Below are 56,233 nucleotides of genomic sequence, written 5' to 3'. Positions count from 1 at the left end.
ACTTCGCTGCCGAACTGGTCGGTCGCTTCGAGGCCGAACGGCAGGGACTCGCCGCGATCGCGCTGACCACCGACAGCTCGATCCTCACCGCGGTCGGCAACGACTACAGTTTCGACCTCGTCTTCGCGCGCCAGGTGCAGGCGCTCGGCCAGCCCGGCGACGTGCTGCTGGCGATCTCGACCTCGGGCAACTCGGGCAACGTGATCGAGGCGATCCGTGCCGCGCACGAACACGACATGCGCGTCGTTGCGCTCACCGGCCGCAACGGCGGCCGCATCGGCGAGATGCTCAAGGACGACGACATCCACATCTGCGTCCCGGCGCAGCGCACCGCACGCATTCAGGAAACCCACCTGCTGACCATCCACTGCCTGTGCGACGGGATCGATTGCCTGCTCCTGGGAGTTGAAGAATGAACACCACGCCGAACCTCGTGCGCTCGACGCGGACCCGCATCGGCAAGCGCCTGCTCGTCGGCCTGCTCATCGGCAGCACCTTGCTGCCGTCGCTGCAGGGCTGCTTCCCGGTGGTCGCCGCCGGCGTCGGTACCGGCGTCCTGGCGGCAATCGACCGGCGCAGCGTCGGTGCGCAGACCGAGGACGAGACGATCGAATGGAAGGCGGTCGCCCGCGCCTCCGAACGCGCCGGCGACAAGGCGCACGTCAACGCGACCAGCTTCAACCGCAAGCTGCTGCTCACCGGCGAAGCCGCATCGCCGGAGATCAAGACCGAGATCGAGCGTTCCGTCGCTGCCATCCCCAACGTCGTCCGCGTATACAACGAACTGGCGATCGCCGGCGCCAGTTCGTTCTCGGCGCGCAGCAACGACGCCTACATCACCTCGAAGGTGAAGGCGCGCTTCATCGATGCCAACCGCTTCAACGTGAACCTGGTCAAGGTCGTCACCGAAGCCAACACCGTCTTCCTGATGGGACTGGTGACCCAGCGCGAAGCCGACGCCGCGATCGAGCTCGCGCGCACGACCTCCGGGGTGATGAAGGTGGTCAACGTGATGGAAATCATCAGCGAGGCGAAGGCCAGGGAACTCGACCCGCCGCCACCGGAGAAGCGCAAGCAGCCGGAAGCCCAGGTCACCGGCTGAGCGGCAACCCGGCTTGAAACTTCAGCCAGGCGCAGGGGGCATTCCCCCTTGCCTGCCTCTCGCCAGGGGGCGGCTCACTGCGCCGACAGCCGGCGCTGCAGCGCGCGCACGATGAAGCCGATCACGGGCAGCTTGGCCAGCAGTTCCTCGGCCGCATCCCAGTAATCACGGTGCCAGCACACCCTGCCATCGGCAGCGAACTTCAGGTGCGAGACACCGCGTATCGTCTGCGTCTCGTTGCGCTTCCAGTCGCGCAGGCGGAAGTGGAAATCCCAGACCAGGACGGCGCCACCCGCGTCGACGATCCGCTCGACGACGACGAAGCGCGGCGCGTCGACCTGGAGGAACATGTGCGCGAAGATGCGCTCTATCGCGTCGATCCCGCGCACCTCGTTGAACGGGTCCTTGAACCAGGCGTCCTCGCTGTAATGCTCGGCGAAACGCGCCAGGCTGTCCGGCGAGAAATCCTCGAAGAAGGGCACCAGGCGCTCGACCGCCTGCCGGTTGGCGGCGATCTGCTCGGCGTGCGCTATTTCCGGATGCGACATCGACGAGGACTCCTTCAGAGGCCGGTGAAGCGGCGGACGAGCGGGAAGAACAGGCGGTAGGGCAGCAGCGCCAGGGTCTTCATCACGCGCGTGAAGCGCCTGGGAAAATCGATCTCGAACGCACCCGAGGCGAATCCGGCGACGATCGCGCTCGCCGCCTGCTCGGGCGTCTGCAGCGCCGGCATCGTGAAGTCGTTCTGCGCCGTGAGCGGGGTGGCGACGAAGCCGGGGTTGATCACGCGCACGCCGACGCCGTAGGGCGACAGGTCGAGGTAGAGCGTCTCGCAGAAGTTGATCAGCGCGGCCTTGCTCGCGCCATAGACCAGCGACTTGGGCAGGCCGCAGTAGCCGGCAACGCTCGCCGTCAGCGCGATCTGTCCGGCGCGCTGCGCCTTCAGTTGCGGCGCGAGCAGCGCCGTGAAGGCGATCGCGCCGACCAGGTTCACGTCGATCAGCCGCCGCGCCACCGCCATGTCGATCGCGTCGGCGCGCATCGGCGTGTAGTCGCCGGCGAGGTAGATGGCGACGTCGACGCCCCCCCAGGCGTCGAGCAGGCTCCCCCAGGCCGCGGCGAGACTGTCGTCCTTGCTCGCGTCGCAGGGCAGCAGCAAGGGCGCCGGCCCGGCAGCGAGCTTGCTGCCCAGTTCGCCGGCGAGTGCGGCCAGCTTGTCGGCACTGCGTGCCGACAGCGCGAGGCGTGCCCCGCGTGCGGCCAGCTCGCGCGCCAGCGCCGCGCCGATTCCGGTCGAGGCGCCGAACAGCCAGACGCGCAGGCCGCGCCAGTCGTCGATGGTCGGGTTGAGCGCGCTCATGGTGCGGCCTCCGTTGGCAGGATCAGCAGTGGACAATGAGGGGATCAGCGCTTCTTGAAGCTCAGCGTCACTTCGCCGAGACGGAAGCCGAACTTCTTCATCTCGGAGCGGTTGAGCATCACCGAGTCGTCCATCAGGTACATCCAGTCGTCGAAATCGACGTTCCAGACCTTGCCATCGACCGGCAGCGCCAGCACGTAACGCCAGCGCAGCGCGTTGCCGGCGGCCTCGCCCTCGGCCTCGCCGACGACGTCGTCGGCACGACCGCTGTAGCGACCGTCGCCCAGGCGCGTGATCGTCCACACGCGCCGCGAGGTCGTTCCGTCGGACCAGTCGAAGTGCTCGTCGAGGGTGCCGACATCGACGCCGTCCTTCTTCTCCCAGGTGGCGTTGATGACCACGTGGAAACGCTTCTTCACCTCGCCCGAGCGGTCCTGGAACATCCCCCAGCCGTCGATGACGCCGTCGAAATAGGTCGCCAGGTCGAGCTTCGGCTGCTCGGCGCGGTACTGTGAGACGCTGCTCCCGGCGCAACCGGACAGCGCCGGCAGCAACAGGCAGAAAGCCAGCAGGCCACGAATGGATTTCATGATTCTTCCTCCTCCAGCAGATGTCGCCAGCGCCAGGCAAGCACGGCGGCGACGGTTTTGAAAACGATGGGCAGGCCACAGTAGATCAGGATCAGGCCGGCGACCGATGAAACCTCGCCCGCGGCGCCGCCCGGCCGGTAGCCGGTGAATTCGAGTAGCGGCAGCGCCAGCCCCGCGGCTAGCGCGAGGTTGAGCTTGCCGACCAGGTTCCACCAGCCGAAATAGCCGCCGGCGTCGGCCGCGGTGCCCTGCGCCTTGCCCTGGCTGATCTCGGCGAGCAAGGCAGCCGGCAGGCACAGGTCGGCACCAAGCGCAGCGCCGGAGAGCAGGCAGACCAGCGCGAACGGCCAGACATCGCCGCTGCCGAGGAGCCCGGCACCGGTAAAGGCCAGGCAGGCCACGGCCATCGCCAGCACCCAGGTGACGACGCGACCGATGCGCCGCGCCAGCGCGACCCACAGCGGCAGGAAGACGACCCCGCTGACGAAGTAGAGCGCCAGGAAAGCGCCGCTCCACTGCTCGGCGTGCAGCACGTCGGCGACGAAGAAGAGGACCAGCGTCGCCGGCAGGGAAGCCGCGATGCCGTTGGCGACATAGACGGCGAGCAGGCGGCGAAAGCGGGAATCGGAAAGCGGCTGCAGCAGTCCGGCGCCCAGCGCTTCGCCCATCGGCGCGGCCGCCGGCACCGCGGCGCGCACCGGTGCGGCGCCGAGCAGCGAGATCGCAGCGAGCAGGAAAAGCAGCGGAACGAAGAGCCAGGCCAGCATCGCCAGCCCCGCTCCCGGCGGACTACCGGGAGTGGCGAGCAGACCCGGCAAGGCGGCGGCGAGCATGACGCCGACGAGGCCGAAAGCTTCGCGGCTGGCGACGAGCCGGGTGCGCTCACCGGCGCTGGCGCCGATCTCGGCGCCCCAGGCCTGGTAGGCGATGCTGGCCAGTGAAAAACCGAAGTAGGTGGCGAGCAGCGCGGCGAGCAGCCAGGGAACGGCAGGCCCGTCGGCGGGAGGCATCAGCAGCGCGCAGAAGCCGGCAGCGAGGAAAGGCAGCGCGAGGACGATCAGCCGGCGACGGCCGGCGGCACGGTCGCTCCAGGCCCCGAGCAGCGGATCGACGAAGGCGTCGAGCAGGCGCGAGGCGAGCAGGAGGCCGCCGAGCAGCGCGAGGCTGATGCCGCTGACCTCGGCCCAGAGGCGCGGCACATGCACGTAGACCGGCAGCGCGGCCATCGCCAGCGGCAGGCCGAGCGCGCCGTAGGCCAGGCGCCGCCGCCAGTCAGCCGCCGCGTTCGCTGCGAGTGGAGGAGCCGGAGACGCAGGCATGGTCGGCGATGGAGAGGCGAGCGCGCTCATGGCGGCCGGGCGCTGCTTACGCCGCGCTCAGCTCGAACTGGTAGACATCGGTCGAGCCGCTGGCGAAACCGGCCTCGCAGTAGGCGAGGTAGAAGCGCCACAGGCGCGCGAAGCGCTCGTCGAAGCCCTGCTCCCGGATCGCCGGCTGCGCGCGCTCGAAGCTGTCGGCCCATTCGGCGAGCGTGCGCGCGTAGTCGGCGCCGAAGGCGAGCGCGTCGCTGACGACGAGTCCGGCGGCGGCGGCGGCGCGCTGCCGGAACACCGATGGCGACGGCAGCATGCCGCCCGGGAAGACGTGCTGCTGGATGAAGTCGGTGCCGCGCCGGTAGCGCGCGAACAGATCGTCGCGGATGGTGATCGTCTGCACCAGCGCGCGTCCCTGCGGCTTGAGCAGGCGGCGCAGCCCCTTGAAGTAGGCGGGCCACCAGCGTTCGCCGACCGCCTCGAACATCTCGATCGAGACGATGTGGTCGTAGCTGTGGTCGACACCCGGACCGGCGAGGTCGCGGTAGTCACGCAGTTCGAGCTCGACCTGTCCGCCGAGTCCGGCGCGATCGAGGCGCGCGCGCGCAAACTCGAGTTGCGCCGGCGACAGCGTCAGCCCATGCACCTGCGCGCCGAATTCGCCGGCCGCGACCTCGGCAAAGCCACCCCAGCCACAGCCGATCTCGAGGATCCGCTGCCCCGGCTGGACGTCGAGGCGGCGCAGGATGCGCCGGTACTTGGCCAGTTGCGCGTCGGCCAGCGGCTGACCGGGGCTGGTGTAGAGCGCGCTCGAATAGCTCATCGTCGGGTCGAGCCATTGCCGGTAGAACTCGTTGCCGAGGTCGTAGTGTGCCATGATGTTGCGCTTCGATCCGCGCCGGGTATTGGCGCGCAGCAGGTGGCGCAGGCGGTCCCAGGCGAGGCTCAGCCAGTTGCCATAGACGGCGCGCTCGATCAGCGTGCGATTGGCGGCGAGCAGGGTGAGCAGCGCCGCCAGGTCGGGCGTCTGCCAGCGCCCGTCGATGTAGGCCTCGGCAAAGGCGACGTCGCCGCGCGCGAGCACCTCGTCGAATACCTCCCAATCACCGATCGCCAGCACTGCATGCCGTGCCTCCTGCGTCTCGTCGCTGCCGGCCCGGTGCACGCTGCCGTCGGGCAGTTGCAGTTCGAGGCGGCCGTGCTCGATACCGGCAAGCAGGCGCAGGATCAAGGCCGCGCTGCGCGGCAGTTCGGCGGAACTTGCTTCGGACAGTGGCGCAGAGGACAGTGGAACGGGGCCGACTGAATCCAGGGCGAGCGAGCTGTTGGCGGAATTCATCGCGTCGTCTCCTCAAGCGGGGGAGCGGGTTTGTGGAAGAAGGGAACGTGCTTGCGCCACAAGGCCAGCGCCTGCCAGTGGATGCGCGCGAGGACGCCGAGCGGTTGCCACGGGTAACGCAGGAAAGCCTTGCGCAGGGTCCTGCTGGTGAGTGGCTCGACGCGTCCGGAGATCGAAGTGAGCAGCAGGTCGCCTTCGTCGTCGGCGTAGTCGATGCGCGCCAGACGCAGCTCTTCCGGCTCGGGCGTCGCCCCGGACGCGACGGCGCCGCCGGGCAGGCGCCGCCGGAAACGGAAACGATAGCCGCCGACGACTTGGTTGAACGGCGAGACGTGAAAGACCTTGGCGCAGCCGAGGCGCTCGCCGTTAGCGATCGGCGCGCCGTCTGGCTTGGTGAGCAGATAGTTGTGGCGTTCGCCGAAGGTGTTGCTGACTTCGGCGAGCACCGCGACCAGTTCGCCGGCGGCGTCGTGGCAGAACCAGAAGCTGACCGGGTTGAAGTTGATGCCGAGCACGCGCGGGAAGGTGTGCAGCCACACCTCGCCGTCGGCGTCGATGCCGGCGTCGGCCAGCTGGCGCCGGATCCACGGCAGCGGATGCGAGCCGTCGCGCGCACCATAGTCGGCAAAGCGGAAGGAAAAAAGGTTGAAGGCGTTGATCGAGAACAGTCCGCCGCCCGCCTCCTGCAGCCTTGAAAGCGGCAGCAGGAAAAAGTAGGCCGGATAGACGAAGCGATGTTGCGCCGGCCGCAGCCGGTGGTGCATCACTTCGCCGAAGCCGATGCGGGCGACCGGGGCGTTCATGCCGGCGCCGCCTCGCTGTAGCCGGGATAGAGCAGCGGCGGCAGTTCCTCGACGCGCTCGGCGCCCTGCCAGGGCGCGCGGCAGCCGAGCGCGTTGGCGACGAGGAGGCCGGACTTGAGCCCGTCCTCGTGGAAGCCGTTGCCGGTCCACGCGCCGCACAGCCAGACCCGGTCGCTGCCGGAGACTGCGGCCAGCTTCTCCTGGGCGGCGACGGCCGCTGCGTCGAACACCGGGTGCGCGTACTCGAACTCGGCGAACACCTTGTCGGCAGCGGGCTCGCGCGGCGGGTTCAGGGTGACCAGCACCGGCTGCTTGAACGGCACCGGCTGCAGGCGGTTGAGCAGGTAGGAAACGGCCACCGGGCGCTGGTCGAGTTCGCCCTTCGCGGAGAGGTAGTTCCACGCGGCCCACAGCGAGCGGTCGCGTGGCAGCAGGGTCTCGTCGCAGTGCAGCACGGCGCGATTCTGCTGGTAGCGGACCGCGCCGAGCAGCGCGCGCTCGTCGGCGGAGGCGTGCTCGCCGAGGATCTTCAGCGCCTGGTCGCTGTGACAGGCGAGCACGACCTGGTCGAAGCGCTCGACGCCGCGCGGCGAGACGATCTCGACGCCACCGGCGACGCGACGCAGCGCGCTCACCGGCGACGACAGGCGCACCTCGTCGATCAACAGCGCCAACCGGCGCACGTACTCGCGCGCGCCACCGCGAACGGTCCGCCACATCGGCCGGTCGTTGATCTGCAGGAGGCCGTGGTTGCGGCAGAAACGCAGGAAGGTGATCAGCGGGTAGTCGAGCATCTGGCCGGCCGGGCACGACCAGATCGCCGCCGCCATCGGCAGCAGGTACCACTCCTGGAAGCTCTTCGAGTAGCCCTTCTCGGCGAGGAACTCGCGCAGCGTGCGCTCGTCGTGCGGGTTCAGTTCGAGGCAATCGACCGATTCGCGGTTGAAGCGCAGGATGTCGGTGAGCATGCGCAGGAAGTCGGGGCGCAGCAGGTTGCGCTTCTGCCCGAACACCGTCGCCAGGCTGGAACCCGACCATTCGAGGCGCGGCTCTTCGAGGCTGACGGCAAAGGACATCTCGGTCTCGACGCTGGCGACGCCGAGCTGCGCGAACATGGCGGTCAGGTTCGGGTAGGTCTTCGTGTTGTACACGAGGAAACCCGTATCGACCGGGTGCGTCACCCCGTCGAGCGTGACGTCCACGGTGTTGGTGTGCCCGCCCAGGTAATCGGCGGACTCGAACAGCGTCACCTCGTACTTCTGCCCGAGCAGCCACGCCGCCGACAGCCCCGAGATTCCCGAGCCGACGACCGCAATCCTTTGCATTCCCCGCATTTTATTCTCCCTGTTGATGAATGTTATTCGACGCCGAGCCCCCTGCTCAGGCGTTGATGCCGCTGATCTCGGCGTAGGCCGAGTGGTTGTGGATCGACTCGAAGTTCTCGGACTTCACCGTCCATTCGGCGATCGAAGGCTCGCGCATCAGGCGCAGCGCGATGTCGCGCACCAGATCCTCGACGAACTTCGGGTTGTCGTAGGCACGTTCGGTCACCCACTTCTCGTCGGGACGCTTCAAGAGGCCGAACACCTCGCACGAGGCCTCTTCCTCGGCCAGGCGCACCAGCGCCTCGGGCGTCAGCGGCCCGCGCAAGAGCGCGCGGATGGTGATGTGCGAGCGCTGGTTATGCGCGCCGTACTCGCTGATCTTCTTCGAGCAAGGGCACAGGCTGGTCACCGGCGCGACGACCTCGATCGACAGTTCGGCACGCTCGCCTTCGCGCTTCTCGGCGATCAGGCGAACGTCGTAGTCGAGCAGGCTCTCGACACCGGAAACCGGAGCCGCCTTGGCGATGAAGTACGGGAAGGAAAAGTCGATGCAGCCGCTCTCCGCATCGAGGCGCTCCAGCGTCTGATCGAGCATGGCCAGGAAGCCGTTGGCGTCGAGCGGCGCGCGCGGCTGTTCGAGGATTTCGACGAACCGTGACATGTGCGTTCCCTTGACGTCGGGTGGCAGACCGACCGACATCGACACCTGGGCGACGGTATGGTGGATGCCACCCTTGGCATCGGCCAGCGCCAGCGGATAGCGCAGGCCCTTGACGCCGACCTTGTGGATCGCGAGCCGGCGCGTGTCGAGACTGGCCTGGACGTCGGGAAGGAAGAAAGTGTCGGGGGCATTCATGAGGCAGTCTCCGGAAAATGAATACAGAGGTCGAAAATGGCAGGCAGCGTGGCAATCAAGGCAAGGCTGCAGACGCCAAATTTGTCCAAGCTTGACACCTTGGACAAGCAGCAAGATGCAGAGTTCTATGCAAACGAGAAATTCTTCGATTTGTCCTGGACAAAATAGCCTCGCCGTAAGTCTCCGGCAAGGGTGGCCGCCTTGCCTGGACACGTGAAGGGCCGGAAGAAGTGGTGCCACACCCCGCAACACAGCGAAAGAGCATCTTGTCCTGGACAGAATCGTCTTTTTTGCTAAACTATCAACGCAAAGGCATTTCGTCAACCATTGTCATCACCTCGCTTTGTACAGGACAAAATGAACACTCCACGTCCGCCGCTGAACATTGGCTCGGTCGAGCGCGATACCGGCCTCGGCAAGGACACCCTGCGCGCCTGGGAGCGTCGCTACGGATTCCCGACGCCGGACCGCGATGAGCACGGCGAGCGCCTGTATCCTGCCGAGCAGGTCGATCGGCTGCGCCTGATCAAGCGACTGATCGACCTCGGTTACCGCCCGGGCAAGCTGGTCGGCGCCGGCGAGGAGGAACTGGCGCTGCTCGGCGCCCAGTCGATGCCGGTCGCGGCGACAACGGACGGCGAGGAGATTGCGCCACAGAAGGCGGCACCGCTGATCGAGCGCGTGCTCGGGGAGTTGCGCGAGCACGACCTGCCCGCGCTGCAACAGACGCTCAGCCAGGCGCTGCTGCGCGAGGGCCTGCAGCGCTTCGTCATCGATACGGTCGGGCCACTCAACATCGCCGTCGGCGAAGCCTGGATGCGCGGCGAGATCGAAGTGTTCGAGGAGCACCTGTACACCGAGCAGATCACCACGCTGCTGCGCCAGGCGCTCGCAGGACTGGCGCCGAGTGGCCAGCCACCGCGCGTGCTGCTCACCACTGTCCCCGACGAACTGCACACGCTGGGATTGCTGATGGTACAGGCGCTGCTCGCCCTCGAAGGCGCGAGCTGCATCCCGCTGGGAACGCAGCTGCCGCTGTTCGACCTCCGCCAGGCGGCGATCGCGCACCGTGCCGACATCGTCGCGCTCTCCTTCTCGGCGGCGTTTCCGACGCGGCAACTGCAGCCGCTGGTCGGCAAGCTGCGCGAGCTGCTGCCGCCGGAGGTCGAACTGTGGATCGGAGGCGGCGGCTGCACGCGCCTGCGCCCGCTCGCGGGGCTGCGCATCCTGCCGACGCTGGAGGGCGCGCTGAGCGCACTCGAGGAATGGCGGCAGCGACGGTGATAGACTTGGCGGCTGCCCTCACCCTAGCCTGCCAGCCATGAACCTGCCGCCCCCCGCCTTCGAAGACAAGATCGTCGCCCCCGCCGAACTCGCGCAGCGCATCGCCGCGCTGCCGCGGCCGCTGGTATTCACCAACGGCTGCTTCGACATCCTGCATCGCGGCCACGTCACCTACCTCGCGCAGGCGGCAGCGCTCGGCGCGTCGCTCGTCGTCGCGCTCAACAGCGATGCGTCGGTGCGCCGCCTCGGCAAGGGCGACGACCGCCCGGTTAACCCGCTGGCCAACCGGCTGTCGGTGATCGCCGCGCTGGAGAGCGTCGCGCTCGTCACCTGGTTCGACGAGGACACGCCGATCGAACGCATCCGCGACTGCCGCCCGGACATCCTCGTCAAGGGCGGCGACTGGACCGTGGACAAGATCGTCGGCGCGCCCGAAGTCACGGCCAGCGGCGGTCGCGTCGTCTCCATACCCTTCCTGCACCAGACCTCGACCACCGCGCTGTTGGAGAAGGTCCGCCGTTCCTAGGCCGACGCTGGCGCATGGAATGACGGATAATCGGGCTTGGACATCAGGGACGAAAACGCATGTACGTAAGCAGCGAACGGCAGGGCAACATCGGCATCCTCACGCTGAAGCACCAGGAAAAGCGCAACGCGCTGTCGCGCGCGCTGGTCGCGGAGCTGATCGAGAAGATGGACGAGCTGGCCGGCGCGCGCGTGCGCGCCTTGATCCTGACCGCCGGCGTCGGCGCCAGGGTATGGTCGGCCGGCCACGACATCGACGAACTGCCGCTCGGCGAGGACCCGCTGCACTACTCGGACTCGCTCGAGCAGTTGGTGCGTGCCGTGCAGCATTTCCCGGCCCCTGTGATCGCGATGGTCAGCGGCTCGGTATGGGGCGGCGCCAGCGAACTCGTCCTCTCCTGCGACCTGATCATCGGTGACGAGACCAGCTCGTTCGCGCTGACCCCGGTGAATCTCGGCGTTCCCTACAACATCTCCGGCACGCTCAACTTCATGCGCCGCCTGCCCCTGCACGTGGCCAAGGAAATGCTGTTCACGGCGCGGCCGATCAAGGCGAGGGAGGCCGAGGAGTGGATGATCCTCAACCACCTGGTGCCGCAGGCGGAACTGCTCCAGTTCACGCTGGCGCTGGCCGAAGGGATCGCCACCAAGGCACCGCTGGCAGTGGCGGCAATCAAGGAGCAGTTGCGCATGCTCGGCGATTCGGCGCCGCTACAACCGGGAATCTTCGAACGCATCCAGGAACTGCGGCACAAGGTCTACAAGAGCCGCGACTACGCCGAGGGCATCCGGGCGTTCAAGGAAAAGCGCCCGCCACAGTTCAGCGGCGAGTAGCCGTACGCCGAGTCCAAGGTCCACCCGATGTCGCCTGCCAGCGCCAGCCGCCGGGAAGCCCGCTACGGCCGTCCGGCGGGCGGCCTCAACACGCTGATCCTGATCGGCGCCCTCGCCGGTGCCGGCGCCGGTCTGGCGCTGGCCGCGTACGGCGTGACGACGCCACTCGCCGAGGCCGTGCTCTACGCCGCCAAGCTCGTCGGAACGCTGTTCCTCGACCTCCTGCGCATGGTGCTGGTGCCACTGGTCTTCGCGTCGATCGTCTGCGGCGTCGCCAGCCTCGGCGCGCATCAGCGCATGCAGCGCGTCTGGCGGTGGACCCTCGGCTTCTTCGTCGCCTCGATGCTACTCTCGGTCGCCATCGGGCTCACTGCGGCCAACGTCTTCCGCCCCGGCGAGGGTATGCAGCTCGCCATGTTCGCCGAGGCGACGCAGAACCATCAGGCGCAGCAACTGCCCTTCGCCGACTATTTCGCCAGGTTCCTGCACGGGATCTTCCAGAACCCCTTCGCCGCGCTGGCGCAGGGCGACATCCTCGCCGTGGTGACGGTGGCGCTGGTTTTCGGCATCGCGCTCGCCGGTGGCGGCGGGCGTTACCCGCATCTGCGCCGCAGCATGGAGGAGTTGCAGCAACTCGCGCTCCTCGTCGTCGGCTGGATCATGTGGCTGGCGCCGCTCGGCGTCGGCGCTCTGCTCTTGCGCCTGGTGGCGACCCAGGATAGCGGCGTGCTGGTGAGCCTTGCCCACTTCATCGCCGTCGTCGTCGGCGCGACGCTCTTCCACGGCGTCCTCGTCCTGCCGCTCCTGCTCTACGCCGTCACAGGAATGACGCCGTGGCGCTTCTGGCACGGCGCGCGCGACGCACTGGTGATGGCTTTCGCCACCAGTTCGAGCGCGGCGACGATGCCGGTCGCACTGCGTTGCGTCAGCGAAAACCTGGGCGTCCGCCGCGAGGTCGGCAACTTCGTGATTCCGCTCGGGGCGACGCTGAACTCGGATGGAACAGCGCTCTACGAGGGGGCTGCGGCGCTGTTCATCGCCAGGCTGGCGGGCATCGACCTCGACCTCGGCGCGCAACTGGTGATCGTCTTCGTCGCCATGCTCGGCGCCGTCGGCGCGCCGGGAATTCCCAGCGTCGGCATGCTGTCGATGGTCCTCGTGTTGCAGTCGGTCGGACTACCGACCGAGGCGATCGCGCTGCTGCTGCCGATCGACCGCATCCTAGACACCGTGCGCACCGCGGTCAATGTCGAAGGCGACATGATCGGCAGCATGGTGGTGGACAGGCTGGCGCTGGCGCCCGTAGGCGACGAGTCGAGGAGAACGGATGCCTGACTGCCGATAGGCAGCCGCTGACGAACGCGCGCAGGTGGGGTTTGCCAGCGCCTCAATGCTGCTTGGCCATCTGCCCCATGTCCCACAGCGGCATGAAGATGCCGAGCATCAGCACCGTCACGATGCCGCCGATGAAGACAAGGATGATCGGCTCGATGCTCTCGCCGAGGCGCGCGACTTCGAAGTCCATTTCCTTCTTGTAGATGCTCCCCACCTGCTCGAGCATGTCATCGATCGACCCGGACTCCTCGCCGATGGCGATCATCTGCAGCTCCAGCGCCTTGAAAATTCCCGCGGCCTGGCTGGTCTTGAGGATGCTGTCGCCGCGCTCGATGGCGGCGCGCATCTCCTGGACCTTGCCGGCGTAGTATGCGTTATCCACCACCGACGCGACCAGCGACAGGGCCTTGTCGATCGGCACGCCGCTGCGGCTGGCGATGCAGAAACTCACGCAAAAACGGGCCATCGCCGCCTTGGAGAGGATGCTGCCGATCACCGGCAGCCTGAGTTTCCAGCGGTCCCAGGCGAGGCGCCCGGCGCTGGTCGCCAGGATCAGGCGCACGCCGTACATCGCCACCCCGGCGGCAAGCGGCACCGTCCACCAGTAACCGACGGCGAAGTCGGAAACGCCGATGAGGACGCGGGTGAGCAGCGGCAGCTCCATCTTCATGCTTGCGTACAGCTTGCCGAAGACGGGGATGACGAAGATGCTCAGGAGGCCCACCGCGATGACCAGGGCGATGATCACGAAACTGGGGTAGCGCAGCGCGCTCTTGATCTTCTTCCGGGTATCCGCCTCGAATTCCAGCTGCTCGTACAGCCGGTCGAGGATCTCTTCCAGCTGCCCCGAGTTTTCGCCGATACGAACCATGCTGACATAGTAATCGTCGAAAAACTCGGGACGGCGTGCCATGGCGCCGGAGAGGTCGAGGCCGTGCTCGAGGTCTTCGTTCAGCTTGCGCATCAGCTCGGCCATGCGCGGGTTGCCCGAGGACTTCTGGATTCCCGCCAGCGCCTGCAGCATCGGCACGCCGGCCTTCACCGTGATCCCGAGCTGGCGGGTGAACAGCATCAGGTCGAGCGGAGTCAGCTTGCCGCCGAGCCCGAGCGACTGCTGCCACGAGCCCTCGCTCTCAGCCTTGGCCCGCTGGATGCGGATGGGCAACAGGCCCTGCGTGCGCATCCAGGCGGCGACGGCCTGTGCGCTGGCGGACTCGATCTGCCCGCTCACGGTCGCGCCCTTGGCGTTTCGCCCTTCGTAGCGGAAGTTGTCCATGCTGGCGGGTCTGGCGGGGAGAAGCGTCTGGCCTGGCGCTGGCGATTCAGGCGTCGCCGCTGCGCAGCACCGTCATCGCCTCCGCCACGGAAGTCTCGCCCGCCATGATGCGCTTGAGCAATCCGCGCGCCAGCGTGTCCTCGCCCATTTCCGCAGTGGCGGCACGCTCGAACTCGACGGCATTGCCCGCGTGCAGGGATTCGCCGAGCGGCTGATTCATCTGCAGGATCTCGAACACCCCCGCCCGACCGCTGTAACCGACTCCCCGGCAACGCTTGCAGCCAGTGCCATGAAAGACCTCGATATCCTTGCTCGCGGCACCGAGCAGGCGATCGAGCCAGATCTGTTCTTCGGCGACCGGCCGATGCCTCTGCTTGCAATGGGGGCAGAGCAGGCGAACGAGGCGCTGCGAGACCACGCAAAGCAGCGTCGAGGCGATCATGTAGGCGGGCACGCCCATGTCGATCAGGCGACGCGGCGTGCTCGCCGCGCCGTTGGTGTGCAGCGTGGACAGGACGAGGTGGCCGGTCATCGCCGCGCGGGTGGCAATCTGTGCGGTTTCCTGATCGCGGATCTCGCCGATGAAGATGATGTCCGGATCCTGGCGCAGGAAGGAGCGCAGGACCCGGGCAAAGCTCAGCCCGGCCTTTTCCTTGACCTGTACCTGAACGAGACCGTCGAGGCGATACTCCACCGGATCCTCGCAGGTGAGGATCTTCACCTCGGTCGTGTTGAGGGCCTGCAGCGCGGCATAGAGCGTGGTCGTCTTGCCGCTGCCGGTGGGTCCGGTGACGAGGACGATACCGTTGGGCGCCCTGATCGCGTTCCTGAACTTGCCCAGCACCGAAGGCGGCATCCCCGACTCCGCGAGGTCGATCACGCCGTGCCCTTGCCGCAGCACGCGCAGCACCGCCGACTCGCCGTACAGCGAGGGCAGCGTGGACATGCGCACGTCGAACGCGTCCTTGCCCGAGCGCACGGCGAAACGACCGTCCTGCGGCACGCGGCGCTCGGCGATGTCGAGACCCGCCATCAGCTTGAGGCGCACGTTGAGGGCAGCGGCAATCTTGAGATCGGCGGTGAGTTCGACGTGCAGCGCCCCGTCCACCCGGAAACGCACGCGCAAGGCCTTTTCCTGTGGCTCGATGTGGATGTCCGAAGCCCCCGTCTGCGCCGCCTCGTCGAAGATGGTCTGCAGCAGCCGCACCACCGGCGCCTCGTTGTCGTCGATCGCCTGGCCGATCGCCGCCAGGTCGACGACGCCGTCGACCTCGTCGACGTTGCGCAGCACCTCGCGGGCAAAGGCGCCGATCTGTTCGGACTTGCCGTAGAGACGGTCGACGGTCTCCGACCACTGCTCGGCGGAAACCCTGACAACGTCGATCGCACGGCGCAGGAACAGCGACAACTCGTCCTGCGCGCGCAGGTTGTCCGGGTTGACCATTCCCAGCAAACAGCTATTGTCCTCGCGCTCTTCGAGCAGCAGCGCCTGCAGCCGCCGCGCCAGCGGCTCCGGCAAGCGGCGCGCCAGCACGGGGTCGACCTCGAAACGGTCGAGGTCGATCTGCATGATGCGACGCCAGGGCTGCAATGCCGCGTTGTTGGCGGTGCTGCCGGTGGTGTCCGGCGGGGGAATGGATTGGCTCATGGAAAAAGCTGTTTCAATCTGTCTTCAACGAACGCGCACAACCCGGGACGCAGCACGGGCCAAGGGGCGGCAGTGTAGCGCGACCGCGTGATCACCGTCATCGTAGTCCGCTGCGCCGTTCCGGTGGCCGCAGTTGGCGCAAGCGCTCGCCGGTGCGCTCCAGGTCCTCGTTCCAGTCGGCGTCGGAGTTGATCACCAGCGGCCGCAACAGGATCACCAATTCGCGCTTCTGCGTCACGTCGTTGGTGTTGCGGAACAGACTGCCGAGCAAGGGCACATCGCCCGCGCCCGGCAACTGCGAGCGGTCGCCGGTGGCAGCCTGACGCATCAGGCCGCCGATGACGACGAGCTGGCCATCGCGCGCGCGGATGACGCTGTCGGTTTCGGAAGCGCTGCTCGACGCCAGCGGCAGGATCATCGGCGCCGTATCCTTCTGGCCAAGATCGACCGTCAGGTCGACGGTCGTCACCGCGGATACCGACGGTCGCACGTGCAGCATCACATAGCCGTCCTCGCCGATCTGCGGGGTGACGTCGAGCACCACACCGGAGAAGAAGGGCTGCAGCGTGACCGCGGGTGGCGTCGTCACCGCCGTCGCCGAAGCGGTCACCGATCCCGGCTTGACATCGGTGACGAAGAAATCCTCCTTCCCCACCTTGAGCACGGCTTTCTGGTTGTTCAGGGTGGCGATGCGCGGACTCGACAGCACATGCACCGTCCCCTGGGTTTCGAGGAAGGAGATCAGCGCCGAAAAGTTGCTGGTCTGCACGGCGAGGCCGAACAGCGAGCCGACGGCGCCGGAAACGTTCTTGAAGTCGAGGCTGGTGCCGGGATCGCCGCCGAGCTGGTTACTCGACATGCTCTGACCGGAAATGCCGAGCGAGGTGCCCGGTTGGCCGAAGCCGAGCGAGGTGTTGCGCGCGCTGTTGAAGGCGGCCCAGTTGACCCCGCTCTGGAATTGCCCGTTCAGCTGCACCTCGACGATCTTCGCCTCGATGATCACCTGACGATCGATTGCCATCCGCGTCGCCCTGAGGAAGGACGCCACCTGATCGAGTTCCTGCGTCATCGCCCGCACCATGACCACGCCCGACTGCGGGTTGATCACCACGTTGCGCCCGCCCTGCCCGGCGCCGACCAGGGCCTCGAGCGAGGCCTTGAGTTCGCTCCAGAAGTCGCTCTCGGAGGAGGTCTCCACCGAGGTCGTGATCTGCGAGGTCCGCTGTGCGGCGGCGCCTCCCACGGCAGGAGCGATGGGGGCAGCGGCACCGGTCGTACCCCGGCCGGGAACGCCGGCGGCGCTGATCGAGCCCGAGGTGACGCGGGTGCTCGAACGCCCCTCGCGGCTGCCGAGCAGGTAATTGACCTGGAAGACCCGGCTGCGCAGGCCGGAGGGCTTGACGACGACGCGCGCGCCCTTGATCTCGTAGTCGAAATCGAGGATCTGCTGCAGGGATTCGAGCGCCTCGGCCATGGTCACGTTCTTCAACTCGGCGGTGACGTTGCCGCTCACGTCCGGGTGTACCAGCATCGTGTAGCGCGAGTCGGCGGCCAACGCCATGAACAGATCGCGCGCCGGCAACTTGACGACCGACACGCTGAAGCGCTCCTCGGCCGGCATCAAGGCTTGCGGCGAGCGGATGCGCAAGGGTGGCAGCAAGGCAGCGCTCACCTCTTCGGGAAGCGCTGCAGCCTGTCGCCCGGGGTCCGGGGCAAGCAGGGCGTCCTGCGCTGCCTGATGCGCTTCTTGCGCATGACGCGGCGCGCTGCCGCAGCCGGCAAGCAGCACGATCGTCAGCACAAAAAGACAGGATTGCTTCATCGGGAGTCTCCGCTCGGAGAGTGAATGCTAACACTATGAGACCGATGCTTCTCGGCTGCGGGAAGTCGCAGCAAGATCCGCTTGCCGTCGGCCGCACGCAGCGTCAGGCCACGGGGCCCGATTCCCAGCACCCTGGCTTCGCCGTAGCTGTCGCCGACGCGCAGCCATTGCCCGTCGAGCAATACCAGCGAGCGGGTCGGTGACACCAGGACCAGCTCCGGCCGCGGCGGCAGCACGCCCGCAGCCGCGGCCTGCGGCAGCGCAGAGTCGGCGCTGCCGCCCTGCGTGGACGAAGTGTCGGACAAGGGTGCGGTCGGATCGGCACGTGCTGCAGCCGTCTGCGCCGAGGCCGGCATTATCGCTGCAATCGACAGCAAAGTGATGAGCAGAACGCGCATCGTCATCTCCCCAGCGGTGCGCTGGGCTGCTCGCTCAGCGTGAAGACGGTGACGCGCAGTGTCGCATCCGGATGTTTCACGACGCTGAACTGCAGGTCGCCCCAGAGCAGCGGTTCGGCATGGGACTGCAGGCGTTCCAGACAGGACAGCAGGTTCAGGTAATCACCGCTGAAGGTGATGTCCAGCCCGTGCAGGTGAATCGGCGGCGGCGCCTCGGCAGCGGCTTTCGCACCTGCCGCAGCCTCCTTGGGTGCCATCGGCAGCGGGCGCGACGGCAGCGAGCGCAGCGACACGATCTTCAGACCGGGGCTGTCGGCGACGATGGCGCGAATCAGTTCGGCGAGGCGCGGTGCCGCCGGAATGCTGAGCGCGCGCCCGGCATTCGCTCCCGCCGCCGCTCCTGCCTCGGCATCCGCTGCCGCCCGCGCAGCAGCACTCGCCTGCGCTTCACGGGCAAGGAGGGTGCCGAGCTGCGCGATCTCTCCCTCCGTTTGCTGGCGCTCGGACACTTGCGCCGCGAGATCCTTCTCCAGTTGCTGCCGACGCGCCATTTCGGGCTGCACCAGCCATTGATCGAGGACGAAGTAAGAGAGCACGACCAGGGCGACGACGAGCAATACCCGCTCGCGCAAACTCCGGCGGTCGAAGCCTCCGCTCAGGTCTGACAGTCTGTTGGCCATCCCCGGTTCCTAGTAAAGCCTGAAGCTCAACGGCGGCGTGCGGCGCTCGCTACCCGTTTCGCCTTCCTTTTTGCCGTCTTTTTCGCCCCCCGTCTGCCCCGCGCTCAGTTCGATCGCGGCGAAGCTGACTCCCCGTGGGGCGAAACGCTCGTTGAGCGTGGCGGCGTAATCGAGCACCGCGGCCTCGTCGATGGCCTGCCCTTGCAGACGCATCTCCTTGCCCGCGCGGGTGATCGTAATCGCCGACAGCGACACGCCTTTGCCTGGAATCGTGGCCAGCGTGTCGAGATACCCGGCATAACCCTGCAGGCTGCCGAACTCGCCGCTACGCAGTCGCGCCATCAGGGGCTCGTCGAGGCGACGACCGCCCACGGCAGCGGTCCCTGCGACCCGCAGCGTCTGCAACTCGGCCTGCCGCGCACGCAGCTCGGCGCGCAAGGATTCGAGCCTCCGCCCATCCTGCGCCAGCTGCGCCTCGAGATCCGCGCTGTGCGAGTGCTCCCACTGCCACCACCCCAGCATCGCCAGTATCGTCACCCCCAGCCCCAGCGCAGCGACGGCTGCCGAAAAGCGCGGTCCGGGGGGCGGTTTGACCCACAGGTTGACCTGCGGAGCGGGCTTCACGCCGCGTAGCGCCGCCCCTAGCACGGCAAAATACGCCGCCTGATTGCTCGCCAGCGCCAGTTCCGGTACCGCGGAGAGGTCGAAAACCTTCTCCAGCGGCAGCACCTCCACGGGGATCTCGATCGTCGCCTGCAGGTGCGCAAGCAGCGCCGGGTAGCCGGGAGCGACGAGGACCCGCCGCAGATCGAGCAAGGGCAAAGTTTCCTTTGCCATGAAGATCGAGCGCTGCAATTCGACGGCCACGCGTTCGAAGGCGCGCGGGCTGAGCGGGGCGGCCTCGCTGTCGGGAGCGATCACGGTGCCGGCGATGAAGCGGTCGAGCAGGAGTTCTCCATCGCGGGTCAGGGTGATCTGCACACCCTGCTCGTCCGGCGCGACGATCAGCAGATCCTCGCCGGGCTGCGCGACGACGCTGGCGTAGTTGCGTTGTGCCGCTTCACGGATGTCGATCGTGCGCAACGCCAGTCCTGCCGCGGCAAAGCTGTCGCCAAAGGCGCTCATCGTGCCGCGCGGCGCCGAGACGACGTACACGTCCTGCGTGCGCTCGGGCGCTGCGCTCAGCGGAATCAGCATGTAGTCGATGAGCGCCTCATCGACCGGATAATCGAGCACCCCCTCGATCGACCAGCGCAAGCTGTCGGCAAGGTCGGCGGCTTCGACCTCGGGTTTGGGCAGGACCGTGAGCCGGTAATCGTTGCGCCGGGCGAGCACCCCCCACGCGAAGCGCGGCACCGCCAGCGCAGCGGCAAGCTCGGCCAGCATCGGCTGGTCGAGCTGGGTGGCCGGCCGCGCCACATGCTTCAGCACCCGCGGCAACGCCGAATCCTTGCCGGGGATGCCGACGCTGACGCCATGAACGAGCTCGTCGCCCAGGGCCAGCACTGTCCAGCCGACCGGGGCAGCGGATTTCTTCTTCCACAACATCACAAGGGCTCCCACCAGTAGACGGGCTGCCAACCGTAGCCGATGCCACGAATCGATGTCGGATCGACGCCTTTGAGGCAGAGGAAGCCGCCCCCCCACTGCCAGCTGCTCGTGCTGTGATTGGGAAGCACGGTAAACGGTGTATCGGCCCCGACAGTGAAGAGACTCGCGATCCCCCCGGGCCGGTGAACGTACCAGATTTCGCTGTACAGCCCATCGGTCGCAGGGAGGTTGTAATAGCGCTGCAACAGCGTCATATCGACACCATTGAAGCTCACCCGCGTCAGGTGATCGGTGACGGCCACCGCGCGCGCCGAAACGTTGAACACCAGGGTATCGGCTGTCGCGCAGCTGCTGATGAAGGGACTCCCGACCAGAATCTTACCGGCAGTCGCCCCGTTGTTCGACTTCGTTGTGTCACCGTGGTATTCGCCGATGTAGCTGACCTCACTGCCTTCGAAAATCCCGCCGACGCCCGCATACTCGCGCTCCTCGGATTGCGTCGTGTTCTTCTTCCACAACAGCTGGCTGACACCGAAATCGCCGCCAGTCGCACTGCTCACCACCTGCGCAATGGCGCCGATGCTACCCGTGCCACCGGGGTTCGTCTCCAGTTCCCAGGCATTCTGGCAGGAAACTTGCGTATCCGTGCGCTGACATGTCCCGGCACTGGCGTTGCCTTTGTCCGAGATTCGGTAGGCGATGTTCATCAGCATAACCGCCTTGCCACGCGCCGTGATCGAGTAAAGGATCGGATTGCTTGCGGACCCGCCGACACCGGACTTCCCCGACTCCTTCTGCGGATTGATGCAGAAGCCGACATCGGTGGCGAGCGTTCGCGTCGCATCGCCCGCCCTGCCTGTGATCGTGATGCGGCAGACGGGCGCAGTGCCGCCGGGGTCGCAGAGCCGGGGGACGCCGCTTTCGGCCAGCGGAAGGACGGAGAGCTCGTAGCTGCCGACCGGACTGACCGCCTGTTGGCCACTGCCCAGGGTCGAGACGTTGCAGTCGCTCGTGCTGTTCGCGCTGTTCTTCTGCAGCGCCGCCTGCAGGCGGGCAAGCGCCACCTCAGCCCCGCTGTCCGCGAGCGCAGCGGCACGCATGCTTTCGTGCGCGACCGTAGCGGAGTAGGTCGAGGCCTGCGTCGTCAGCATGAGATAGCGTAGCGCGAGCGCGACCACGATCAGCAGCAGGAGCACCGCCAGCATCGCGAACGAGCCGCGCTGCTGCGCCGGCGCAGACGGAAAAAACTCGCGCATGCTCAATGCCCCCACACCGCGTCGCGCAGCAGGACGCTCGTCGTGTGCGAGTAAGTTCCGGCCTCGACCGTGCGCGCGACGGTGATGTCGATGTAGCGCAGCTTCGTGCGAAACTCAGTATCCGCGGTCGACAGCGGCAGCCGCGCACCGTCGGCTGCCGCAAATGTCCCGTAGCTGAAACTCACCGAACTGGCCGGCGGCAACAGGCTGCGGGTCGGGCTGAGGTTACAGGCAAGGTAGTCGAGCATGACCTGACCCGACTGCGTGCCGATCACCACAGGCACCAGCGCCTCCTGCGGACTGCTGCCGATGCGGTTGAAGCAGATGCCTGCACTCGAGGTCGCACCAGCAGACAGCAACTGGAGGTCCAGGCCTGCATTTTCGACCCAGCGCACCTGGCGCAACTCGCGCGCAATCCGCTCGGCGGCGTAGCGCAGTTCGTCGACCGCCTGCACACCGCTGGCGACGACACTGCGCGCACGCAGCGCGGCCTGGATCGGCGGAATCGCGACGACCGCCAGGATGCCGATCAGCACCATCACCACGATCAACTCGATCAGGGTGACGCCGGGCTGGCGGGAGGGCGACGCGCGCATCACTGCCCCACCTGCGGGGGACTCGCCAGCAACACGGTCAGCTCGGCGAGTTTGTCGGTGTTCTGCCTGACGGCGACGGTGACCTTACGGCAATCGACGCCCGCGCTGCCGCAGGGACTCACGGCATAGGCGCTGATCGTGAGGTCACAGGCGAGGGTCCCGGTCAGGCCCCCTAGCGGCGATCCCGTACTGGCGCCGGAGAGCCGGAAGCCGGAGCAGGCACCGCTGTAGGACGGAATCTTGGCGTAGCCGACCAGCGGATCGCGCCGCAGCGCGAGCACCGCCTCGATCACGCGCTGCGCCGACAGCGCGGCCGCAGTCGACGCCTGGTTCTCGCCAAGGCGCTTCGCCGCATCGCCCGAGGCCGCCAGGATGGCGATCAGCGAACCGGCAAAGACCACGATCAGGATGATCAGGTCGATCAGGATGACGCCTGCCGAGCGCGCGCGCATCACTGCAGCACCGCGACGCTGGGCGCACCGGTGAGCGGCGCCACGGTTACACTGGCCACGCTGCCTCCACCCTGCTGCAGTTCGAAAACCACCGGCGCCGAGAGCAGGGTCGCGCCGCTCAGCGGCCGCCCGAGCAGGTCGAAGCCCAACTCCACCGGTTGCGCGAAGACGAAACCGCTCTCCAGCGCGACATGGAAGGTACCTCCGCCGTGCCCCGGGTCCTTCACCGCGGCGGAGCAGGAGGTGGCCAGAGGCACCACCAGGCAGTAATTGCCGGACTGGGCGAGAAATTTGAGCGTCTGCCCGCGGCTCATGGCCAGGGCGCGAGCGTGCAGGAGGTCGCCGGCCAGGCGCTGCGCATGGTAGCCGAAGGTGGCACTGCCGATCGACGGGCGCACCTGCAGCGCCAGCAGGACCGACAGGATCGACAGGATGAGCAGCACCAGCACCAGTTCGAGCAGGGTGAAGCCACGCCGCGCCAGTCTGGCGCAACTCCTGGTCATCGTCGGCAGAGGAAGCACTGAGCGCTGCAAAGCCTGGCCCTCCCGCGCGGCATCCGCTCAACAGCCGCCAAGCAGCAACTGGTACTGGGGCGCCGTGGCACTGCCTGCCGGCACATAGGTGATCCGGCAATTGGCAGGATCAGCCGCCGCGGCGTGCGCGATGACGTTCGCCGCCCCTGCGCTCGGCAGCGCCAGCCCCGTCAACATTGAAGGCGAGACGCAGCCGACCAGGTCGAGCGCAGTCGCTGCATAGCCGTAAACCGTCGGCAACGCGGCATTGCCGCAGGCATTGATGCTGCCGCTGGCGCCCAGCTGATAATTGACGCTCGCCACCGAGTAAATCTTCGTGTTCGCCGACTCGATCGCGGCGGCGACGTTCCTCATGACCGCCACCCGCGCCTGATTGCTCATCCCCAGCATCCGTGGCAGCGCCACCGCTGCCAGGATGCCGAGGATGACCATCACCATGATCAGTTCGATCAGGGTGAAGCCTTGCCGACGCCGAGATCGCTGTTCAGTGAAAATTTGCGTCTCCCGTGCACTGTGGGTGCTCATGCACAGTATAAGACTTCTCCACCCCTCCCCAACCCTGCGCTGAGCAGCGCGAGCAACGGGCGCCCGCCCGGTACATGTGCCCAGGCCTCCACAGCGGGTGGAGGCCTGCAGCCAGGCCAGAGAAGCGGCGAAAAACGGCTCAGAACGGAATGTCGTCGTCCATGTCGTCGAAGCTCGGCTTGCGTGCCGCCGGCGCACTGCGCGGGGCCGCGGCCGGAGCGGACGACGGCATGCTGCCACCGTAGCTCGGCTCGCCGTAGGAATCGTCGCCACCCGACGGCGAGCCCATGCCCTGGCGGCTGCCGAGCATCTTCATCTCGTTCGCTTCGATTTCGGTCGTGTAGCGCTCCTGCCCTTCCTTGTCCTGCCACTTGCGCGTGCGGATGCGGCCCTCGATATAGACGGACGAGCCCTTCTTCAGGTACTGGCCGGCGATTTCGGCGAGGCGGCGATAGAAGACGACACGGTGCCACTCGGTCATCTCCTTCTTCTCTCCGGTGTTCTTGTCCTTCCACGACTCCGAGGTGGCGACGGTGACGTTGCAGACCGCTTCGCCGTTGGGCAGGTAACGGATTTCGGGGTCGCGGCCGAGATTGCCGACGATGATCGCTTTATTGACTGAAGCCATGGGAGCCTCCCTGGTTATGGTTGTGCGAGGTTGAAAACTTGCGGCGCCGTCCCCCCGGCGCTGCGGATCAGGCGCCCTGCGTCTGCGCGTCCGGCGCCGGTGGCGTCGACCGGGCCTTGCGCAGCGGCGGCGCGATCATCGAAGCCGAGATCAGGATCCAGACGAGGCACACGCCGGCGCCGAACCAGAACACCGCATCGGCGCCGGCGTTGCGCGCCAGCCAGCCGCCGAGCGCGCCGCCGACGAAGAGGCCGACCGCCTGCGCCGTATTGTAGACGCCGAGCGCGAGTCCGCGCGCCTCGGGGCCGGCGAAGCGCGTCACCAGCGAGGGCAGCAGCGCTTCGAGCACGTTGAAGGCGACGAAGAAGACGAACACCAGCGCGGCGATCGCGACGAAGCTGCCGCGCCCGTAGATGAAGCCGAGTTCGGTGAGCAGCAGCAGCGCGACCGAGGCGACGAAGACGGCGCGGAACTTCAGATGCTTCTCGGCGATGATGATCGCCGGGATCATCACGATGAAGGACGCGACCACGGCCGGCAGGTAGAGCTTCCAGTGCTCGGCGAGCGGCAGGTCGCCGGCGGCGACCAGCGCGCCGGGGATCAGCATGAACATGCCGACCTGCAGCACGTGCAACGCGAAGATGCCGAAGTGCAGGCGCGCCAGTTGCGGGTGGAAGACCACTTCGGACAGGCGCGCACGACGCCCGGCATCGACCGGTGGCGGCGCCTTCGGCACGGCGAAGAAGAGCAGCGCGATCGCCGCCAGCGACAGCACGCCGGTGAGCATGAACAGGGCCCAGAGGCCGCCGGCGTCGAACAGCGGCGGCGCGATCACCAGCGACAGCGCGAAGACGAGGCCGATCGAAGAGCCGATCATCGCCATGATCTTGGTGCGGTGCTCCTCGCGCGTCAGGTCGGCGGCGAGCGCGGTCACCGCCGGCGAGATGGCGCCGGCGCCCTGCAGCACGCGGCCGACGCAGATCCAGTAGAGGTTGTCGGCGTAGGCGGCAATGAAGCTGCCGAGCGCGAACAGCAGGAGGCCGAAGACGATAACCGGCTTCCTGCCGAAGCGGTCGGCGGCGAAGCCGAAGGGGATGTGGAAGATCGCCTGCGTGATGCCGTAGGCGCCGAGCGCGAAGCCGACCAGGGCGACGTTGTCACCGCCGGGCAGGTCGCGCGCGGCGACCGCGAACACCGGCAGGATCAGGAAGAGCCCGAGGATGCGCAGGGCGAAGATCGTCGACAGGCTGACGCCGGAACGGATTTCGACGGAATTCATCCGGCTGGGGGTGGAAGCTGACATCGGATTGAGGGTGCCTGGAGGGGGCCCGAAACGGGTCGAAGGCACTTCGACCGTGGATCGGGGCTGCGGTTCAGCCGCGGGGTGGCGTATATTAGCAGGTTTCCCCAGCCTCCCCGGACGAGCCAAGATGGACGAAATACGAATCCGCGGTGCGCGGACGCACAACCTGAAGAACATCAATCTCGACCTGCCGCGCGACCGGCTGATCGTGATCACCGGTCTGTCCGGGTCGGGCAAATCCTCGCTCGCCTTCGATACGCTCTACGCCGAGGGGCAGCGCCGCTACGTCGAGTCGCTGTCGGCGTACGCGCGCCAGTTCCTGCAGCTCATGGAGAAGCCCGACGTCGACCTGATCGAGGGCCTGTCGCCGGCGATCTCGATCGAGCAGAAGGCGACCAGCCACAACCCGCGCTCGACCGTCGGCACCGTCACCGAAATCCACGACTACCTGCGCCTGCTGTTCGCGCGTGCCGGCACGCCGTTCTGCCCCGAACACCAGCAGCCGCTGGCGGCGCAGACGGTGTCGCAGATGGTCGACCACGTGCTCGCGCTGCCGGCCGAGACCAAGCTGATGATCCTGGCGCCGGTGGTCGCCGGGCGCAAGGGCGAGCAGCACGAGCTCTTCGCCGAGCTGCGCGCGCAGGGCTTCGCCCGCCTGCGCGTCGACGGCGAGATCCACGAGATCGACGCGCTGCCGAAGCTCGCCAAGACGCAGAAGCACGATATCGACGTCGTCGTCGATCGCCTCAAGGTGCGCGACGACATGCGCCAGCGCCTCGCCGAATCCTTCGAGACCGCGCTGCGCCACGCCGACGGCCGCGCCATCGCGCTGGAGATGGACAGTGGCCGCGAGCACCTGTTCTCGGCCAAGTTCGCCTGCCCCTCGTGCTCGTACTCGCTCGCCGAACTCGAACCGCGCATCTTCTCGTTCAACAATCCCTTCGGCGCCTGCCCGAAGTGCGACGGCCTCGGCGTCATCCAGTTCTTCGACCCGAAGCGGATCGTCGCGCATCCCGACCTGTCGCTCGCCGCGGGTGCGATCCGCGGCTGGGACCGGCGCAACCAGTTCTACTTCCAGATGCTGCAGTCGCTGGCGAAGCACTACGAGTTCGACATCGACACGCCGTGGAGCCGCCTGAGTGAAGCGGTGCAGCAGGTCGTCCTCTTCGGCTCGGGACGCGTGACCCTGCCCTTCCACTACCTCAACGAGCGCGGCAAGATCACCGTTCGCGAGCACGCTTTCGAAGGTGTCGTGCACGGCCTCGAGCGGCGCTACAAGGAAACCGATTCGGTCGCGGTGCGCGAGGAACTCTCCAAACTGATCAGCAACAAGGCCTGTCCGAGCTGCGAAGGCACCCGCCTGCGCCAGGAAGCACGCAACGTCCGCTTCGGCTCGAACGCCGGCAGCAAGGCACTCGCCGACGCGCTGACGCTGCACGAGATCAGCCGGCTGCCGCTCGCCGCGGCGCGCGACTTCTTCCTGTCGCTCGAACTCACCGGCCAGAAGGCGCAGGTCGCCGAGAAGATCCTGAAGGAGATTACCAGCCGGCTGCAGTTCCTGATCAACGTCGGCCTCGACTACCTGTCACTCGACCGCTCGGCCGAGACGCTCTCCGGCGGCGAGGCGCAGCGCATCCGTCTCGCCAGCCAGATCGGCTCGGGGCTGACCGGGGTCATGTACGTGCTCGACGAACCTTCGATCGGCCTGCACCAGCGCGACAACGACCGCCTCCTGAAGACGCTCAAGCAGTTGCGCGACATCGGCAACACGGTGATCGTCGTCGAGCACGACGAGGACGCGATCCGCTGTGCCGACTACGTCGTCGACATCGGCCCCGGCGCCGGCGTGCACGGCGGTAGCGTCGTCGCCGAAGGTACTCCCGACGAGGTCGCCGCCAACCCGGCCTCGCTCACCGGCGACTACATCGCCGGGCGCAAGCGCATCGAGGCGCCCGGCCCGCGGCGCCGGCCCGACCCCGAGCGCCAGTTGCGCGTGATCGGCGCGCGCGGCAACAACCTGAAGAACGTGACGCTGGAGATCCCGGTCGGCCTGCTCAGCTGCATCACCGGTGTCTCCGGCTCCGGCAAATCGACGCTGATCAACGACACGCTCTATACCGCCGCAGCCCGCCACCTCTACGGATCGACCGGGGAGCCCGCCGAACACGACGAGATCTCGGGCCTCGACCACTTCGACAAGGTGATCAACGTCGACCAGAGCCCGATCGGCAGGACGCCACGCTCGAACCCGGCGACCTACACGGGCCTCTTGACGCCGATCCGCGAACTGTTCGCCGGCGTTCCCGAGGCACGGGCGCGCGGCTACGGCCCCGGCCGCTTCTCGTTCAACGTCAAGGGCGGTCGCTGCGAAGCCTGCCAGGGCGACGGCGTGCTCAAGGTCGAGATGCACTTCCTTCCCGACGTCTATGTCCCCTGCGACGTCTGCCACGGCAAGCGTTACAACCGCGAGACGCTGGAGGTGCTGTACAAGGGCAGGAACATCCACGACATCCTGCAGATGACCGTCGAGCAGGCACGTGAATTCTTCGACGCGGTGCCGGTCGTCGCCAGGAAGCTGCAGACCCTGGTCGATGTCGGCCTCTCCTACATCACGCTAGGCCAATCGGCGACGACGCTCTCGGGCGGCGAGGCGCAGCGCGTCAAGCTGTCGCTCGAACTGTCCAAGCGCGACACCGGCCGCACCCTCTACATCCTCGACGAGCCGACCACCGGCCTCCACTTCCACGACATTGAACTGCTGCTACGCGTCCTGCATCGCCTTGCCGAGCACGGCAATACCGTCGTCGTCATCGAACACAACCTCGATGTCATCAAGACCGCCGACTGGATCGTCGACCTCGGACCCGAAGGCGGGGCCGGCGGCGGCCGCATCCTCGCGGCCGGCACGCCGCAGGAAATCGCCGCGCTGGCTGAACTCAGCCACACCGGGCGCTTCCTCGCCCCGCTGCTGGCGCGCCATCCGTGATCGCTGCCCGGCGCAACTTCCCCCTTCCCTCTACGCCGATGAAATGCAAGAATTGAGGCGTAGACGCTTGCCATCACCCACTCCAGGAGATCACATGAACAAGTCAGACCTCATCGATGCCATCGCCGCGCGCACCGATCTTTCCAAGGCTGCCGCCGGCAAGGCGCTCGACGCCGTCGTAGACAGCATCGTCGAAGCGGTTGCCAAGGGCGAAACCGTGAACCTGGTCGGCTTCGGCGCCTTCAAGGCCACTGCGCGCGCCGCCCGCGAAGGCAAGAACCCGAAGACCGGCGAAAAGATCAGCATCGCCGCCACCACGGTGCCGAAGTTCGCCCCGGGTGCCACCTTCAAGGCTGCGGTTGCCGCGAAGTAACAGGCAGCAATACCTCGTCACCGCGCCGACCGGACCCGTTCCGGCGCCGGCACGGGCTTGATGCAGAAAGGCTTGCCCTGCGGCAAGCCTTTTTTACCTGACACGCGCTGCAGGAAGCCAATCCACTCGCTGGCTGCCGCGTGCGACGCAGGCAAAATTGTCGGCACCAATGCTTCGCGTTAGTATCAAAGCAGCTTGACACGTCGCCGCATCGGCAATGTGCAGATTTGCGGGCAGGAAGCAGCCCGTCTCAGTGGATTCAGGCACATGAAAGCAAAAGCCAGGACCGTGCAGTTGGGCGCCGCACTGGTCGAACAAGGCTATCTCAGCGCGGAACGGCTCAACCAGGCCTTGGCCGAGCAGAAGCGTACCGGTCGCATGCTCGGTCGCGTCCTCATCGAAAACAACTTCGTCAGCGAAGAGCAGGTGGCGCAGGTCATCGCCTCGCAGCTCGGACTCCCGTACATCGATCTGCGCCGCTACGAGCTCAGTGCCGATACCGCGGCTGCGCTCAACGAATTGCAGGCCAGACGCTTCCGCGCGATCGTCCTCCAGCAGCGCGACGACGCCTGCCTGGTCGGGATGACCGATCCGGCCAACCTGCGCGCGCAGGACGAGCTGGCGGCAGTGCTGGGGCAACCGATCGACATCGCGGTCATCACCAACACCCAGTTCAACGAAACGGTCGACCGCCTCTATCGCCGCACCGAGCAGATCGGCGAATTCGCCAAGGCGGTCGAGCGCGACCTCGATCTCGAACGCGAAGGCGACGTCGTCGACCTCAACCAGAGCACCCTCGGCATCACCGACGTCGAGGCGCCCGTGGTCAAGCTGCTCAATACCATCTTCGAAGAAGCGGCGAAGATGCGTGCTTCCGACATCCACATCGAACCGCAGGAAAACAAGCTGCAGGTCCGCTTCCGCATCGACGGCGTGCTGCATCCGGAACTCGACGCCGACATCCGCATCTCGGCGGCGCTGATCGTCCGCCTCAAGCTGATGGCGGGGCTCGACATCTCCGAAAAGCGCATGCCGCAGGACGGCCGCATCGCGCTGCGCACCGGCAGCAGCCGCATCGACGTCCGCGTGTCGACCATGCCGGTGCAGTTCGGCGAATCGGTGGTCATGCGTCTCCTGGTCCAGGGGGGCGAACTGCGCTCGCTCGCCGGCTCCGGAATGCCGCCGGGCGTCCTCGCCAGGTTCATGAAGGCGATCAAGGCAGCGCACGGCATCGTCCTCGTCACCGGCCCCACCGGTTCAGGCAAGAGCACGACGCTCTACGGCGCACTGCAGACCCTCAACCAGCCCGGGGTGAAGATCCTCACCTGTGAGGACCCCGTCGAATACCGGATTCCCGGCATCAACCAGGTCCAGGTCAACGAGAAGATCGACCTCAGCTTCGCGCGCGTGCTGCGCTCCTTCCTGCGCCAGGACCCCGACATCCTGCTCGTCGGTGAAATCCGCGACCAGGAAACGGCACAGATCGCCATGCGCGCGGCGATGACCGGCCACCTCGTGTTGTCGACCCTGCACACCAACGACGCCGTCAGCACACCCGGCCGCCTGCTCGACATGGGAGTCCCCGGCTTCCAGATCGCATCGACCTTGCTCGGCGTCGTCTCGCAACGACTGCTGCGCCTCGTCTGCAACTATTGCGCCGAGCCCAGCGAACCGACGGTCGGCGAACTCGCCTGGCTCCGTCACCAGCTCGGCGGCGAACTGCCGCCGGCCAACTTCCGCGCCGGCAAAGGCTGCCCGCGCTGCAACGGACTGGGCTTCAGCGGTCGCCAGGGCATCTTCGAGATGCTCGAAATGAACCGCGAACTCGCCGACATCATCCACGGCGGCAACTCGCGCCTGTTCGAGCAGCGGGGGCGCGAACTGATGGGGCAGGCGACGCTGGTGCGCAACGCGATCGACCTCGCCCTCGCCGGCCGTACCACCGTCGCCGAAGCGATGAGCATCGCCTCCTCGGTCGAACCCTGAGCGCCCCGCCAGGCACCGCCTTGATGGACAACTATCGCTACACCGGACGCAACCAGCGCGGCGAATTGATGCGCGGCAGCATCGAATCGGCGACTCCGGAGGCCGTCGCCGCCTGGCTGATGTCGACCGGCATTGCGCCGATCAGCATCACCGTCGAGCCGGACAAGCTGGCCGGCCAGCCGGAATGGCTGCGCAGGTTGCAGCGCATCGGCGCGCTGAAGCAGGACGACCTGCTGCTGCTGACCCGGCAACTGGGCACCATGGTCCGCGCCGGGATCCCGACGATGCAGGCACTCGCCAGCATCCAGCGCTCGACCGGCAACAAGGCGCTCGCCGAGGTGATGCGCGACATGCGTACCGACCTCGACAAGGGCGTCGACCTGAGCACCGCGATGTCGCGTCACCCGCAGTTGTTCAACGACTATTATGTCAATATGGTTCGCGTCGGCGAGAATTCCGGGCAACTCGAAGAGATCTTCCTGCGCCTGTTCAAGCAGATCGAATTCGAGAAGAACATGCGCAACAAGATCAAGAGTGCCTTGCGCTACCCGAGCTTCGTCATGGTCGCGATCGCCGCGGCGATCGCCACCGTCGCCGTGTTCGTCATCCCGACCTTCGCCAACCTGTTCAAGAGCATCAAGGTCGAACTCCCTCTACTGACGCGAATCCTGCTAGGCACTTCGGATTTCGCGCTCAAGTACTGGTTGCTGATCGTCGCTGCGATGGCCATCACCTATTACGCTGCGAAGCTCTTCGTCGCATCCGAAAAGGGCGGTTACGCCTGGGACCGCTTCAAGCTCAGGCTGCCGATCATCGGCAGCATTCTCAAGAAAGCCGCGCTGGCGCGCTTCTGCCGCAGCTTCGCCACCGCCTCCAGAAGCGGCGTGCCCCTGGTGCAAGCCTTCACGCTGGTCGCGCGCGTCGTCGACAATGCCTTCTACGCGGATCGCATCCTCACCATGCGTGAGGGCGTCGCCCGGGGCGAGAGCATCCTGCGTGTCGCGCGGACCGCGGAAATCTTCTCGCCGCTGGAATTGCAGATGATCGCCGTCGGCGAGGAAACCGGCGACATCGAAGGCATGCTCACCCAGGTCGCCGACGTCTATCAGGGCGAGGTCGAGTACGAGGTGGCGCGCCTCGGGGATGCGATCGAACCGATCCTGCTCGCCTTCATGGGCGTTCTCGTCGGCATCCTGCTGCTCGGCATCTTCCAGCCGCTGTGGGAGATGACGCAACTGGCCAGGCCGCGCTAAGGGGGTAAACGAAGCATGCCACTGACCCCCAGCCAACTGTCGCTGATCGGCGACGCGATCGCCGTCGCCGGCGCACTCGGCGGCATCGTCGGGACGCTGCTGCTGCTCGTCCCGGCGCCGTTCAGCAGCGACGCCCACCCGCTGAGCGCCTGGCTGCGCGCCGATCTCGGCACACTGCTCGACTGGCGGGTGAGCATCGAACGCCCGCTCTACCGGCATCACCGCAAGGTCGGCCCGCTGCTCACCGGCGCCGCGGTGCTCTGGATGTGGCTGCTCTACCAGCTGAACGCCGAACACCTGTCGGCGTCGTTCGGCGACCGGGGAGGCCTCGTCTTCGTCCTTCTCTGCTGGCTGCTGGCGCTGCTGGTGCTCGCCATCGGCGTCGTCATGCGCGTCCGCCCGAGTGCGCTGAAACCGATCGAGGCCCATGCCAACCGCTGGCTCGCGCCCGCGCCGCAACGTGAGGACACCGATCCCGGCGGGTTTTACGAGCAACTGCTCGACCGGCCGCGCACGACGGGCATCATCCTGCTCGCCGCCAGCGTCACCTGCCTCTGGCTCGGCACCCGGTTCGCCGGCTGAGCCGATCAGCGATGATTCTCCCGCGCCCCCGCCCGCGGCACGCAGGCTTCACCCTGATCGAGCTGATCATGGTCATCGTGCTGATCGCGATCCTGAGCGTCGTCGCCATCAGCAGGAGCAACTCGGTCTCCGATCTCACCCTGCAATCGCAAGCCGAGAAAATGGCCTCCGACCTGCGCCACACGCAGGCGCTGGCGACTTCACTGGGACGCAACCTGAGCTTTTCCGTCAGCCCGGGCAGCAACGGGACTTATCAGGTGAGTTGCACTCACGGCAGCACTTACACCTACAAACTCAGCGACGCCCCCTGCGACAGCGATCCGATCATCGACCCGGGAACGCGGCAAGCCTTCAAGGTCACCCTCGAGAAGGGCACCGTGCTCGGCGCGCTGCAAGGCACGACGCTGACTTTCGACACGCTGGGCAAGCCGAACGCCAGCCACAGCTATTCCCTCGCATCGTCCAAATGGACCATCTACGTCGGCGTCACCGCCGAAACCGGGCTGGCGGTCGTCTGCACTGCTGCCCCCTGTCCCTGAAATGGCCGCCACCCGCTTCGCCACAACGCGTGGTTTCACCCTGATCGAGTTGATCATCTCCATGGTCCTGCTCAGTATTGCCGCGACCACCGTCGTCATGCTCTCCGGCAACATCTTCAGGGGATTGCAGGAAAACCGCGACACCCTGGCCAAATCGCAACTGATGCAGGAGTGCTTCGAAACCCTGCTGGCCAAGGGCATGAAAAACGCTGAAGGAAAGACGGACTTCGCGGCCGTGACCGACACCTTTGCGCAGAGCGTTTGCAGTCAGATCACACTCCCCGGCTACAGCGCACCGACCGTCTCGGTGATGAGCGGACAGTCGGACGCGGCCAGCCCCTATACCCTCCCCGAGTGCCCCTACCGCACCAGCGACGGGAAGTCGTGCAAGCTGATCACGATCAGCCACGGCGAGCTCAAACCGATCCACCTGATGCTGGTGGAGCCCTGAAATGAACGCCCCGATCCGGCTCTCGCAGCGAACGGCAGTTCCCCGGTGCAGCCGCGGCTTCACGCTGCTCGAACTGATCATGGTCATCGTCCTGCTCGGCATCCTCGGTACCGTCGGCTCGACCATGTTCGCCGACAGCTACACGACCGGACGCTTGGTCAATGCCGAAAATGCAGCGGTTTCCAGGGCGCGTTATGCCATGGAGCGCCTGGCAAACGAGATACGCACGATCAAGTACGATGCCGGCCAGGGCCAATACCTCATTGCGACACCAGCCACCTTGCCCCCTCCGCCGACGCCGCCGACGCCAGCGCTCGCCCTCTGCCCGAGCAGCAGCTTCAGCTTCACCAACGATGCCGACGCGCCTGTGACGATCACTTGCAGCGGAACGACCCTGAGCCTCAACGGTCATACCTTGGTCGGCGACGTGAGCGTATTGGGGCTGAGCTTCCTTGATGAGGGCTTGACCCCGACATCCGACAAGAAAAAACTTCGTTACGTCCGGATCCACCTGACCGTCGCTCCCGCCGACGTCAAGGCCATCAACCAGCGAACGCTGGTTGCACTGAGGCTCACCAAATGAAAACCGTCGGCTGCCAACCCGCCTCTCGCCAACGCGGAATCGTTTCGGTGCTTCTGGTTATCGTCATGATCACGGTGGTGACGTTCGTGCTCGTGCAGACCTTCGTCATTTCCGGAACGTCGAGCAGCGACGACTCGCGGCAGCCGGCGCGGGTCGGCGCCCTGACGCTCGCCGAAAGCGGCCTGCAAGTGGCGACCACCAGGATCACGGCCGGTGTGGATGGCAGCGACGGCTTCGACAGCAGAACGAATTGCTGCATCGGCACGACGGGTTCGTGCCTGCCCCCGGGGCAACGGTTGCTGGTCGGCAACGACACCTTCGAGTACGTCTCGGTCGCTACCGAGCCTGCCGGCTGTACCAGCGGCTGTTACGCCTGCGCGGTCACCATCCGCGGCGAATCGGGAGAAAGCACAAGGACGGTCAAGAGCATCTACAAGATGTCGTCGATGGCTTTCTGCAAGGCGGCTAGCAACAAGGACTGCTCCAACCAGAAAGCGCCACCGCCCGTCTGGTGGCTGACCCTGCCCGGCCTGAGCACGCCCCCCGTCGGGATCGGCGTCTTCAACCTGGCGGCCGCCGGCAACGTGGGCTGCTGGAGCGGCGGCTGCCTTGCAGCAGGCGATCTTCGCTGGCAGCTATCCGACGGCAGCAGGATTTTCGGACTTGGCAATACGGTGCCGCAGACGACAGCCGAGACCTCCGTCTATCAGAGGCTGTCCGCCAATACCGACGTCGCCCAAACCGGCGCGCTGTTTCCGGGAGCCAACGGCAAGAGCCCGACCGTCGTCGGCGCCTATGCGGACATCAATACCACCAAGGGTAACGGAACGACCGGCAGCACCACCGATGGCGCCAGCCCCGATAACGCCGCAAGCTGGTGCTATCGGGATGGCAGCACACCCGCAGGCGACACGCTGATCCTCGGCTATTCGGCGCATGCAATCGGCACCAGTGCGACCGGGCAGTTGAAAGCGGGTGAGGTGTCGTTCAATACGATCCCCCTGGATTACATCGCCAAGTCGCCGCATCCGACGAACAAAGCGGCGGCCAACACGGTGTCTTCCGAACTCTGGTACAAGCACAATCCGGCCTACAGCTACGGGACGAGGATTCGCGGATCCATCAGGAATGGACAACCCGTGGAGGGCAACGTCACTGTTGACTTCATAAACAAAGCCGGATTTTGCGTGCTTAACGACCCGTCAGGAATCGTCGCCTCTTTTCAGGTTGGCGACAAGATAAGCACCGCTTCCAATCAAAACTGGTTCGACAACAACAGCCCCACGGCAACGATTACAACAATCACCAAGTCATACAGCGGCTGTGGCGGCAAGACCTATGTCATGACAAACCCAGTGGCAAAATCCGATGCCAAAGACAAGATAATCACTGCGAGCTTGATCACCTATATCGACAGGGAATTGGTCGTCGAGCAAATTATCGGTGGCGCGCCGATTGCATACGATGGCAGCGATTCTGTGCTGGTCGGCGTCGCGGGCATAACCAATACGCCAAAAATTATCAGCTATAAGGAAAAATTGCCCGATCAAGCTGTCCCAACGCCGGGCCACGAAGGGATCTATCTCTTGGACAGTTCCCCCAAGTTCCTGATCAATGGGATCCTCTCAGCCAAGGACGTGGCGAGCGGCACCCCGATGCTCATCGGTGGAGCGTTTGCCAGCGCGGGAAACACGGTCGTTTCCGTACCCAAAATTACAAAAGCTGCCGAATTACCGACGGTGGGAACCATCGTCGCCGTTCGTCTGGGGAACGCCTTGAGTATGGGTGCTTTTCAAGCCGGTACGAAGGTCATTACCGTCGATCCCTTGAATAAAACCTTCACGGTAGACAAGCCGATTCCGACCGCCCTCGTCGGCGCCGAAATCTGCGGCGGTACCTGCGCGCTGTTCGACCACTCCACGACAACGACCGGATTCCGGCTCGCCAGCAGCGCGCTTCCCAGCGGAACGGATTCCTGGGTTGCCGGCTTCACCTGCCTGGACAGCGCCGGGACACCGACTTCGCTCAACGCCGCGATTTCCATGGGGCGCACCTGGAGCGAGGTCGCGCAATAGCGGGACGCGGCCCGCTGCTCACCGCGCCGCAGCAGGCAGACGCTCCAGTGAGGCCAGCCAGTCGCGGCTGTGCGCTTCGACCTCGCCGCGCCAGCGCGCCGACGAGAAGGTGTGGTCGGCGTCGGCGAGCTCGACGCGGGTGACGCCGGCGCGCGCGAGCAGCGCCGACCATTCGGCGTCGGCGCTCGTCATCTCGACGAATTCCCGGGCCGTGTAGTCCTTGCCGCTGAGCAGGAGCAGCGTCTCGCCGGGGAAGTTGCGCAGCCCGCGCCGCATGCCTTGCTGGAAGCTGTGCGCGGCACCAGCGTCGGCGCCCTCCCCCTCTGCAGCACCCGCACGCCTTCGCGCACGCCGCAGGTTGCCTAGAAATCCGGCCAGCGCCTTGCCGACCGCGAGCTGGCCGGAGAGGAGCTTGCGCCAGAAAGCGGCCTGCAGCAGCCGCTGCCCGTAGTAGTGCTTGACCCGCGTCAGCGCCTGCGTCGCCGGCGAGCGCACCCAGGGGTTGAGCAGCACCAGCCCGCCGACGCGCGGGTCGCCGCTCGCGTCGAGGTAGAGCAGGCTGGCCGACGCGGCGTCGCACAGCCCCCAGAGGACGACGCGCCGCGTCTGCGGACAGGCGGCGCACAGGGCGTCGATGGCGGCGCCGATGTCCTCATTCACCTGCGTGAAATCACGCCGCTCGCCGCTGCTGTCGCCCATCCCGCGATAGTCGAAGCGCAACACCGGGTAGCCGGCGGTGGCGAGCGCCGCGGCGAGCAGGCGGAACTGGCGGTGGCTGCCGACGCGGTACTGCGGACCGCCGACGACGATGACGACGGCGGTCGTTGCCGCCTGTTCGGGCAGCGCGACGATGCCGAGCAGTTCGTCGCCGCCACAGCGGAAGACGAGCGGCTGTTCGGAGAACTTCATCGCCCCGACTCCTGGCCACACTCCTGACCACACTCCTTGCCGCACTGCTGGCCCCACTCCTGTCCGGACTCCAGGCTTTCCAGCCAGGCCAGGCTGGCGGCGATCAGTTCCGGCGCCTCCTCGACCTCGACCGTCTGCCAGAACGCGGGGCCGCGCACCACGTCGGCGTCGACCCGAATGCCTGCCGCCCGCAGTTGTTCGATGCGCTGCTGCGCGGCGGGTGAGAGCATCGCGCCCTCGCGCAGCGAAAGCTCCAGCCAGCCGACCCGGCCGACGCCATCAGGAGCCAGGCGCAGTTCGGCTTGCGCCAGCCCTTCGACCAAGTCGGGCGCAATCGCATAGCCTGCGATCTCGATCCGGCGACCGGCAGCCAGGTCCCGACGCCAGTCGGAAGCACCCGCAGCCGCGCTGCCGGCGAGTTCGCCGGCGAGCTTCAGGCGCAGCACTTGCTGCCAGTACTGCTTGCCCGAGAGGACAGGCTGCCAGAAGAGGAAATCGAGCGGCTCGGGCAGCAAGGGTGCCGCATCCGCCGCCAGCAGGCAACCCGCGCGCAGCCCCCACAGCGTCAGCGGGGCGTCGCTGCGCGCGCACAGCCAGGCGTGCGCGGCGAGCACGTCGTCGAGCCAGCCCTGCCAGCTGGCTTCGCCGAAGTCGCCGGAACTGTCGCCGCATCCGCAGAGGTCGATCTGCAGCACCTCGCAGCCGGCTGCGGCGAGTACGCGCGCCTGCACGGCCGCCATGCGCCGCGACTTGTTCATTTCCTCGCCGAAGGGAGGCAGGTAGAGCAGCGCCCGCCGCGCCGCGCCGCCCCGCGCCGGATGGTGGAGGCAGAAGCGCTGCCCCGTGGCGACGGGCAGGAAGAAGGGGTGCAAGCGCGGTCCCCGCCGGCTAGGCGGCCAGCTTGCCGTCGACGAAGCCGACCAACGAACCGACGGTGGCGAAGACCGCGCCGTCGATCTCGTCGTCGGCAATGGCGAAGCCGAAGCGCTCCTCCAGCGCGCCGATCAGGGCGACCACCGCCATCGAGTCCAGTTCCGGGATCGCGCCGAGCAGCGCGCTGTCGAGGGAAAACCCCGCGCTGCGCCCCTTGAGACTGAGCACCTCGTCGAGAAGCTGCAGCACTTCTTGTTTCGCATCCACGGCTATACTCCATAGGCATGTTCGCGGAATTCATTATAAGATCATAAGACCCGGCGCGGCGAGGAGCGCAGGGACATGAAAGCTCGACGTTTTCAGCCAACTCTTGCCGGAGCGGACACCGATGCGCGAAGCCACCCTGCTGCACGAGCTGATCGACCTCGCCGCCGCGCGCGACCCGGCTGCGACCGCGCTCACCGACGGCGACGCGGACATGAACTACGGGGCGCTGCACGAGGCGGTGCGCCGCTGCAGCGCCGGCCTGCTGGCGCTGGGCCTGCAGCGTGGCGAGCGCGTCGGCATCTACCTTGAAAAGCGCTTCGAGACGGTGATCGCCAGCTTCGGCGCCGCCGCTGCCGGCGGCGTCTTCGTCCCGCTCAATCCGCTGCTCAAGGCCGAGCAGGTCGCCTATATCCTGCGCGACTGCCAGGTGCGCGTGCTGCTGACCTCGCCCGAGCGCCTCGACCTCCTGCAGGCGGTGCTGGCGCAGAGCAGCGAGCTGCGCCATCTGGTGCTGCTCGATTCGACGCAGCCAGCACCGACGGCGGGCGGTACGCAGGTCTGCCGCTGGAGCGAGCTGCTCGCGCACAGCCCGGCGCCGGGGCACCGGGTGATCGATACCGACATGCTGGCGATCCTGTACACCTCGGGCAGCACCGGCAAGCCCAAGGGCGTCGTCCTTTCGCACCGCAACATGGTCGCAGGGGCCAAGAGCGTTGCCGGGTATCTGGAGAACGACGCCGAAGACACGCTGCTCGCCGCCCTGCCGCTCTCCTTCGACGCCGGCTTCAGCCAGCTGACGACCGCCTTCCATGTCGGCGCGCGCGTCGTCCTGCTCAACTACCTGCTGCCACGCGACGTGCTCAAGGCCATCGAGCGCGAACGGGTGAGCGGACTCACCGCGGTGCCGCCCCTCTACTTCCAGCTCGCCCGGCTGGACTGGCCGGCGTCGATCGGCGAGCACCTGCGCTACTTTGCCAATACCGGCGGACGGATGCCGCTGGAGACGCTGAAGGCCTTGCGCGCGAAACTGCCGCAGGCCAGGCCCTACCTGATGTACGGGCTGACCGAGGCGTTCCGTTCGACCTACCTGCCACCGGAGGAAATCGACCGCCGACCGGACTCGATCGGCAAGGCCATCCCCAACGCCGAGATCCTGGTACTGCGCGAGGACGGTTCGCCGTGCGCGGCCGACGAGCCCGGCGAACTCGTGCACCGCGGCGCGCTGGTTGGCATGGGCTACTGGAACAACCCGGAGAAGACCGGCGAGCGCTACAAGCCGCTGCCGGCGAACGTTCCGGGGCGCGAGCCGGGGCTGGTACTGCCCGAGATCGCCGTGTTCTCGGGCGACACGGTGCGCCGGGACGAGGAAGGATTCCTCTATTTCATCGGTCGCCGCGACGAGATGATCAAGACCTCGGGCTATCGTGTCAGCCCGACCGAGGTCGAGGAGGTCCTCTACGCCACCCGCCTCGTCGGCGAATGCGTCGCCTTCGGCATCGACGACGACCGCCTCGGCCAGTCGATCCAGGTGATCGCGACGCCGCCCCCCGGCGCCGAACTCGACGTCGCCGCCCTGATCGCCGAGTGTCGCCGGCGCATGCCGGCTTACATGGTCCCGGCAGGCGTCGAGGCGCACTCCGGTCCGCTGCCGCGCAACCCGAACGGCAAGATCGACCGCAAGACGCTGTCAACCGAATGGGTGGATCGACATGTCGGCTAGTGCGCCGCGCCCGCTGCCGGCGCATGCAGCGATGGACCAATTCACGGTCGCCGACGGCCAATTGCTGGTCGGCGGCATGCCGCTCGATCGCCTCGCTGCGCGCGCCGGCAGCACGCCGTTCTACGCCTACTCGCGCGGGCTGATCCGCGCGCGGGTCGCCGAACTGCGCGCGGTGCTGCCGGCGTCGGTGCAGCTGCACTACGCGATGAAGGCCAACCCGATGCCGGCGCTGGTCGGATTCATGGCGAGTCTGGTCGATGGCATCGACGTCGCCTCGGCGGGCGAACTGAAGACTGCGCTCGACGCCGGCGCCGCCCCGCGCGCGATCAGCTTTGCCGGACCGGGCAAGCGCACGGCGGAACTGCGCCAGGCCGTCGCGGCCGGGGTGCTGATCAACCTCGAATCCTTCCGCGAAGTCGACGAACTCGCGCGCATCGGCGCGGAACTGTGCTTGCCGGTGCGCGTCGCCGTGCGCATCAACCCCGACTTCGAACTGAAGGGCTCGGGCATGAGGATGGGCGGCGGGCCGAAGCAGTTCGGCGTCGATAGCGAACAGGTGCCCGCACTGCTCGCCGCGATCAGCTGCGCGGGCCTGCGCTTCGAAGGCTTTCACCTCTTCGCCGGCGCGCAGAACCTGAACGCCGAAGCCATCTGCGCCGCGCAGCAGCAGTCCTACGAGCTGGCGCTGCGCCTCTCGGCGCACGCCCCGTCGCCGCTACGCGTAGTCAATCTCGGCGGCGGTTTCGGCATCCCCTACTTTCCCGGCGAAGAGCGGCTCAATCTTTGCGCCATCGGCGAGAACCTGCAGCGCCTGGCCGCTCGCGCCGCCGCCGAGATGCCCGGCGCCGAACTGGTCATCGAACTCGGGCGTTACCTGGTCGGTGAGGCGGGGATCTACGTCGCCCGCGTCATCGAGCGCAAGGTCTCGCGTGGCCAGACCTATCTCATCGTCGATGGCGGGCTGCATCACCACCTGTCGGCCTCCGGCAATTTCGGCCAGGTGATCCGCAAGAACTATCCGGTCGCCATCGGCAACCGCATGGACGCCGGCAGCCGCGAGCTCGTCTCGGTGGTCGGCCCCTTATGCACGCCGCTCGACCTGCTGGCAGAGCGCATGCTGCTGCCGGCGGCGCAAGCGGGCGACCTCTTCGTGATCTTCCAGTCCGGCGCCTACGGCGCCAGCGCCAGCCCGCAAGGCTTTCTCGGGCATCCGCAGGCGCTGGAACTGCTGCTCTGAGGCCAGGCGCGCACGCGGGCGCAGCGCTGCCGGCGCTCGCGCGGCTGGCGGCGCTGCAGCAGAGCGGCCGCGCCGCTGCTCAATCGACTTACATATTCGGGGTCGATCCCCTACAATGCAAAAATCTCATGGCATATGCCATGGGCGAGTTCATGCATGCTTCCGGTGGTCGCCACCTGCTCGACCGAGGTGTTCCCGAATGCTCATGTTCAGGAAAGCGGAAGCGTTTCGATGCCATGCAGCAGCTCGCGCACTTCATGCGCAAGCTCGCGTTTGACACTAGCGAGGGCACATGATGGAAGCACCAAGCAATGGACTGTCCTGGTTCGTCGAGATGCTGAACCAGGTGTTCGGCCGCCTGGTCCCGGACTACCGTACGATGATGGCGACGGAGACGCGCCGCGTACTCGTCTTCGGCACGGGAAGCAAGGCGCTGCGCGTCAAGCAGGTGCTCGAGAGCTGCGGTCCTTCGACGCAGATCGCCGGGTTCTGCTTCAGCCCCAACGAGAGCGAGGTCGCGGTCCCGCACGAACTGATCGTCCCTCGCCACCAGTCGGTCGTCGACACGGCGAAGGCGCTGCAGGTGGACGAGATCATCGTCGCGGTCTCCGAACGACGCGGCGGCGCGATGCCCTTGCGCGAACTGCTCGACTGCAAACTCCAGGGCATCCGCGTGCTCGACATGGCCAGCCACTTCGAGGCGAATCTCGGCCAGATTCGACTCGAGTCGCTCTACGCGGGGTGGCTGATCTTCGGCGACGGCTTCCGGCAGGGCCGCCTGCGTTCCACCCTCAAGCGGCTGTCGGACATCGTTTGCGCCTCGATCCTGCTCGCCCTTGCCTGGCCGGTCATGCTCCTTACCGCGCTGGCCATCGTCGTCGAGGACGGTTTCCCGATCCTCTACCGGCAGCAACGGGTCGGGCGCAACGGACGACTCTTCGACGTCATCAAGTTCCGCAGCATGCGTCGCGACGCCGAGAAGGGAGGCCAGGCCGTCTGGGCGAAAGCGCACGACGAGCGCGTCACCCGGGTGGGCAGGATCATTCGCAAGCTGCGCATCGACGAGCTGCCACAACTCTACAGCGTGCTCAAGGGCGAGATGAGCATGGTCGGCCCGCGTCCGGAGCGTCCGTTCTTCGTCGACCAGCTGACCAGGGAAATTCCGTTCTACGCGGTCCGCCACAGCGTCAAGCCCGGCGTCACCGGTTGGGCGCAGGTTCGCCACCACTACGGCGGGAGCGTCGAGGAGTCGGCGGAAAAGCTCCAGTACGACCTCTTCTACGTCAAGAACCATTCTCTGTATCTCGACCTGATGATCCTCGTGGCGACGATCGGTGTCGTGCTCACCGGCAAGGGTGCCCAGTAAGCGTCACCGCGATCATCGCAGGCCCTCGCCCAAAACACATCCTTCCGGACCATGCTCTCCGAATCCGCAACACTGGTAGTCGCCAGCCACGCGCTGGCCGCGGCGGCCTATGCACTGCTCGCAGCCTACCTGCTCTTCCTCGGCCGCGCCTGGCGGCGCGGAGTCCGTCCCGTCGCGCTGCTGATCGCCGTCGTCCTCTCGGCACTCTGGGGCGGGCTCACCTCGATGGCCATGGCCGCGCTCGATCCGCTGTTCGCGCCGGCGGCAGCGCTGCTCGACCTGCTGCGGCAATCCGCCTGGTACGCCTTCTTGCTCCTGCTGCTGGTGCCGCAAGGCAAGCTGCGCGCGCTCCTGGCACGGCAAGCGCTGTGGGCACCCGTTGCCTGCACACTGCTGGTCGTCGGCGGCGTAGCCCTGCAATTCTCGACCGCCCAGGGACTCCTTGCCACCGAACTCGGCTGGCGCGCGTCGCTGTTTCAGCGCCTGGCGATGCCGCTGCTGGCGCTGCTGCTGATCGAACAGCTGTTGCGCACGGTGAGGGAGGATTCCCGCTGGCACATCAAGCCGCTCTGTCTCGGTCTCGGCGCGCAGTTCGCCTTCGATGTCTACCTCTTTGCCGATGCCCTGATGTTCGGCCGGATCGACGATGACGCGCTGATCGTTCGCGGCGTGGTCCATGCCCTGAGCGTCCCGCTGCTTGCCGTCGCCGCGCTGCGCAGTCGCGACTGGACGTCGAGGATCCGCCTCTCGCGGAAGGCGGTTTTCCATTCGGCAACCCTGCTCATCGCCGGCCTCTATCTGCTGTTCATGGCCGGGGTCGGCTATTACGTCCGCTACTTCGGTGGCTCCTGGGGGCGCGCCCTGCAGTTGGCGCTCGTCTGCGCCGCGATCCTGGTCCTGGGCATGCTCGCCGTTTCGGGTTCGATGCGCGCCAAACTGCGCGTCATCATCGGCAAGCACCTGTTCACCTATCGCTACGATTATCGTGAAGAGTGGCTGCGCTTCACACAGACTCTGTCCGCACAGGATTCTCCACAGGCGATGGGCGAGCACGTCATCCGCGGTCTGGCCAACATGGTCGAAAGCCCCGCCGGCGTATTGTGGTTGCGCGACCTCAACAACGAGAACTACTCGCAGACCGCCCGCTGGAACATGCCGGAAAACACTGCGCAGGAAAGCGCCGACGGCAGCCTCGTCCGCTTCCTGCTGGACAGCGGCTGGGTTGTCAATCTCGAAGAGTATCGCTCGCACCGCAGCCGTTACCGCGATTTCGAGGTCCCGGAATGGCTGTCGCAGATGAGCAACGCCTGGCTGGTCGTTCCGCTGATGGTCGGCAAGGAACTGGCCGGCTTCGTGATCCTCGCCAGTTCGCGGACGGCGATCGACGTCAATTGGGAAGTCAACGACCTCTTGCGCACCGCAGGCTGCCAGGCAGCGGGCTTCCTGACCAAGATGCAGGCCACCGAGGCGCTGCTCGAGGCCAGGAAATTCGACGCCTTCAACAAGATGTCGGCCTTCGTCGTGCACGATCTCAAGAACATCATGACCCAGCTGTCGCTGATGCTGAAGAATGCCGAGCGCCACCGCGGCAATCCCGAGTTTCAGGAAGACATGCTGATGACCGTGGAAAACTCGGTCGATCGCATGCGGCAACTCATGGCGCAGTTGCGCGAAGGGGCGACGCCATCGGGAAGAGCCTGCGGCGTCTTCCTGCCCGAGATCATCGAGCACATCCGCTCGGCAAAGATGAAGCAGGGCCGGGTGGTGGCGACGACCGTCCACGACCGGCTGTCGGCCATCGGCCACGCCGATCGCCTGGAGCGCGTCATCGGCCATCTGGTGCAGAACGCGCTCGATGCCACGCCATCCGAGGGCAGTGTCTGGATAGCACTGGCAAGGCGCGGCGAGCACGCCGCGCTGGAAGTCGGCGACAGCGGAAAAGGCATGACAAATGATTTTATTCGTGAGAGACTTTTCAAGCCTTTCCAGAGCACGAAGAACACGGGGATGGGAATCGGCGCCTACGAGAGTGCGCAATACGTCCGTGAGCTGGGAGGAGAAATTCTGGTCGACAGCGAAGTCGATCGCGGCACCCGCATCACCCTGATGCTGCCGCTCCACGAGCTACACAGCGAAGCCGCGCCGGCTGCCAGGGAGGCTGCATGAACTCGGAGAAGCTTCGTCCGCTGCTGATCGTCGAGGATGACCCGGCGCTGCAAAAGCAGATGCGCTGGTCGTTAGACCGCTTCGAAGCCTTGACCGCCGGCGACCGTGAAAGCGCGCTCGCGCAGATCCACCGCCACAACCCCGCGGTCGTCACCATGGACCTGGGGCTCCCGCCTGACCCCGATTCGGCGTCCGAGGGCTTCCGCCTGCTCGAACAGCTCCTGTCGATCGCGCCGGACACCAAGGTGATCGTCCTTACCGGACAGAACGATCGGACCAACGCGCTGCGCGCGATCGAACTGGGTGCCTACGATTTCTTCGCCAAGCCCTTCGAACCCGAGCTCTTGCTGCTGACCATCGAGCGCGCGTTCCGCCTGCACGACCTGCAGGAGGAAAACCGGCGCCTGCGTGCCAGCCAGCACCCGGCCGCGCTGTCCGGACTGCTGACCCGCTCGCCGCAGATGCTGCGCCTGTGCCGGACGATCGAGAAGATCGCCCAGAGCAACGCGACCGTCCTCCTGCTCGGCGAAAGCGGCACCGGCAAGGAGGTGCTCGCGCGCGGCCTGCACGAGGCGTCGCCGCGCAAGAACGGTCGTTTTGTCGCCATCAACTGCGCTGCGATTCCCGACAACCTGCTCGAAAGCGAGCTCTTCGGCTACGAAAAAGGCGCCTTCACCGGCGCCGCCAAGACGACGCCGGGGAAGATCGAAAGCGCCAACGGCGGCACGCTGCTGCTCGACGAGATCGGCGACCTGCCGCATTCGCTGCAGGCCAAGCTGCTGCGCTTCCTGCAGGAGCGGACCGTCGAGCACATCGGCGGCAGGCACGAAATCCCCGTCGACGTGCGCATCGTCTGCGCCACCCATCAGGAACTGCCCGCCCTGATCAAGGCCGGCCAGTTCCGCGAGGACCTCTTCTATCGGCTCGCCGAGATCGAGATCAACATCCCGCCGCTGCGCGACCGTGAGGGCGACCCCTCCCTGCTCGCCCACGCCTTCGTCCGCCGCTTCTGTGTCGAACAGAACAGGACGGGGATGACGATCACCGAAGAGGCGATCCGCGCGATCGAGTCGCACAGCTGGCCCGGCAACGTCCGTGAACTCGAGAACTGCATCAAACGCGCGGTCATCATGGCCGAAAGCACGCAGATCTCCCGCGACGACCTGAACATCGCCAGCGTGGCAGAGAACGATCGAGGCTTCATCGACCTGCGCCGGATCCGCGAAGACGCCGAACGCAAGGCCATCGTCACCGCCCTCGGTCGCACCGACGGCAACCTGCTCCGCACCGCCGAGATCCTCGGCATCAGCCGCCCGACCCTGTATGACCTCATGCACCGTCTGGGCATCAAGTAAGGCCAAAACCGAGAAAGGAATCCCATGAACAAGCCCGCTTCGAGCCTTGCTGCAAGCCTCGGCATGCTGTTGACCGCCGCCTTGCTCGGCGCCTGCGGAGGCGAGAGCGCAGACGCGCTGCTCGCCTCCAGCAAGGACTTCCTGGCCAGGAACGACAACAAGTCGGCCGTGATCCAGTTGAAGAACGCACTGCAGAAGGACCCCAAGATCGCCGAAGCGCGTTTCCTTCTCGGCAAGGCGCTGCTCGACAGCGGCGACGTAGCCGGTGCCGAGGTCGAATTGCGCAAGGCGCTCGAACTCAAGTACCCGAACGCAGAAGCCGTCCCCCTGCTGGCCCAGGCGCTCATCGCCAGCGGCCAGGCGAAGAAGCTCACCGACGAATTCGCGACGACCGAGCTCCCCGGCGGCGAGCCGTCGGCAAAACTCAAGACCCTGCTGAGCGTCGCCTATGCGCTCCAGGGGCAGCGCGAGCAAGCGGAGCAAGCCCTCGACGCAGCACTCGCTGCGCAACCCGACTATGCGCCGGCGAAACTGGCCGACGCCCGGAGAAAGGCGGCCGGCCAGAAGCCCGACGAGGCACTGGCGATCGTCGACGAAGTACTGGCCAGGAACGCGCAGGACCACGAAGCGCTGCTGCTCAAGGGATCCTTGCTCGCCTTCAAGGGCGACCAGGAAGGCGCACTGGCCTTGTACCGCAAGGCCAGCGAAGTGAAGCCCGATTACCTGCCCGCCCGTTCGGCGCTCATCGGCAGCCTGTTCGCGCGGCAGGAACTCGAGCAAGCCAGCACCCAGATCGAGGCCATGAAGAAGCTGGCGCCGAACAATCCGCAGACGATTTATTTCGACGCGCAGGCTAACTATCAGCGCAAGGATTACAAGGCAGCACGCGAACTGACGCAGCAACTGCTCAAGATCGCACCGAATGCGACGAACGGGCTGCAGTTGGCCGGTGCGGTCGAATTCCAGTTGCGTTCGTACGCGCAGGCCGAGACTTACCTCAGCCAGGCCCTGAAGCAGCAGCCGGGACTCGTGCTGGCGCGTAAACTGCTGATCGCCAGCTATCTGCGCACCGGGCAACCGGCCAAGGCGCTGGCCACGCTGGAGCCCGTTCGCGAGCTGATCGGCAAGGATTCCGCCTTCCTGACGCTGGCCGGCGAGACATACCTGCAGAACGGCGATGCCGACAAGGCCGCCGACTACTTTGCCAGGGCGAGCAAGCTCGAACCTGAAGACGCGCGCAAGAAGACCGCGCTGTCGATCGCCCACATGGCACAAGGCAACAGCGGTGCGGCGCTCGAGGAATTGCAGCAGATTGCGCTCTCCGACAAGGGCACCATCGCCGACCTGGTCCTGATCAGCACCTACCTGCGCAGCAAGCAGCCGGACAAAGCGCTGAAGGCGATCGCCAGCCTGGAAAAGAAGGACCCCGACAATCCCGCCACCCACAATCTGCGCGGACTCGCGCTGCTCGCCAAGCAGGACATCCCCGCTGCCAGGCAGAGCTTCGCCAAGGCGCTTGCGCTCAAGCCGACCTTCTTCCCGGCGGCCGCGAGCCTCGCCGCGCTCGACCTGCGCGACAAGAAGCCTGAGGATGCACGCAAGCGTTTCGAGTCGGTGCTCGCCGCCGATCCCAGGAATGTCCGGGCGCTGCTCGCACTCGCCGAACTGAAGGCCAGCGGCGGTGGCACGACGGCAGAGGTCGCCGGATTGATCGACAAGGCGATCACCGCCAACGGCAGTGACGTCGGCGCGCGACTGAGCCTCGTCCAGTACTACCTGAGCCGGAAGGAAAACAAGAAGGCACTCACCGCGGCCAGCGAAGCCGCTGCGGCCATTCCCGACAGTCCCGAGATCCTCGACGCACTCGGGCGCACGCAGCAGATTGCCGGCGACACCAACCAGGCGCTCGTCACTTACGGCAAACTCGCCGCGCTGCAACCGGCTTCGCCGCTGGCGCAAATGCGCATGGCCGACATTCACCTGGCAGGCAAGAATCCTGACGAAGCCGGCAAGAGCCTGCAGGCGGCGCTGGCGATCAAGCCGGACCTGCTCGAAGCCCAGCGTGGATTGATCCTGCTGGCGCTGGAGGCGAAGAAGCCCGAGCAAGCGCTAGTCGTCGCCCGCGAGGTGCAGAAACAACGACCGAAGGAAGCTGTCGGTTTCGCGCTCGAAGGCGACATCCACGCTGCCGCGAAGCAGTGGCCGGAAGCCATCGCTTCCTACCGCAGCGCGCTCAAGCTGACGCTGGTACCCGAACTCGCGATCAAGCTCTACTCGTCGCTGATCGCTTCCGGCAATGCGGCTGAAGCCGAGAAGATGGCCGCGACCTGGCGCAAGGAGCAACCGAAGGATGTCGCGCTGCGCGCGCACCAAGGCGACCTCGCCATCGCGCGCAAGGATTACGCACTGGCTGCGCAACACTATCGCGCGGCGCTCGCCATCCAGCCGAACAATGCCTTGCTGCTCAACAACCTCGCCTGGGTGAGCGGACAGATGAAGGAGGCGAAGGCGATCGAATATGCTGAAAAGGCCAACCAGCTCGCGCCCAACCAGCCCGCCTTCATGGACACCCTCGCCGTACTGCTCGCGCAGAAGGGCGAATCGGCAAAGGCAATCGAACTCCTGCGCCAGGCGCTCTCGCTCGCGCCTGAGGCCGCGTCGATTCAGCTGAACCTCGCCAAGACCCTGATCGGCGCCGGCAAGAAGGCCGAAGCGAAGAAGGAACTCGACGCGCTGGCCAAGCTCGGCGACAAGTTCGGCGGGCAGGCCGAAGTGAGCAGCTTGCAGAAGCAGCTCTGAGCGAACTCGCGTGCCGATCGGGTCCAGCCATGAAGCCAGCGCGCCCCAATCCCGCCAGCGCCGCGCTCCTGTTCGCCCTGCTCGTCGGCGCGCTGCCGGCGGCAGCCGCTAACGATTCCGGCACACAGGCAGCGGCACTGCGGGTGGAGGCGCGCAGCTTCGAGCATGGCGAAGGGGTGGCGCGTGACCCGGCCCGGGCCATCGAGCTGTATTGCGCAGCCGCCCGTCTCGGCGACATCGAAGCGCAATACAGCCTCGGCTGGATCTACGCCAATGCGCGCGGTGTTCCGCGCGACGACGCTATGGCCGCGCACTTCTTCGCGCTCGCAGCCCGAAGCGGCGATCCCCTCGCGCAGCGCATGCTGCGCCAGGTGGGCGAGCCGAGCGGGGATCCTCCGGCGTGCCTCAGGGACCCGGATGACGAAGAGATCGACGCGCAGGGCGACGACGATCCGCCGCCCGCGCAACGCGAAATCATCGGCATGCTGCGGCGCATCGCCCCCGAATACGGCGTCCATCCACGACTGGCGATGGCCATCGTGCGCAGCGAGTCCAACTTCAACCACGCCGCCCTGTCACCGAAGAATGCGCAGGGCCTGATGCAGCTGATTCCCGAAACGGCAGAGCGCTTCAAGGTCAGCAAACCCTTCGATCCCGAGCAGAACATCCGCGGTGGCCTTTCCTACCTGCGCTGGCTGCTCGCCTATTTCCGCGGCGACGTGAAGCTCGTCGCCGCCGCCTACAATGCCGGCGAGGGCGCAGTCGAACGCTACCGCGGCATCCCACCCTACCCCGAGACACGCGATTACGTGCAGCGCATCCGCACGCTGTTCAAACGCGACGAGCATCCCTACGACCCGGCGGTCACCGCGCCCTCGCCGGAACTCCAGCGCATCTCCGCGCGCAGGCTGCTGTGAAACCCGTCCTTCACACGCTCCTCGCGTTCGCCGCCGCCCTGCTCGGCCTGGCAAGCGGAGCCGCGCACGCCGGGATGAGCGACACCATCGAGTTCGTCAAGCCCTCGGTCGTCGTCGTCGGTACCTACAGGAAGACCGACAGCCCGCAGTTCGTGCTGCGCGGCACCGGCTTCGTCGTCGCCAACGGCAGGCTCGTCGCCACCAACGCGCACGTCCTGCCCGAGGACGCGGGCCCCGATGCACCGGAACTGGTCATCGAGGCGCGCAACGCCAGGGGAGACAGTGAAATCCGGCGCGCTCGCGTCGCCAGCCGTGACCGGGCCCATGACCTCGCGCTGATCCGGATCGAAGGCCCCGCCCTTCCCGCGCTGAAACTGCTCGATTCCGACAGCGTCCGCGAGGGCCAGTCGATCGGCTTTACCGGCTTCCCGATCGGCGGCGCGCTGGGCTTTTCACGCGTGACCCATCGCGGCATGATTTCCTCGATCACGCCGATCGCCCTGCCCGCCGGCAATGCGCGGCAAATCAACGAAAAACTGCTCCGCCAACTGAAGAGCGGCGCCTTCCGCATCTTCCAGCTCGACGCGACGGCCTACCCGGGCAACAGCGGCAGCCCGGTGTTCGACCTCGACAGCGGCGAAGTCCTCGGCGTCATCAACATGGTCTTCGTCAAGGGCAGCAAGGAAGCCGCGCTCACCAACCCCTCCGGAATCAGCTACGCGATACCGGCCAATTACCTGGCCGAGCTGATCCGGCAGGTCGAGCAGGCGGAAACGCGCTAGTCCTGGCACCGACACAGGAGGCATTGCCCATCCATTCGCGGGGACACCACCAGCACCATCTGGTTGTCCGAAGCAGCAGCGGCGCCGGGCTCAGCCGCTAGCGACGGGATTAGGGTGGTGTACATAGAAAGTGCATTCTTTGCTGACCAGAACATTTTGTCGGGCAAGAAGAACTGGACCCGGATCCTCGTTCATGAAATGGCGCATGTGGAACTCGGCGTGGATGATTTTCGCTACGCCCACAACGTACTGGGGATGAAACCGGAGAAGAACAACTTCAGTACGAAGACATGCCTGAACAATGCCGAGAGCTGGGCGTTTTTTGCAGCAGATTGTGCGGGGGCCTTGGACGATGGGCTCCGGGGCAGAGTTCTGAAATGAGCTTCAGTGTACAGCACCGACTTCTGACCGCCGGTTTCATTGCCATGAGAATGACCACGGAAGCCCTTGCTGGAAGTCTGCCCCTGCCCCCGAAACGAAGGAGAAACCCATGTCCGGTCTCTCATCCAGCCGTCCTCTGGTAGCATGGGTCGCCCCAGTGACCATCGGCGCCGTGCGCTACGAGCCGACGATCCAGACGACGACTCCCGGCCCGGAGCACGCTCCCGGCGTACTCGGCGCCTACGATGCAAGCACGGGCGTCCGTCTGTGGACGCTCAAGGTATCCGCACCTGTCGTCGATCAGCGCCTCGAATCCGATACGCAAGAAGACCATATCAGGACATTGACCGAATCGCCCGACGGCAAGTTGCAGATCGTCACCGAAACCGGTCGTCGCTACGAAGTTGATCCAGCCACGAGATGCGTACGCTCCTTGCCGTAGGGCGGGTCAGTGCGGGGCCCACGCCTGACGCGAGCGGCTGTTCAAGCTGCCCGGTCCTCGCGCAAGACCAGCTTCAGGCGCAAGACTCTGCCGCTTCCAGCAAACTGAACTTCCGACGACGAGCACAGTCGTGACGTGGCTCACAAGCTTGTCAGCTTGCGATCACTGCCGAGCCCATCGCATCCGTAGCGACGAGAACGGCCCAGCGCGAGGAGGGCGAAAGCGAACAGCGTGAGCGTGGCAGGTTCGGGAACCGCCCGCGTGAACTCGCTGGCCAGCAGCGCGTGCGCCGCCGTGGTCGGATGGAAGTCGTCGAAAAACAGGTAGCCGTCACAAGGCGCCAAGTCGAAGCAGTAGTCACTCACGTTGCTGAAACCGTAGGCCGCCGGGTTGGCGACCACCGACCTGAACAGGGCAGCCGTGTCGTAGAAGACGATGTCCGGCGACAGTGCGGCCAGCGACGCCGCGAGTTGTGCATTGAACTCGTCGGCAAACGCAGTGGCGCCCGCCGCGATCGACGGGCCAAGCCCGCTGAAATAAGGAGTGAGGCCAAGATCAGGCATCCCCGGCACCAGGATGTTGCTCACGCCCAAGGACAGCAATCCGCCGACGATTCCGAGCTCGTTGGCTACGGCTCTGCCGATGATGGCATCGGGCATGAGATCCAGAGGCGACGGGGCCAGCCAGTCATTCGGACCGCCCCAGACGACGAAGAGTCCGCTCGTCAGATAGGAAGGGTCGAGGGACCCGACCGACGCTGACAGCGAGGGTGCCGTGATCGCGTACATCGTCTGCATGCCCGGCAGTCCGGCAAAGCCCGGACTGGTCACCGTTCCGTTGTCGGCGTAGTTGCCGAGTCCCGTGGTGGCGCCGATCCATGCAAAATCGACCAGCGGAGCCCCCCCTGCGATGCTGCCAGATACTCGACGGCAACGGGCCCGTTCGAGCGCCTGCCCGCGTAGTAAGGATCGACAGGAAGACCCGTCGCCGCAAAAAGATTGCCGTTGTCCGACAGGCTGTCCCCATAGACGGTCAGCGAACTGTAAGCGGCGGCAGAGACATTGCTCGTGAGCGCGAAGAGCGAGAGCAGGATGGCAGCCCCCGTCATCGACAGCCGGCGTATCCACTGTGTCGTCTTCATGATTGCCCCCCGGTTTGCGCAAGACCTTCCCGTGAAAGCAAGCAACAATCGCTCCGGCGACATCGAATCCCATGAATTCAGTGCCTTGAACGAATCCCTCGGTCCTTGCGCAGGCGCACTGTAAGCTTTGTCGACAGCAGGGGCTCCTGCAGGCAGGGCAGCAGGCTGCCGGCCAGCACCATCATGTGCCAGATCCCGTGCACAGCGGGGGCCAGTGGCGGCCGTCTGCGCAGGATGGGCATGCCAAGCGTGGCCCGCCGAGCTGATTCCCGGTGGGAAAAACGCCTCCTTGCCCTGAGAATGCGACCTACCCGCTCATCGAGTCAAGGAAACGCCCCGTTGCCGGGGCGGTCGCTGTTTGCGAAAAGAGGGATCCTGAACTTTCTAGTAGCGGGCGTCTGCCGGCTTCGGATCCTTCGGCCAGTCATTGACCTTTTCCGGGAAGTCCGGGCGCGGCTGGTGGCTGAAGTATTCGGCAACGTCGACTGCTTCCTGGTCCGAGAGTCCCCCCTGGCCGAGCGGGAATTTTCCGTGGAAGCCTATCGGCATGTTGCGTTTGACGAAGGCGGCGGCCGTATAGGTACGGGCCATGCCGGCACCGATGTTGAAGGACTCATCCCCCCAGAGCGGCGGGTAGACCATCTTGCCGGCCGCATTCCTCAGGCCTTCGCCGTTCTCGCCGTGGCAGATCGCGCATTGCTCGGCATACACCTTCTTGCCATTCTCGCTATCCGGCTTGAGCGAGCGGTCGATCTTGCCGACGCCGCGCCCTGGCACCTTGTCTTCCGGTTTGGTTTCGCCCTTCATCCAGTCGAAGTAGGCGACCATGGCCTTCATCTCGGGCGAATCTTTGGGCAGCGGCTTGCCGTTCATCGAGCGCTTGAAGCAGCCGTTGATGCGGTCTTCCAGCACGATCATGCGCCCGGCACGCGGTGCGTAGCTCGGGAAGAAGGCCGAAACGCCGACATAGGGGGAACCATCAGCCACTGTGCCGGCATTCAGGTGGCAACTCGTGCAATTGAGCTGATCGCCGACATGTCCGGGCAACAGATCTTTGGTTTCCAGGTTGAGGCGCATGCCGCGGACCAATTGGTCGGCATTGGCTGCTTTGAGCATGTCGGCCAGGCGCGGTGTTTCAAACTTGCTCGAATCCGTGGTCTTGGGATCGAGTTCGGCGCGCATCCTGGTCACCAGTGATTTTTCCACAACTGGCGCACCGTCACCCCAGCTGGCGCGGACGAAGCTGAGGATCTCGGCGAGTTCATCGTCGCTCAAGCGGGCAAAGGCAGGCATGGCGAAGACGCGCGGATGGGTTGCCGTTGGCGCGGTTTGACCTCCGGTCAACATGATATGTATCAGGGTCGAAGCATCCTTCGACATGACCGTCGGATTGCCGGCCAGGGTCGGGAAGATCTTGTCGACACCGCCGCCATCGGCGCGGTGGCAGTCGCCGCAGAATTGGATATAGCCAAGGCCTCCGCGCGTGGTGAACAGCGTGTCCGGGACATGGGCGGCAACCATCGGTTTTGCTGCGCCGGCCGGCATCGGTTTGTCGTACGGTCCGGGAGGCAGTGACTTGAGATAGGTAGCGACAGCTGTCAGGTCGCTTTCCTTGAAGTGCTGGGTGCTGTGCGTGATGACTTCGGTCATGTTGCCCGAGGCGGTCGCAAAGCGATTGCGACCGCTCTTCAGGAACAGGACCGTGTCCTCGACGGTCCATAGGTTACGCAGGCTGAGCGCACGCCAGGATTCGACGGTTTCACCCGCCAGGAAGTAATTGCCTTTCGCACCGGCGTCGCTCATGGCCTTTTCCTGGAAGAACAGGCCCCGCGGCGTGTGGCAGGCACCGCAGTGGCCGAGGCCCTGAACCAGGTAGGCGCCCCGGTTCCAGGTTTCATCCTTGCTCGCGTTCGGCTGGAAAGGTGTTTCGTCGAGGAACAGCCAGTTCCAGATGGCCAGTGCCCAGCGCATGCTGAACGGCCAGTGCATCTCGTCGGGCTTGTTGGCTTGCTTGACCGGTGACAGGCCCCGCATCAGGTAGGCGTAGAGGGCTTGCATGTCTTCCCCCGTCATTTTTGCGTAAGACGGGTAAGGCATGGCCGGATAAAGCTTGTGACCGTCGGCGGCAATGCCCTTGCGCATGGCGCGGTCGAATTGCTCGAAGCTGTAGTTGCCGATCCCGGTATCGCGGTCTGGCGTGATGTTGGTCGAGTATAGCTTGCCGAACGGAGTTTCCAGGGCGCGACCGCCGGCCATTTCCGTTCCCTTGTCTGTCGTATGGCAGGCAACGCAGTCGCCCAGGCGAGCCAGGTAACGGCCGCGTTCGACTTGTGCATCGCTGGATGCAACAGCCTGCCCAATCATGCCGAGCAGCGCGCTGCCGAAGAGCAGGATGGCGCCAAGGCCTTGTCGCAAGGCCTTGCCACGGCGGCCTGCCGAGGACGCCGGGCGCTTTCCCTCTGCTGGAATCAGACGTTTGAACATGCTTCCCCCCCAGGGCTTCCGCACTCGCCTAGCATAACGGCTTGATTCTCAGCATGTTCATTCTCAGGTCATCATCCCAGGCAGCACCCTTGCGCTTCAAACGCAGACTCGCCTTTCGCGTGTCCGCCTTGTTGGCGCGGATGATGTTCAGAGCCATCTTGCGAAGTAGCGACAGATTCTGCGGCGCGTGGTCCGTGCGCAGCGTGCTGGCGTCTTCGCCGAAGCTGACGTCCAGCGTCCAATGAAGCCGATTCTCCACCGCCCAGTGCGCCCGCACCGCGTGGGCCAGCGCCTCGGCGCTCAGCGTGCGCGAACTGATGTAGTAGCGACGCTCGAGCCCGGATTCCTTGCCGTCGACAATCCGGATCGAGTCGATGCGGCCGATCGTTGCGCATTTAGGCCAGTCTGCCGGATCGACGATCCCCTTGGCAGGCAGCACCGAAGCGATCTGGCCGACTATGCGTCCGTGCGAGCGCTCGACCAGACTGTCGCGGTCGACCGATTCGACACCGTGCTGACCGATGAAGGCGGCTTCGATCGCGGCATGCAGTGTGGGCTGATTGCCTTTGACCATCAGCAGGTAGTCGCCCTTCTGCGCAACAATCTGTTTGGCAATGCTTTTCTGGCATCCCATTGCATCGATGCTGACGAGCAGGCCCTTGATGTCCAGCGTCTGGAGCAGCTCGGGAATGGCGCTGATCTCGTTACTCTTGGTGGCTACCTTTTCCTGTCCGAGCACGACCCCCAACGCGGTTGCAAATGCGCTGACCATGTGGATGGCCGACTCGCCCGCACTCCCAGAGCCGCGCACTGTCTTGCCGTCGATGGCGATCGTGCCAACTTGGTGACCTTCTTCGGCCAGCGCGCCCACGACATCCCCCACCCAGCGCCGGAATGCTGCTTCGAACTGCTTCGGGTTCAGCGCGCGAAGGATCCGAAGGAAGGTTTCCTCGGACGGGATGCCGTTCTTGAGAACCAAAAAGCGACGCAGCCACGCTTCCTTCGATTGCGCCCAGAAGGCGATGTCTTCGACGGTGTCACAGTCCGAGAGCACGGCGGCGATCATGATCACCAGGATCTCCCGGAAGTCGTGAAGGGTGCCGTTGCTGGGCTTGCGTGGGTCATCGATTTCGGACAGACACTCCATCAGGCAGCCCCCTTCCGTCGCTCTCATGCGCTTGGCTCAAAGGCACGGAGTAGATGCGATTTTGAGAAAGGTTGCAAGATGAAGC

53 protein-coding genes (1 of these 53 cut by a window edge) are annotated in these 56,233 nt (G+C 66.1%); 25 read left to right on the top strand and 28 right to left on the bottom strand.

Going from position 1 to position 56,233, the window contains the following annotated elements:
- Both CCR84_RS01505 and CCR84_RS01500 read left to right on the top strand, forming a co-directional pair.
- Positions 1 to 416, top strand: the 3' portion of a protein-coding gene (locus CCR84_RS01505) for a phosphoheptose isomerase (RefSeq protein ID WP_201209173.1). Its footprint begins 178 nt before the window's first position; only the last 416 of its 594 coding nucleotides appear in the window; its start codon lies beyond the left edge, outside the window; its stop codon occupies positions 414 to 416.
- Positions 413 to 1,102: a BON domain-containing protein gene (locus CCR84_RS01500; protein ID WP_201209172.1), complete on the top strand. Its 690-nt coding sequence runs from the start codon at positions 413 to 415 to the stop codon at positions 1,100 to 1,102. Before CCR84_RS01505 ends, CCR84_RS01500 begins: the two co-directional genes overlap by 4 nt.
- A 74-nt stretch (positions 1,103 to 1,176) precedes the next feature.
- Here the strand turns inward: CCR84_RS01500 and CCR84_RS01495 are convergent, their stop codons facing one another.
- The 8 genes from CCR84_RS01495 to folE2 are packed head-to-tail and all read right to left on the bottom strand — an operon-like array spanning position 1,177 to position 8,688.
- Positions 1,177 to 1,650, bottom strand: coding sequence for a nuclear transport factor 2 family protein (locus CCR84_RS01495; protein ID WP_201209171.1), 474 nt, complete (start codon positions 1,648 to 1,650; stop codon positions 1,177 to 1,179).
- Positions 1,651 to 1,664: 14 nt separating this feature from the next.
- On the bottom strand, positions 1,665 to 2,462 hold the full coding sequence (locus CCR84_RS01490) for an SDR family NAD(P)-dependent oxidoreductase (RefSeq protein ID WP_201209170.1): 798 nt from the start codon (positions 2,460 to 2,462) through the stop codon (positions 1,665 to 1,667).
- A gap of 44 nt (positions 2,463 to 2,506) precedes the next feature.
- Entirely contained in the window at positions 2,507 to 3,052 is a 546-nt protein-coding gene (locus CCR84_RS01485) for a DUF3833 domain-containing protein (protein WP_201209169.1), read from the bottom strand.
- A complete protein-coding gene (locus CCR84_RS01480) occupies positions 3,049 to 4,401 on the bottom strand; it encodes an MFS transporter (protein WP_242508476.1) in 1,353 nt (450 codons plus the stop codon). The genes CCR84_RS01485 and CCR84_RS01480 overlap by 4 nt, the downstream gene beginning before the upstream one ends.
- Before the next feature lie 16 nt (positions 4,402 to 4,417).
- The gene (locus CCR84_RS01475) at positions 4,418 to 5,704 is read right to left on the bottom strand and encodes an SAM-dependent methyltransferase (protein ID WP_201209168.1); all 1,287 of its coding nucleotides are present in this window, start codon (positions 5,702 to 5,704) and stop codon (positions 4,418 to 4,420) included.
- On the bottom strand, positions 5,701 to 6,507 hold the full coding sequence (locus CCR84_RS01470) for a DUF1365 domain-containing protein (RefSeq protein WP_201209167.1): 807 nt from the start codon (positions 6,505 to 6,507) through the stop codon (positions 5,701 to 5,703). Before CCR84_RS01470 ends, CCR84_RS01475 begins: the two co-directional genes overlap by 4 nt.
- Positions 6,504 to 7,832, bottom strand: coding sequence for an NAD(P)/FAD-dependent oxidoreductase (locus CCR84_RS01465; RefSeq protein WP_242508475.1), 1,329 nt, complete (start codon positions 7,830 to 7,832; stop codon positions 6,504 to 6,506). The genes CCR84_RS01470 and CCR84_RS01465 overlap by 4 nt, the downstream gene beginning before the upstream one ends.
- A gap of 55 nt (positions 7,833 to 7,887) precedes the next feature.
- Positions 7,888 to 8,688, bottom strand: coding sequence for a GTP cyclohydrolase FolE2 (folE2, locus tag CCR84_RS01460; protein WP_201209165.1), 801 nt, complete (start codon positions 8,686 to 8,688; stop codon positions 7,888 to 7,890).
- Between the two features lie 357 nt (positions 8,689 to 9,045).
- On the opposite strand from folE2, the gene CCR84_RS01455 reads away from it, so the two are divergent.
- The 4 genes from CCR84_RS01455 to CCR84_RS01440 are packed head-to-tail and all read left to right on the top strand — an operon-like array spanning position 9,046 to position 12,666.
- Positions 9,046 to 9,972 (top strand): MerR family transcriptional regulator, encoded by a 927-nt coding sequence (locus CCR84_RS01455; protein WP_201209164.1) that lies wholly within the window; start codon positions 9,046 to 9,048, stop codon positions 9,970 to 9,972.
- 37 nt (positions 9,973 to 10,009) lie between these two features.
- Entirely contained in the window at positions 10,010 to 10,498 is a 489-nt protein-coding gene (gene rfaE2 / locus CCR84_RS01450; protein ID WP_201209163.1) for a D-glycero-beta-D-manno-heptose 1-phosphate adenylyltransferase, read from the top strand.
- 59 nt (positions 10,499 to 10,557) lie between these two features.
- Positions 10,558 to 11,331: a methylmalonyl-CoA decarboxylase gene (scpB, locus tag CCR84_RS01445; protein WP_201209162.1), complete on the top strand. Its 774-nt coding sequence runs from the start codon at positions 10,558 to 10,560 to the stop codon at positions 11,329 to 11,331.
- 27 nt (positions 11,332 to 11,358) lie between these two features.
- On the top strand, positions 11,359 to 12,666 hold the full coding sequence (locus CCR84_RS01440; RefSeq protein WP_201209161.1) for a dicarboxylate/amino acid:cation symporter: 1,308 nt from the start codon (positions 11,359 to 11,361) through the stop codon (positions 12,664 to 12,666).
- 52 nt (positions 12,667 to 12,718) lie between these two features.
- Here the strand turns inward: CCR84_RS01440 and CCR84_RS01435 are convergent, their stop codons facing one another.
- The 13 genes from CCR84_RS01435 to CCR84_RS01375 all read right to left on the bottom strand — a co-directional run bounded on the left by CCR84_RS01435 (position 12,719) and on the right by CCR84_RS01375 (position 25,334).
- Positions 12,719 to 13,942 (bottom strand): type II secretion system F family protein, encoded by a 1,224-nt coding sequence (locus CCR84_RS01435; protein WP_201209160.1) that lies wholly within the window; start codon positions 13,940 to 13,942, stop codon positions 12,719 to 12,721.
- A gap of 46 nt (positions 13,943 to 13,988) precedes the next feature.
- Positions 13,989 to 15,590: a GspE/PulE family protein gene (locus CCR84_RS01430; RefSeq protein ID WP_201209159.1), complete on the bottom strand. Its 1,602-nt coding sequence runs from the start codon at positions 15,588 to 15,590 to the stop codon at positions 13,989 to 13,991.
- Between the two features lie 97 nt (positions 15,591 to 15,687).
- The gene (gene mshL / locus CCR84_RS01425) at positions 15,688 to 17,412 is read right to left on the bottom strand and encodes a pilus (MSHA type) biogenesis protein MshL (RefSeq protein ID WP_201209158.1); all 1,725 of its coding nucleotides are present in this window, start codon (positions 17,410 to 17,412) and stop codon (positions 15,688 to 15,690) included.
- A complete protein-coding gene (locus tag CCR84_RS01420) occupies positions 17,409 to 17,810 on the bottom strand; it encodes a hypothetical protein (protein WP_201209157.1) in 402 nt (133 codons plus the stop codon). Before CCR84_RS01420 ends, mshL begins: the two co-directional genes overlap by 4 nt.
- Positions 17,811 to 17,812: 2 nt before the next feature.
- Positions 17,813 to 18,490, bottom strand: a complete 678-nt coding sequence (locus CCR84_RS01415) for a hypothetical protein (protein WP_201209156.1) — start codon at positions 18,488 to 18,490, stop codon at positions 17,813 to 17,815.
- Between the two features lie 9 nt (positions 18,491 to 18,499).
- Positions 18,500 to 20,038, bottom strand: coding sequence for a type IV pilus biogenesis protein PilM (locus tag CCR84_RS01410; protein WP_201209155.1), 1,539 nt, complete (start codon positions 20,036 to 20,038; stop codon positions 18,500 to 18,502).
- Positions 20,038 to 21,297: a hypothetical protein gene (locus tag CCR84_RS01405; RefSeq protein WP_201209154.1), complete on the bottom strand. Its 1,260-nt coding sequence runs from the start codon at positions 21,295 to 21,297 to the stop codon at positions 20,038 to 20,040. Before CCR84_RS01405 ends, CCR84_RS01410 begins: the two co-directional genes overlap by 1 nt.
- Before the next feature lie 2 nt (positions 21,298 to 21,299).
- Positions 21,300 to 21,893, bottom strand: a complete 594-nt coding sequence (locus CCR84_RS01400) for a pilus assembly FimT family protein (RefSeq protein WP_201209153.1) — start codon at positions 21,891 to 21,893, stop codon at positions 21,300 to 21,302.
- Positions 21,893 to 22,345: a hypothetical protein gene (locus CCR84_RS01395; RefSeq protein ID WP_201209152.1), complete on the bottom strand. Its 453-nt coding sequence runs from the start codon at positions 22,343 to 22,345 to the stop codon at positions 21,893 to 21,895. The genes CCR84_RS01400 and CCR84_RS01395 overlap by 1 nt, the downstream gene beginning before the upstream one ends.
- Positions 22,345 to 22,848, bottom strand: a complete 504-nt coding sequence (locus CCR84_RS01390) for a prepilin-type N-terminal cleavage/methylation domain-containing protein (protein WP_201209151.1) — start codon at positions 22,846 to 22,848, stop codon at positions 22,345 to 22,347. The genes CCR84_RS01395 and CCR84_RS01390 overlap by 1 nt, the downstream gene beginning before the upstream one ends.
- Positions 22,849 to 22,905: 57 nt before the next feature.
- Complete coding sequence (locus CCR84_RS01385) at positions 22,906 to 23,403, bottom strand: type II secretion system protein (RefSeq protein WP_201209150.1); 498 nt, start codon at positions 23,401 to 23,403, stop codon at positions 22,906 to 22,908.
- Between the two features lie 139 nt (positions 23,404 to 23,542).
- On the bottom strand, positions 23,543 to 24,031 hold the full coding sequence (gene ssb, locus CCR84_RS01380; RefSeq protein ID WP_201209149.1) for a single-stranded DNA-binding protein: 489 nt from the start codon (positions 24,029 to 24,031) through the stop codon (positions 23,543 to 23,545).
- A gap of 67 nt (positions 24,032 to 24,098) precedes the next feature.
- A complete protein-coding gene (locus CCR84_RS01375; RefSeq protein ID WP_242508474.1) occupies positions 24,099 to 25,334 on the bottom strand; it encodes an MFS transporter in 1,236 nt (411 codons plus the stop codon).
- A 127-nt stretch (positions 25,335 to 25,461) separates the two neighbouring features.
- Between CCR84_RS01375 and uvrA the strand changes: the two genes are divergently transcribed.
- The 9 genes from uvrA (at position 25,462) to CCR84_RS01330 (ending at position 36,162) form a co-directional block, all read left to right on the top strand.
- On the top strand, positions 25,462 to 28,320 hold the full coding sequence (uvrA, locus tag CCR84_RS01370) for an excinuclease ABC subunit UvrA (RefSeq protein WP_201209147.1): 2,859 nt from the start codon (positions 25,462 to 25,464) through the stop codon (positions 28,318 to 28,320).
- 43 nt (positions 28,321 to 28,363) lie between these two features.
- Positions 28,364 to 28,693 carry an HU family DNA-binding protein gene (locus CCR84_RS01365; protein ID WP_201209146.1) on the top strand — a complete coding sequence of 110 codons (330 nt, stop codon included), beginning with the start codon at positions 28,364 to 28,366 and terminating at the stop codon, positions 28,691 to 28,693.
- 267 nt (positions 28,694 to 28,960) lie between these two features.
- Complete coding sequence (locus CCR84_RS01360) at positions 28,961 to 30,679, top strand: GspE/PulE family protein (protein WP_201209145.1); 1,719 nt, start codon at positions 28,961 to 28,963, stop codon at positions 30,677 to 30,679.
- 23 nt (positions 30,680 to 30,702) lie between these two features.
- A complete protein-coding gene (locus CCR84_RS01355) occupies positions 30,703 to 31,932 on the top strand; it encodes a type II secretion system F family protein (RefSeq protein WP_201209144.1) in 1,230 nt (409 codons plus the stop codon).
- A gap of 15 nt (positions 31,933 to 31,947) precedes the next feature.
- Positions 31,948 to 32,514: a hypothetical protein gene (locus CCR84_RS01350; RefSeq protein ID WP_201209143.1), complete on the top strand. Its 567-nt coding sequence runs from the start codon at positions 31,948 to 31,950 to the stop codon at positions 32,512 to 32,514.
- Between the two features lie 11 nt (positions 32,515 to 32,525).
- Positions 32,526 to 33,053, top strand: a complete 528-nt coding sequence (locus tag CCR84_RS01345) for a pilus assembly FimT family protein (protein WP_201209142.1) — start codon at positions 32,526 to 32,528, stop codon at positions 33,051 to 33,053.
- A gap of 1 nt (position 33,054) precedes the next feature.
- Positions 33,055 to 33,504, top strand: a complete 450-nt coding sequence (locus CCR84_RS01340) for a type IV pilus modification PilV family protein (RefSeq protein WP_201209141.1) — start codon at positions 33,055 to 33,057, stop codon at positions 33,502 to 33,504.
- Between the two features lies 1 nt (position 33,505).
- Positions 33,506 to 34,087, top strand: coding sequence for a pilus assembly FimT family protein (locus tag CCR84_RS01335; RefSeq protein ID WP_201209140.1), 582 nt, complete (start codon positions 33,506 to 33,508; stop codon positions 34,085 to 34,087).
- Complete coding sequence (locus tag CCR84_RS01330; RefSeq protein WP_201209139.1) at positions 34,084 to 36,162, top strand: hypothetical protein; 2,079 nt, start codon at positions 34,084 to 34,086, stop codon at positions 36,160 to 36,162. The genes CCR84_RS01335 and CCR84_RS01330 overlap by 4 nt, the downstream gene beginning before the upstream one ends.
- Positions 36,163 to 36,180: 18 nt before the next feature.
- On the opposite strand, the gene CCR84_RS01325 is transcribed toward CCR84_RS01330, so the two are convergent.
- Genes CCR84_RS01325 through CCR84_RS01315 form a run of 3 tightly spaced genes read right to left on the bottom strand, consistent with a single transcriptional unit; the run spans position 36,181 to position 38,211 of the window.
- Entirely contained in the window at positions 36,181 to 37,071 is an 891-nt protein-coding gene (locus CCR84_RS01325; protein WP_201209138.1) for a hydrolase 1, exosortase A system-associated, read from the bottom strand.
- Complete coding sequence (locus CCR84_RS01320; protein WP_201209137.1) at positions 37,068 to 37,943, bottom strand: hydrolase 2, exosortase A system-associated; 876 nt, start codon at positions 37,941 to 37,943, stop codon at positions 37,068 to 37,070. Before CCR84_RS01320 ends, CCR84_RS01325 begins: the two co-directional genes overlap by 4 nt.
- Before the next feature lie 16 nt (positions 37,944 to 37,959).
- Positions 37,960 to 38,211 carry a phosphopantetheine-binding protein gene (locus tag CCR84_RS01315; protein ID WP_201209136.1) on the bottom strand — a complete coding sequence of 84 codons (252 nt, stop codon included), beginning with the start codon at positions 38,209 to 38,211 and terminating at the stop codon, positions 37,960 to 37,962.
- A 121-nt stretch (positions 38,212 to 38,332) separates the two neighbouring features.
- Between CCR84_RS01315 and CCR84_RS01310 the strand changes: the two genes are divergently transcribed.
- From CCR84_RS01310 to CCR84_RS01265, 10 genes are all read left to right on the top strand, one after another.
- Positions 38,333 to 39,931 carry an acyl-CoA ligase (AMP-forming), exosortase A system-associated gene (locus CCR84_RS01310; protein WP_201209135.1) on the top strand — a complete coding sequence of 533 codons (1,599 nt, stop codon included), beginning with the start codon at positions 38,333 to 38,335 and terminating at the stop codon, positions 39,929 to 39,931.
- Entirely contained in the window at positions 39,921 to 41,168 is a 1,248-nt protein-coding gene (locus CCR84_RS01305; protein WP_201209134.1) for a pyridoxal-dependent decarboxylase, exosortase A system-associated, read from the top strand. The genes CCR84_RS01310 and CCR84_RS01305 overlap by 11 nt, the downstream gene beginning before the upstream one ends.
- Before the next feature lie 292 nt (positions 41,169 to 41,460).
- Positions 41,461 to 42,534 carry a TIGR03013 family XrtA/PEP-CTERM system glycosyltransferase gene (locus tag CCR84_RS01300; protein ID WP_201209133.1) on the top strand — a complete coding sequence of 358 codons (1,074 nt, stop codon included), beginning with the start codon at positions 41,461 to 41,463 and terminating at the stop codon, positions 42,532 to 42,534.
- Between the two features lie 51 nt (positions 42,535 to 42,585).
- Positions 42,586 to 44,700, top strand: a complete 2,115-nt coding sequence (gene prsK / locus CCR84_RS01295) for an XrtA/PEP-CTERM system histidine kinase PrsK (RefSeq protein WP_201209132.1) — start codon at positions 42,586 to 42,588, stop codon at positions 44,698 to 44,700.
- A complete protein-coding gene (prsR, locus tag CCR84_RS01290; protein WP_201209131.1) occupies positions 44,697 to 46,055 on the top strand; it encodes a PEP-CTERM-box response regulator transcription factor in 1,359 nt (452 codons plus the stop codon). The genes prsK and prsR overlap by 4 nt, the downstream gene beginning before the upstream one ends.
- 24 nt (positions 46,056 to 46,079) lie before the next feature.
- Entirely contained in the window at positions 46,080 to 48,854 is a 2,775-nt protein-coding gene (gene prsT, locus CCR84_RS01285; protein WP_201209130.1) for an XrtA/PEP-CTERM system TPR-repeat protein PrsT, read from the top strand.
- Positions 48,855 to 48,883: 29 nt separating this feature from the next.
- The gene (locus tag CCR84_RS01280) at positions 48,884 to 49,771 is read left to right on the top strand and encodes a transglycosylase SLT domain-containing protein (RefSeq protein ID WP_201209129.1); all 888 of its coding nucleotides are present in this window, start codon (positions 48,884 to 48,886) and stop codon (positions 49,769 to 49,771) included.
- The gene (locus CCR84_RS01275) at positions 49,768 to 50,553 is read left to right on the top strand and encodes a S1 family peptidase (RefSeq protein WP_338052541.1); all 786 of its coding nucleotides are present in this window, start codon (positions 49,768 to 49,770) and stop codon (positions 50,551 to 50,553) included. The genes CCR84_RS01280 and CCR84_RS01275 overlap by 4 nt, the downstream gene beginning before the upstream one ends.
- 117 nt (positions 50,554 to 50,670) lie before the next feature.
- Positions 50,671 to 50,934 (top strand): M35 family metallo-endopeptidase, encoded by a 264-nt coding sequence (locus CCR84_RS01270; protein ID WP_201209128.1) that lies wholly within the window; start codon positions 50,671 to 50,673, stop codon positions 50,932 to 50,934.
- Between the two features lie 109 nt (positions 50,935 to 51,043).
- On the top strand, positions 51,044 to 51,376 hold the full coding sequence (locus CCR84_RS01265) for a hypothetical protein (protein ID WP_201209127.1): 333 nt from the start codon (positions 51,044 to 51,046) through the stop codon (positions 51,374 to 51,376).
- A 140-nt stretch (positions 51,377 to 51,516) separates the two neighbouring features.
- Here CCR84_RS01265 and CCR84_RS01260 read toward each other — a convergent pair whose 3' ends face one another.
- From CCR84_RS01260 to CCR84_RS01245, 4 genes are all read right to left on the bottom strand, one after another.
- Positions 51,517 to 52,164: an SGNH/GDSL hydrolase family protein gene (locus tag CCR84_RS01260; RefSeq protein ID WP_201209126.1), complete on the bottom strand. Its 648-nt coding sequence runs from the start codon at positions 52,162 to 52,164 to the stop codon at positions 51,517 to 51,519.
- A 38-nt stretch (positions 52,165 to 52,202) separates the two neighbouring features.
- On the bottom strand, positions 52,203 to 52,517 hold the full coding sequence (locus CCR84_RS01255; protein WP_201209125.1) for an SGNH/GDSL hydrolase family protein: 315 nt from the start codon (positions 52,515 to 52,517) through the stop codon (positions 52,203 to 52,205).
- A 384-nt stretch (positions 52,518 to 52,901) separates the two neighbouring features.
- Positions 52,902 to 55,001 carry a c-type cytochrome gene (locus CCR84_RS01250; RefSeq protein WP_201209124.1) on the bottom strand — a complete coding sequence of 700 codons (2,100 nt, stop codon included), beginning with the start codon at positions 54,999 to 55,001 and terminating at the stop codon, positions 52,902 to 52,904.
- Positions 55,002 to 55,029: 28 nt separating this feature from the next.
- Positions 55,030 to 56,148, bottom strand: coding sequence for an ISAs1 family transposase (locus tag CCR84_RS01245; RefSeq protein WP_201209123.1), 1,119 nt, complete (start codon positions 56,146 to 56,148; stop codon positions 55,030 to 55,032).
- Between the last annotated feature and the right edge of the window lie 85 nt (positions 56,149 to 56,233).

This window comes from Rhodocyclus purpureus (assembly GCF_016653115.1).
Lineage (GTDB): Bacteria > Pseudomonadota > Gammaproteobacteria > Burkholderiales > Rhodocyclaceae > Rhodocyclus > Rhodocyclus purpureus.
This window is presented reverse-complemented; position numbering and strand designations above follow the sequence as displayed.

Bases quoted from the DNA above. Each gene is read 5' to 3' on its own strand.
- CCR84_RS01415 (WP_201209156.1), bottom strand. From the start codon at position 18,490: ATGGCCAACAGACTGTCAGACCTGAGCGGAGGCTTCGACCGCCGGAGT.
- ssb (WP_201209149.1), bottom strand. From the start codon at position 24,031: ATGGCTTCAGTCAATAAAGCGATCATCGTCGGCAATCTCGGCCGCGAC.
- CCR84_RS01435 (WP_201209160.1), bottom strand. From the start codon at position 13,942: ATGGACAACTTCCGCTACGAAGGGCGAAACGCCAAGGGCGCGACCGTG.
- CCR84_RS01345 (WP_201209142.1), top strand. From the start codon at position 32,526: ATGATTCTCCCGCGCCCCCGCCCGCGGCACGCAGGCTTCACCCTGATC.
- CCR84_RS01490 (WP_201209170.1), bottom strand. From the start codon at position 2,462: ATGAGCGCGCTCAACCCGACCATCGACGACTGGCGCGGCCTGCGCGTC.
- CCR84_RS01255 (WP_201209125.1), bottom strand. From the start codon at position 52,517: ATGAAGACGACACAGTGGATACGCCGGCTGTCGATGACGGGGGCTGCC.
- rfaE2 (WP_201209163.1), top strand. From the start codon at position 10,010: ATGAACCTGCCGCCCCCCGCCTTCGAAGACAAGATCGTCGCCCCCGCC.
- CCR84_RS01480 (WP_242508476.1), bottom strand. From the start codon at position 4,401: ATGAGCGCGCTCGCCTCTCCATCGCCGACCATGCCTGCGTCTCCGGCT.
- CCR84_RS01390 (WP_201209151.1), bottom strand. From the start codon at position 22,848: ATGACCAGGAGTTGCGCCAGACTGGCGCGGCGTGGCTTCACCCTGCTC.
- CCR84_RS01420 (WP_201209157.1), bottom strand. From the start codon at position 17,810: ATGCGCGTTCTGCTCATCACTTTGCTGTCGATTGCAGCGATAATGCCG.
- CCR84_RS01470 (WP_201209167.1), bottom strand. From the start codon at position 6,507: ATGAACGCCCCGGTCGCCCGCATCGGCTTCGGCGAAGTGATGCACCAC.
- CCR84_RS01260 (WP_201209126.1), bottom strand. From the start codon at position 52,164: ATGTACGCGATCACGGCACCCTCGCTGTCAGCGTCGGTCGGGTCCCTC.
- CCR84_RS01355 (WP_201209144.1), top strand. From the start codon at position 30,703: ATGGACAACTATCGCTACACCGGACGCAACCAGCGCGGCGAATTGATG.
- CCR84_RS01440 (WP_201209161.1), top strand. From the start codon at position 11,359: ATGTCGCCTGCCAGCGCCAGCCGCCGGGAAGCCCGCTACGGCCGTCCG.
- uvrA (WP_201209147.1), top strand. From the start codon at position 25,462: ATGGACGAAATACGAATCCGCGGTGCGCGGACGCACAACCTGAAGAAC.
- CCR84_RS01485 (WP_201209169.1), bottom strand. From the start codon at position 3,052: ATGAAATCCATTCGTGGCCTGCTGGCTTTCTGCCTGTTGCTGCCGGCG.
- CCR84_RS01280 (WP_201209129.1), top strand. From the start codon at position 48,884: ATGAAGCCAGCGCGCCCCAATCCCGCCAGCGCCGCGCTCCTGTTCGCC.
- CCR84_RS01350 (WP_201209143.1), top strand. From the start codon at position 31,948: ATGCCACTGACCCCCAGCCAACTGTCGCTGATCGGCGACGCGATCGCC.
- CCR84_RS01405 (WP_201209154.1), bottom strand. From the start codon at position 21,297: ATGCGCGAGTTTTTTCCGTCTGCGCCGGCGCAGCAGCGCGGCTCGTTC.
- CCR84_RS01375 (WP_242508474.1), bottom strand. From the start codon at position 25,334: ATGTCAGCTTCCACCCCCAGCCGGATGAATTCCGTCGAAATCCGTTCC.
- CCR84_RS01335 (WP_201209140.1), top strand. From the start codon at position 33,506: ATGAACGCCCCGATCCGGCTCTCGCAGCGAACGGCAGTTCCCCGGTGC.
- CCR84_RS01310 (WP_201209135.1), top strand. From the start codon at position 38,333: ATGCGCGAAGCCACCCTGCTGCACGAGCTGATCGACCTCGCCGCCGCG.
- CCR84_RS01410 (WP_201209155.1), bottom strand. From the start codon at position 20,038: ATGTTGTGGAAGAAGAAATCCGCTGCCCCGGTCGGCTGGACAGTGCTG.
- CCR84_RS01265 (WP_201209127.1), top strand. From the start codon at position 51,044: ATGTCCGGTCTCTCATCCAGCCGTCCTCTGGTAGCATGGGTCGCCCCA.
- CCR84_RS01455 (WP_201209164.1), top strand. From the start codon at position 9,046: ATGAACACTCCACGTCCGCCGCTGAACATTGGCTCGGTCGAGCGCGAT.
- prsR (WP_201209131.1), top strand. From the start codon at position 44,697: ATGAACTCGGAGAAGCTTCGTCCGCTGCTGATCGTCGAGGATGACCCG.
- CCR84_RS01395 (WP_201209152.1), bottom strand. From the start codon at position 22,345: ATGCGCGCGCGCTCGGCAGGCGTCATCCTGATCGACCTGATCATCCTG.
- CCR84_RS01500 (WP_201209172.1), top strand. From the start codon at position 413: ATGAACACCACGCCGAACCTCGTGCGCTCGACGCGGACCCGCATCGGC.
- folE2 (WP_201209165.1), bottom strand. From the start codon at position 8,688: ATGAATGCCCCCGACACTTTCTTCCTTCCCGACGTCCAGGCCAGTCTC.
- prsK (WP_201209132.1), top strand. From the start codon at position 42,586: ATGCTCTCCGAATCCGCAACACTGGTAGTCGCCAGCCACGCGCTGGCC.
- CCR84_RS01360 (WP_201209145.1), top strand. From the start codon at position 28,961: ATGAAAGCAAAAGCCAGGACCGTGCAGTTGGGCGCCGCACTGGTCGAA.
- scpB (WP_201209162.1), top strand. From the start codon at position 10,558: ATGTACGTAAGCAGCGAACGGCAGGGCAACATCGGCATCCTCACGCTG.
- CCR84_RS01340 (WP_201209141.1), top strand. From the start codon at position 33,055: ATGGCCGCCACCCGCTTCGCCACAACGCGTGGTTTCACCCTGATCGAG.
- CCR84_RS01385 (WP_201209150.1), bottom strand. From the start codon at position 23,403: ATGAGCACCCACAGTGCACGGGAGACGCAAATTTTCACTGAACAGCGA.
- CCR84_RS01300 (WP_201209133.1), top strand. From the start codon at position 41,461: ATGATGGAAGCACCAAGCAATGGACTGTCCTGGTTCGTCGAGATGCTG.
- CCR84_RS01475 (WP_201209168.1), bottom strand. From the start codon at position 5,704: ATGAATTCCGCCAACAGCTCGCTCGCCCTGGATTCAGTCGGCCCCGTT.
- CCR84_RS01430 (WP_201209159.1), bottom strand. From the start codon at position 15,590: ATGAGCCAATCCATTCCCCCGCCGGACACCACCGGCAGCACCGCCAAC.
- CCR84_RS01250 (WP_201209124.1), bottom strand. From the start codon at position 55,001: ATGTTCAAACGTCTGATTCCAGCAGAGGGAAAGCGCCCGGCGTCCTCG.
- CCR84_RS01495 (WP_201209171.1), bottom strand. From the start codon at position 1,650: ATGTCGCATCCGGAAATAGCGCACGCCGAGCAGATCGCCGCCAACCGG.
- CCR84_RS01465 (WP_242508475.1), bottom strand. From the start codon at position 7,832: ATGCAAAGGATTGCGGTCGTCGGCTCGGGAATCTCGGGGCTGTCGGCG.
- CCR84_RS01245 (WP_201209123.1), bottom strand. From the start codon at position 56,148: ATGGAGTGTCTGTCCGAAATCGATGACCCACGCAAGCCCAGCAACGGC.
- CCR84_RS01330 (WP_201209139.1), top strand. From the start codon at position 34,084: ATGAAAACCGTCGGCTGCCAACCCGCCTCTCGCCAACGCGGAATCGTT.
- mshL (WP_201209158.1), bottom strand. From the start codon at position 17,412: ATGAAGCAATCCTGTCTTTTTGTGCTGACGATCGTGCTGCTTGCCGGC.
- CCR84_RS01365 (WP_201209146.1), top strand. From the start codon at position 28,364: ATGCAAGAATTGAGGCGTAGACGCTTGCCATCACCCACTCCAGGAGAT.
- CCR84_RS01305 (WP_201209134.1), top strand. From the start codon at position 39,921: ATGTCGGCTAGTGCGCCGCGCCCGCTGCCGGCGCATGCAGCGATGGAC.
- CCR84_RS01325 (WP_201209138.1), bottom strand. From the start codon at position 37,071: ATGAAGTTCTCCGAACAGCCGCTCGTCTTCCGCTGTGGCGGCGACGAA.
- prsT (WP_201209130.1), top strand. From the start codon at position 46,080: ATGAACAAGCCCGCTTCGAGCCTTGCTGCAAGCCTCGGCATGCTGTTG.
- CCR84_RS01400 (WP_201209153.1), bottom strand. From the start codon at position 21,893: ATGCGCGCGTCGCCCTCCCGCCAGCCCGGCGTCACCCTGATCGAGTTG.